We start from the raw sequence: 41,841 nt of genomic DNA, 5'->3' as shown, positions 1-41,841 counted from the left end.
CGTGGGTCAAGATTCCGCGCAAATCAACAGTCACCATCGTGCAGTCCCGAAGCACCCGACCAATGGTCGGTGTAGTGGTCTAATGAATCCGGACACTGATTTAGGCAAGAATGGTCGCCATGAAGAGGTGTCAGATGAGCACGCAACGACGTACGTTTTCCCCGGAGTTCAAACAGCAAGCCGCGTGTCTGGTGCTAGACCAGGGCTATAACCATATGGCAGCAAGCTGCTCGGTCGGCGTCGGCGAGACGGTGCTGCGCCGCTGGGTGCAGCAACTTCAGATGGAACGCCAGGGCGTCACGTCGCAGGGCAAGGCAATCTCGCCGGATCAACAGCGCATTCAGGAACCCGAGGCGCGTATCGAACGCCTCGAGCGTGAGAAGGCCATTTTAAAAAATGTATGGTCTGCCCCAGATTTGCAAGTCGCTGGTTTGCAGTTTCGACAGAACAACGTTTGCGCCAATGTATCCGGCCTGTTGATTGCAGTCAGAGACTGCTGGCCTTGATGGAATCCGCGCACGCCAGGCCCAATAAAGCTTCCAGTCATTACGGACTGCTTTTTTAGCCGGGCTTTCGGCATGCCGGTCAACAGTTCTGTGTCATCAGCTATTCAGGGCTCGCAAAACAGGACGGTAGTGCCCCAGAGGGCTCAGGCAACTGCAGATACTTCTGCAAACGGTCGATAGGGTTGTTGGCTGGTCACGAAAATCAAGGGGACACCTTTGACCACGATTCGGCGAATGCCAGAAAGATGCTGCCGAGTCATGAGGAGGATTTCCAGATGCCACTATCAAAACCGGTGTTGAATGCCCAGCTCGATTCCCTGGGCGTCGGCGCCCGGATAAGCCACCGCTACGCCGGCCGTCGTCGATGCAGCGAGTACATAGTCAGACCGGCCCTTGTTGATCAGCACCGCACCGCTCGCGTAGACCCATGTCTGCTTGGACAACCAATACGACGCCATCAGGCCGACATGATCGGCATTCATCGCGGCGCTGGTGAGATCCTGCAAATGTGAATAGGTCAATGCAAGTGATCCTGCTGCAACGAACCGGTACGCCGCCGACACGCTGAACACGTTTTTATCGACGGACCCGTCACTCTGCTGCGCGTGATGATAGGCCGCGTAAAAACGAACCCTCCCGAAGTCGTATGAACCACCTCCGAAAAAGTCCTTGAGCGTGCTCGAATTCGTCGCGTTGTCGACAGACTGGACGCCAACATCCAGATCAACCGGGCCACGCGCATACGTCGCCGTCAGGTGATAGTTATTGACGCCGCTGCTCGGTGTCGTGGTGCTGTCACGCAACCCGAACATTACTTGAGCACTAAAGCCATTGAGATCCGGTGTGCCATAGTAAATCGCATTGCTTGCGCGCACCGAAAGCGTCGCAAAGCTGTTCAATCCAGACGCAATTGTCGAAGCACCAGTCGCATCGAACTTGCCTTCGAGCGGCACATAGAGCGGCGAATTCTGGCGGCCGACCCGCAGTTCGCCCCATGCACCCGACATGCCTATCCAGGCTTGCCGGTTGAAAATTGCGGTCGAGTCGCTCGCGGCACCGTTGTTCAGCGTGAAGCCGTTCTCAATATCAAAATTTACGTGAACGCCCCCGCCGATATCTTCAGTGCCGCGTAAACCGAATCGCGAGCCGGTCTGCGCCCCCGATAGCATGCGCACGGTATTGCGGTTACCCGAGTGTGACCAGTCGAGCGACATGTCGAGCAAGCCATACAACGTGATACTCGACTGTGCGTGCGAAGCAGATGGAATCATTGCCCCGCAGGCAACGATCGCAGGTACGGCACGGCGAACTGCACGCCCTATAAGGCGGCGTGGTCGATTTGTGTTTTTCATTTTAAAATTCGTCATACTTATTATTTTGTTGACAAGAAACGGTAGAAAATCGCACCCCGGCGCTGGAATCAGCCATGATCCCTATTGCCCTTCGTTTCGACGGGACGCTTGGCAGTACCAGCCCCGTCGTCCGTCCGGTCTTCCGATCAATGCCCCGCGTCGATTACGTGAGCGCGAATATCCGGCGTCTTCGGGATGATCCCGTTCTCCGCGTACCAGGCTGCAACTCGCACAATCCGCGCTGTGTCAGCGTCGGATACGGCACGCAGCGGTGACACGTTGTGCGCCCCCAGCGCCGGCCCAAGCGCCGCAGGCAGGTTCAGCTCCTTTGCCCAGATTCGACCCGCTTCATCACGATGCGAAGCCGTCCAGATGTTCTCGTCCTGCAGCACTTTCAGCACTGTGCGCACGACATCTGGATGCACAGCCCAATAATCCTGACGCACGAAATAGCCCACTGCGTTATCCGAGCCGATCGCGTGTCCGTCGGCAAGCACTCGCGCGTCGTAGTTCGACTCGGCGATCGTCAGAAAGGGATCCCAAATCGCCCAGGCATCGACCCCCCCGCCGAAAAACGCTGACCCGGTGTCGCTCGGCGAGAGATAGCGCCGCTTGACGCTACGCGGATCGACGCCGTGGCTGGACAACGCCCGCACCAGCAGGTATTCGCCTGTGCCGCCTCGATTGACGGCTACTGACTTGCCAGCCAGATCTGCGAGAGAGTGAATATTCGATGCACTCTGCACGACGATCGCCTCGTTCTGCGCGGTCATCGGCTGGTAGCCGAAAATCGCGAGCGGCGTGCCTGCCGCAACGGCGGTCACGAACGACGTCGAACTGCCGCTCGTCAAATCGACAGCACCTGCATTGAGTGCCTCGAACGCCGGTGCGGCAGCGGGAAAGGGGCCGGCCCAAGTCACCTTCACATGCTGCGCCGCGAGCGCGCGATCAAGCGAGCCTTTGGCCTTCGCAAGTGTCAGGTCCGAAGTGCCCTTCAGATACGCGATCCGCAGCGTGACATCACGGGGCTGTGCGTAAACGTTCGAGCTTGAAATCAGCGGTACCATTGCGAGTGTCGCGACAGCGCCCACAATCCAGCGCCGGGCAGTTCGACCGGAGGGCTCGGTACGCCCACTCGTATTACGCACGGCGGCGCATGCTCTTGCGCGAGACAAGACGCGGAGAAGCATGAACACAGAATGAATCGGCATAGTGTCAGGGTTGCGAAGCGGTCGTGAAGGCGGACAAATCCCGGTCGAAAAGCGTGGACCACGTGAAGGTTTTCTCGACGGGCTCCGCGCGACGCACCGCCAGATGCGGCAATACTTTCTCCGCAAAGCGATACGATTCCTCGAGCAGCGGCATGCCGGAAAGAATGAATGTTTCGATCCCACGTTCAGCGTAGTCGTTCAGTGTCTTGATCACCGTTTCGGGCGATCCGACGATGGCAGTGCCAGGACCCGGTCGTACGAGTCCAAGGCCAGACCACAGGTTCGGCGCGATTTCCAGCTCGCGCGCGTGTTTCGGCCGCTTGCCGTTGTGCAGCGCACTCATCCGCTGCTGCCCCACCGAGTCGCTTCCGCCAACGAAGCGCTGATTCGCCGCGATCGCGTCGTCGTCCATCAGACTCAGCAGCCGGTCGGCCTCGGCCCACGCGGCCTCATCGGTGTCGCGCAGTATCACGTACAAACGTACGCCGTGGCTCAGGGTCCGACCGTAGTGCGCGGCGCGCGCGTTCACGTGCTTTACGCGACTTTCGATCTCGTCGGGCGTTTCGCCCCAAGACAAATAGGTATCGACGTGTTTCGCGGCCACTTCGATTGCCGGTTCCGACGAGCCGCCGAACCACAGCGGTGGCAACTTGATCGACTTGCCGGCCGGCAGCGCCAGTTTTGCGCCTTCAACACTGAAGTACCTTCCTTCAAACGTGACTGATTCACCGGCGAACAGACGTTTGAAGATCGTGAGGTACTCATCGGCCATCCGGTAACGCTCGTCGTGCGGCATTTTCATCCCGTATGCCCCGAGCATCTTTGCATCGCCAGACACGATATTCAGCAGCAGTCTACCTTTCGAGAACTCCTGGAACGTAGCGGCCATCTTCGCGAGCAGCGTGGGCTGAATCAACCCAGGATGAATCGCCAGCAGGAAATTGAGATCGTCGGTATATGGCAGCAGCGAACCACCTAGTACCCAGACATCGTGAGCTCCCGTCGCGAACAGAGCACCGGTGAAACCAAGGTGGTCGTAACCTCGCGCGAGCTGCTGCAAATAGCGGTAGTTGATCGGACGGGCACCTTCTACGGTCCATGGCGCGTGGCCATCGGGCGCAGTCAGATACCAGAAGACATTCATCGGTTTCGTCATAGTGATTTTCCTGATCCGGCCGGCGGCGTTCAGCCGCCGCGAGTGAGTTGGAGAGCCGTTTCGCGCACGTCGAGGCGCGAAGGCAATTCGCCGTGGCGGGCGAGCAGGTCCGCTTCTCGTTGTTGTTCGTCAAGGAATATGTCGTCGACAGGTTCCAGCGTCCACTCGCGGTTCGCCAGCGACGCCCGCCAGGCCGCGGCATCTATCCCACCAATCCCTGCCTCGGCGAGCCGTTGGGCGTATCGCGCGGGGTCGGCATCGATCGCTTCGCCCAACGTATCGAGCGCGCCGACAAGTGCAGCAAGTTCGGCTTCACGCTCAGTCGCCACGTCACGGTGCGCCCAGAACACAGAGCGATTGGGGACATGGTCGCCAATCTGTGCGAGCTCGCGCCAGCCGGCTTCGCCGCGCAAGCGTTCAATCCAAGGTGCCATCGCGATCCACGCATGCGCGCCGCCACTGAGCAACGCTTCGTATGAGGTCGCAGGCGACAATTCCACCCGCTTCACGTCGGTGAGCCTCAGCCCGCCTTGCTCCAGCACGGCGGCAAGAAATGATGTGTGAAACGAACCATCGAGCAGTGCAATGCGCTGCCCCGCCAGCGCGCCGATGTGATCGACGCCACCAGCAGCACGCGTGACGATCGCCCCATTCGTGGCGCGCGGACGCGACGCGGCGATATAGGTGAACCGCACCCCGGCTGCCTGCGCGATCAGCGGCGGCGTGGAGCCAGTGCCACCCACGTCGATCTCTCGTGCGGCAAGTCGCGCCCCGGTCTCCCGTCCTTCGGCGAATCCCACGAACGTGACATCTACCGGAGGACGATTGCCCCATACGAGCGATGCGATCTGCAAATGCAGATTGTTCGGATGCACACCGATGCGCAAACTCATCGGATGCTCCCTGCACACCTGTGCATTGGTTGCGGCGGCATCGCCATGAAGCCTGAAGTGAGCTGATAAGTGTGCGGCATTCGGTAGAATTGCTCCTTTATTCGATGAGGCACATTGAGACGTCCCCTATAGGGAATTATAGTTCCATATAGGGGATGCATTTAATGTCAATTTCTCGTATAGTTATTACCGTATGTGCGGTACGTCGCACCTTGGGTGCGCGCGGACTGCGCAGCGGTGTCGTGTCGCACGCTGACGATGGGAGACCTCAGACATGACCGGTATGGCCAACGCAATCGACGAAGCATTCGTGGCGCGGCTTCGGATATTAATCGCACAGGCGGGTAGCGCCAGCGCGCTCGTTAAGCGCGCAGGCATTTCGACGAGCGGCTTTCACAAATATCTCTCGGGCGCAGAGCCGACGCGGCGCGTGCTGATCTCGCTTGCGCAAGCAGGCGGCGTGCACCTGGAATGGCTGCTGACCGGCAGCGGACCTATGAACACAGGCCCACGCGACTCATGGCCCGAGAATCATCTCACGCTGCTGCCTTTGTACTGCGACTGCGCGCCAGACGCTGATCCGGCCGACGACGCGCAAACGGACAAACTTGTGCAGTTGGCGTTCTGCCGCGAATGGCTCGCCAAATACGGCTTTGATCCCGCGCATTTGGCAACGATCCGCGTCAGCGGCGACAGCATGGCGCCCACGTTCCGCCATGGCGACACACTTGTCGTCGACTGTCGCCGTACGACCGTCACCGATGGCGAAATATATGTAGTGCGCGACAACGGAGCGCTGTTCATTAGGCGGCTCCAGCGGGGGCTAGGCGGCCGCGTAACATTGCTGTCCGACAACATGCGCTACCCGGCGCTTGAAACCGAGATCGAACGGCTAAATGTCCTAGGTAACGTCATTTGGCGCGGTGCTTTACTATGAGTACGCGGCAAGAAACCCGCGCACGATTGCGTCGCCTGATTCACGACGCGAAAGAGCAAACGCGGGGCGGCGAACATCGATGAAGCGTACTAGGTACGGTCGTATATTGCCGAACTCTGTACGACGCCACGCGAGCCTCACCCATAATTCGCGATCTCACTGCAACGAAACGCCATCGAACCGATGACTACTCAACGGCGGATGCACCAACCCGTCCACACGTTTCGAGGCCCGTGACGAAACGATCGAGTGCGCGATCGGCGTGAACGGCACCTCCTGTTTGAGGATCACCCGTGCCTGTTTGGAGAGCGCGGTACGCTCCTTCCATCCGCGTCCGAACGCGCCTTTTCGATAAGCCAATTGAACGAGGCATTGCACCGTTTCGACACGTTGCTGCCATCCACCGCGTCGCAGCCAAGTGCGGCCCCGAGCCAATTATCGGGGGCGCCGCTGTCGCCTGACCAGCCATTCGTTGCTCACAATCTTCGCCCGCATGCCAATCTTCGTCCAGTTTTGCTGCTGGATTGTAGGGACGCTGCACCGGCGTGGCCCAGAGCATGATCACGAAACCGCTCGGCAGGCCCGCCTGCGCGAACTGTGCCCGCGCCTTCGTGGAATCGGAGGCCGCGTCCCGAAGCAAGTCGTTATACGACCAATGCGAAAGTGCAAGTCTCCCAAGCACCGCCGCGCCTCATTCCATCTTTGTGCCTCGGACTCGCACACTGTCACACACACACTTAAATTTTTTTCATCTATCGAAATTTACCGAAGTGTCTTTGTTACGGCTAAAGATGTCCGGACCATTGATTTTCAAAGATATTTCATGAAAGTCGCCATTTGCGATAACGATTGAACAATTAATCATTAGGCATGAAAACCGTGGGACGTTAAGTTTTCTCAGGTATCACTCAGCGACATTACAGCCGATGATCTGCACAAAGTCGCACGAGTCCGACTCCTTCCACGCGTTTTCGACATGACTCTTTCCGACTGGCGCAGCATGCGCGTCATCTCCGACGACGGCCCCATCGCTCGCGCATCGATTGGCCTCATCACGCTCGCGAGCGACGTGGTGATCGAACGAGAACTCGCGCGCATGATGCCGGTCGAGGGCGTCGGCGTGTTTGCGAGCCGCATCGCAATCGACGGAGACCTCACGGTGGATGGCCTCGCCCGTCTCGAAGCGGGCATTCCGGCAGCAGCACGGCTGCTGCTGCCGGAGGAACGGCTGGACGCGATTGCTTTCGGCTGCACTTCAGGCGCGATCGCCATCGGTGCGGAGCGGGTCGCGGCCGCGATTCATGCGGTACGCCCCGGCATCGTCACCGTCGACCCGTTTTCCGCCGCCCTCGCGGCCTTCGCTGCTCTCGGCTTGAAGCGCGTGGCGTTGCTGACGCCCTATCCGGATGCCGTCAGCGAATCGATCCGGCGCGCGCTGGAAGCGCACGGCGTCCAGGTTCCCGTGTTCGGCACGTTTCGCCAGACCCACGATCCGACGATCTGCCGCGTCGCACCGCAAGCCATTCTCGAAGCGGCTGGCGCGCTCGGCGAAACCGACGTCGACGGTGTGTTCATTTCGTGCACGGCGTTGCGCGTTTCGTCCGTGCTATCGGCGATCGAGGCACGCATCGGCAAGCCGGTAATCGCCAGCAATCAGGCGCTCGCGTGGGATCTCTTGCGGCGCACAGGTATCGCCGATCCTGTGTCCGGCTTCGGCCGCTTGCTTGAATCGATTACTACGGCATCCTGAATATTGAAACGCAACGTTATCGAAAGTTTCGCCACGTTTTCTTCTCACAAGCTATTAATCCACGATGAAACTCAAATCCCTGCTTGCCCGCGCACTCGTTACGACGAGCCTGATTGGTCTTTCATTCGGCGCACACGCCGAAACGCCCGCCCCGCTTTCCATCGGACTGAACACCTACGCCGGCTACGGCCTGCTCTATCTCGCTCAGGAAAAGGGCTTTTTCAAGGCTCACGGTACTGACGTGCGGATCGTCAACACCGAGGACAAGGCATCGACGGCCGCCGCCATTGCGGGCAAGCGTCTCGACGGCTGGGTCACGACGGTCGACACCTTCATCTTTTACGACGCGGCGAAGCTGCAGCTTGAACAGGTGCTGGGCATCAGTTTCTCGGCAGGTGGCGAGGGCATCATCAGCACGGCGCAAATCACGCAACCGTCGCAACTACGCGGCAAGACCATCGCCGTCGAAGAGGGCTCGCCCGGCTACTTCTTTCTGCTCAACGTGCTCGCCGACAACAAGATCCCGCTCAAGGACGTCAAGTTGCTGAGCATGAAAGGCGCCGACGCGGGTGCAGCTTTCGTGGCCGGCAAGGTCGACGTCGCCGCTACGTGGCAGCCTTGGCTCTCCAAGGCCGACAAGCGTCCGGGCGGCCATATTCTCGTCGATACGCGCAGCAAGCCGGGCCTGATCGCCGACACGCTGGCCTTGCGCTCGGATGTCATCAAGAATCGGCCCAAGGACGTGACGGGCTTCATCGAAGGGTATAACGACGCGTACGCGTATTGGCACGCACACGAAGAGGAAGCCGACGGCGTGATCGCCAAGGCGCTCGGCATTTCGGTCGACGAACTCAAGCGCGAACTCGAAGTCATTCACTTCGCGTCGCCCGACGCCAACCGTCACTATCTGCTAGACCAACAGGGCATTCGCAAAGTGGTCGCGCGCGGCGTCACGTTCTATCGCGATGCGGGCCTGCTCAAGAGCGACCAGAACCCCACGGTGCTCGTGAACACGCAGCCACTCGAAGCCGCGACCGCGCAGCATTGACCGGAGCATGTGGCATCGAAAGGCTTAACGTATGGCTTCCCTGAATCTATTCGCCGTCCGCCAGAACACCCCTCGTGTCGCGCGCGGCGCGGCAAGCGCCATCGTGTTCGCCCTGCTGCTCGCGGCGTGGCTCGCCGCGAGCAGCACGGGCTTCGTCGATCCGATGTTTCTGCCCTCGCCCGCCAGTGTGCTGAGCACGGCCTGGCGGCTCTACGCGCACGAACAGTTCGCCGATGATCTCTTCGCGAGCCTGTATCGCGTGATCGTGGGCTTCGGCATCGCCGCGTTGCTCGCGGTGCCACTGGGCGTCGCGATGGGTGCGTGGGAAATGGCGCGCGCCGCCTTCGAGCCGCTGCTGGGTTTTATCCGCTACATGCCCGCGACCGCGTTCGTGCCCTTGCTCGTGCTGTGGCTCGGCGTGGACGACGCGCAGAAGTTCGCGGTCGTCTGGCTCGGCACGTTCTTCCACCTTGCCCTGCTCGTGATGAACAGCACGCTCAGCGTACGCGCCGAACTGATCGACACCGCGCAACTGCTCGGCGCTTCGCGCCTGCAACTCGTCACCCGCGTAATCTGGCCGGCGGCACGGCCGTTGATCTGGTCGGACCTGCGGGTGGTGCTCGGATGGGCGTGGAGCTATATCGTCGTGGCGGAACTGGTGTCGGCCAATAGCGGCGTCGGCTTCCAGATCCTGCGCGCCTCGCGCTTTCTCGATGTATCGACGATCTTTGTCGGCATTTTTTCGATCGGCGTGGTGGGCATCACGAGCGATCTCGCGATGGCGGCGATCGGCCGCTGGCTCTTTCCGTATCGACGCGTGCATCGCGAACAAGGATCTGCATCATGAGCGTCCCTGCCATCCGTATCGAAAGGCTCTCGAAGCACTTTCAACACGGCAATACATCACGCGCGGTTCTAGAGAACCTCACGCTCGACGTCGCCCAGGGCGAATTTCTCGTGCTGCTCGGACCATCGGGCTGCGGCAAGTCCACACTGCTGCGCATTCTGGCTGGATTGAGCGTGCAGGATCGCGGCACCGTGCGGTTCTCGCACGATGCGCCGAAGCGCGGCATGGTGTTTCAATCCTATAGCGCGTTCGAGTGGCTGAGCGTCGAAGACAACGTCGCATTCGGTCTCAAGCTGGCCGGCGTGCCTCGCAATACGCGCCGCGAACGCGCACGCCAGTTGCTCGATCGTGTGGGCCTCGGGGCGTATGCGCGAAGCTGGCCCGCCCAGCTTTCCGGCGGCATGCAACAGCGGCTGGCAATCGCGCGATCGCTTGCGACTCAACCCGATCTGCTCTTGATGGACGAACCGTTCGGCGCGCTCGATACGTTCACGCGCACGTCGATGCAGCGCTTTCTCGCCGATCTCTGGCTCGACGCGAAAACGACCATCGCATTCGTGACGCACGATATCGACGAAGCCATTGCACTCGCGGATCGTATCGTCGTGCTCGCGCCGCATCCGGGCCGCATTCATCGCATCGTGCCGGTCGATCTGCCGCGTCCGCGAGGCACGCTCGATCCGGACGGCGCCGATTGGGTCGCGCTGAGACGCGCACTACGCGCGTCTTTAAACGAGGTCTGCGAGCATACGAGCGTTGCAACCGGAAAGACGGCGGAAGCGGGCGTAGCCGCGCTCGCTTGAAGGACTCGCACGCGAAAGTCGCGCGCGCAGCGTTCGCGAACCGTACCGGTACCAACCGATAGCGGTTCTCCCTGTATTCTCGCCACTGACCGTTCGAAGAAGCGCGCCACCGCCATTCCCCGCACACTCTCCGCTTGATCGAGCAGCGCACGTGCCGCCACGCTCGACCATGGCGCCGCATCGTTTCCGCGTATAGCAGCTCATGCTGCAATCAACGCGGCGTCGTTGTCGATTGTAATAGCCATCGAGCCAGCCGATGATATCCAGAATAGCCTATGCTCGGGTTTTGTGGTGGACCTGATAGATTCTCTCAACTTTCAGAGTCTTGAAGAAGCATTCCATTGGAAGCGTTGTCCCATGCATTGGCGCGACGACTCATGGAGAGCGTTGCCTTGAACTCGGCGGCCGGTTTGCAGTACGCTCGGTTCGTGTACAACGCGCCCTTGACGCCCTTCTAAAGGTCAAGAGGTGATTTGAACCTGCCCGATCTGGCGACGCTGCCGGATGACGTAGTAGACCTCCCTTGCGATATGGCGCCTGAGGCAGCGGGGCCCTCTAAGTTTGGAACGCACCTGGCGAACGCGTCTGTCGACGTAGGCCGTGGTACGCGCGTCGGTTTGCAATCGACCAATGGCATCATCAATGTGCAAGGCTCTGTTGGCTGCGCTGTCCCAACTCGATTCTGCCGACGCCGGGTCAGATTACCTGAAGGAGCCGGAACGGGGCTTACGGCACAAAGAGCGGCGAAGCGGACCTCTGAAAGATGCTGGTCGGTGTTGTCATCACCAGTTACCAAACGCTGCGAAGTGGACGCGTAGCCGATTGAATGGAGCGAGACCCTGTCGGGAGCAAGTTCGTGAACGAGCGCCGCTATCATGACGTCGAGGTCGGCGAGCTCGTCATGCAACTCCAGATACCTACGTCCAAAGATTTCAGCCTGATCCAGCGATCTCGCGCAACGTTTCGGCTGGCCTTTCAGTTCGAGCGATCATCTGCCAGTTGAACCGTGCACCTTCCACGATGTCCCGTGTGATAGCGCGTGATGGCGGAACAGGCCCCTATCGAGCCCTAGAAGCGAGTGAGCAAGCCTTTCAGGCTGCTCTACGACCTAAACGCTGCCTGCCGGGGCAGAACCGGCGGTTGCGCTATGCGGTCGAGCGTAAGCTCTGCCATCAATGTCCTCCAGCGCAGGGATCGGTTGGCTTAACGGGCCACGCCCGTGTGTTTGACGGCTTCGCTCTCGACCTTGTCGAGCAGCGATCGCAGTGCGCCGGTCACGACGTCCGGACGCTCCAGCATCAGTTGATGCCCGCATCTCCCAACGATCTCGAAACTGGCCGCAGGTAAAGCAAGCGCCAAAGCACGTCCGCCTTCGGCAGGCGTGAGCCCGTCCGAATCGCCGGAAAGCACGACGACGGGCAGATCGAGCCGCGACAGTCCTGCCGGGTTCGCCCAAGGCGCATCCTGGATCAGCGCCCGGAAAATCGCCATGCGATTGCGCCGCGCGATCTTCGACTCGTAGTCGACCAGCACGCGGTTTGCATCGGGATGCCAGGCGAGCCGTCTGAACCCGCGCGCGAACCAAGGTTTCAGCCATTCCAGCAACCAGATCGGCAGCGCGGGCGAACGCGGCTGCGGCCGCCCGAGTTGCGTGCCCAGCAGCAACGCCGCGTCGACTTCGTGAAGCCGTCCTTCGCTCGACAACCTGTCCAGCACCGCGAGCGTACTCCCGGTGCCGAGTGAATGCGCGACGAGCACATTGCGCTTGCCTTTGAAGCGATCGAACAGCGCGCGATAGTCGGCGATGGTCTGCTCGCCGCGATACGCGCCACTCGCCGGCGGCGGAGTCGGACTCTCGCCGTGGCCCGCGAAATCCCAGGCCACGAGTTCGTAGCCGTCGGCGGCAAGCGCGTCCCACTGATAGCGCCACTGGTTTTTGTTGCCGCCACCGCCGTGAGCGAAGAACACGACTGTTCCCGCATGCGGCGAGCCGGCCGGCGCCTCGCGATGCGCGACGTTCAGCGTGCGGCCAGGACGCACTTCGATACGGGCGCCCTTCACCACGACCGACGTCGCGATGTCGCGCCCCACATGATCGCTCATGAAAGCTCCTTGTCTAAAGTGGGATCGAGCGCACGAGCACGCTCGGGCAATGCGGGCGTCGCGGCGATCAAGCTGCCCGTGTACGCTTCGCGCGGCGCCTCGAAAATCTGTCTCGCCGAGCCGATTTCGACGACACGTCCGCCGTGCATCACCGCGATACGATCGCAGATCTGCGCCGCCACACGCAGATCGTGCGTGATGAAAATCGTCGCCATGGCGCGTTCGCGCTGCACCGAGGCGAGCAGCTCCAGCACTTCGGCCTGCACCGAGACATCGAGTCCCGACACGATCTCGTCGGCGACGAGCACCTTCGGTTCAAGCGCGAGCGCGCGAGCAAGGCCAATGCGTTGACGCTGTCCGCCCGAAAACTCATGCGGATAGCGATGCAAGGCGCTACGCGGCAGTTTGACCAGCGCGAGCAATTCCGCCGCGCGTTCGAGCGCCAGCGCGCGCGGCATGCCATACGCGAGCAGCCCCGTGGCGACGATCTGGCCGACCGTGTGACGCGCATTGAGCGACGCGTAAGGGTCCTGAAACACCAACTGGATATGACGGCGCAACGGCCGCAACGCACGCTCCGGCAACTGCGCGATGTCCTGAGCGCCGTCGAGCACGATGCGGCCCGCGTCCACGCGAACGAGCCTGGCGAGCGCGCGCGCAAGCGTCGATTTGCCAGAGCCCGATTCGCCGACGATGCCGAGCGTTTCGCCCGCCCGCACGGCGAGGTTCACGCTCGACAGCGCATCGACCGCGCGGCGGCCTCGACGCGCCCGCCAGAATCCTGCCCCGCGCGCCGCGTAGCGCTTGTGCAAGTCTTCGGCGACGAGCGCGGGCGTACCGCCATCGGCCAGCGAACGCGTCACGAATCGCCCATGTGGAATCGCATCGAGTAGCGCCTGCGTATACGCATGCGCGGGCGAGCGCAGCACATTGGCGGCCGGTCCGCTTTCGACGATCTCGCCGTCGCGCATCACGGCCACGCGATCGGCAATCTGCGCCACCACGCCGAAATCGTGCGTGATGAACAACACGCCGGTACCCGTGGCCCGCGTCGCCGTGCGCAGGAGTTCGAGAATGCGCGCCTGCGTCGTCACGTCGAGCGCCGTGGTCGGTTCGTCGGCGATCAGCAGTTTGGGACCGAGCGCCAGCGCCATCGCAATCAGCACGCGCTGACGCTGGCCGCCGGACAGCGCACCGGGAAACGCGTGACGCAATTGCGCGGGCTCCGGCAAGCCGACGTCGCGCAGCAATTCGATCACGCGCGCGGCACGCGCCGCCGACTCGCCGCGCGCCGACAGCACGCCATGCACGCGCAGCACCTCGTCGATCTGCGCGCCGACCGTCATCAACGGATTCAGCGCGGAGAGCGGCTCCTGAAAGATCATCGAGATCTCGCGGCCGCGCAGAGCGCGCCAGTCGGCTTCGCGGTTGCCGGAAAGATCGCGCCCCTGCAGCACGATGCGGCCGCCCGTGCGCCGCACGCCGCCCGGCAGCAGTCCCGCAATCGACGCCGCGAGCAGCGATTTGCCGGAGCCCGACGCGCCCACCACGCACAGCACCTCGCCCGCGCCGATCGTCAGCGACACGTCGCGAATGGCGTGGGCGCGCTCGGCGCCGGGCGGCAAGGCGAGCGTCAACCCGTCGATATCGAGTAATGGGGCGGCGCTCATCGTCCCCGCTCCCCGCCCGCCGCCAGCGCAAGGCGCAAGCCCTCGCCCACCCGGTTGATCGACAGCGCCGTCGCCACGATCGCCAGGCCCGGCCAGACGCTCAACCACCACGCTTCGCGCATCACCGTGCGCGCCGCGCCGATCATGAAGCCCCAGCTCATCTCCGAGGCGTCGCCGAGTCCGAGAAAGGACAACGCCGATTCGGTGAGGATCGCGCCCGAGACCATCAACGCGGCGAGCACCGCCAGCGGACCGAGCGCGTGCGGCAGCATCTGCCGCCAGACGATGACGGCGGCCCGCTCGCCCGATACCCGCGCCGCCAGCACGAATTCGCGCCGCGAGAGCGCGATGAACTCGCCGCGCACGAGCCGCGCGATCGCGGGCCATGACGCTGCCGCGATCGCCACGACGGTCGATTCGAGCGATGCACCGAGCACCGCCGCAATCGTCACTGCGAGGGCGAATTGCGGAATCGTCTGGAACAACGCGATCACGGCGCTCAGAACCGCATCGACCCAGCCGCCGCACCATCCCGCGATTGCGCCGATCGTCGCTCCGACCGCGAAGGTCGCGACGGTCGCCGCCACGCCGACGAACAGCGACACGCGCGCGCCCCACAACAGGCCCACGACTTCGTCGCGGCCGAGCATGTCAGTGCCGAGCGGATGCGCGAACTGATGCAGGGGCGCAATCAGCGGATCGGCGACAATGGCCCAGGGCGACGGCAGCCAGAGCGGCGCGGACAGCGCGATCAGCGCCAGCACGACGAGCACCGCGCTGCCCGCCAGCGCGCCGCGCGCGCGCGCGAAGGCGTGCAGGAAGCGCTTCGGCGGAAGAGGCTGAATCGTTTCGAAAGTCGTGCTCATGCGGCCTCTCCCCGTCCCGCATGGCCGATACGCGGATCGACGAAGCGATACAGCACGTCGGTCAGCAAATTGAAGAACACGACCAGCGCGGCGATCACGGCGAGCAGACCCAGCAGCACGGGATAGTCGCGCTGCACGAGCGAGTCGTACATCAATCCACCAAGCCCCGGCCAGGCGAACACGATTTCGGTGACGAGCGCGCCGCCCGCCAGTTCGCCGAGTTGCAGGCCGCCGAGCGTGACGACCGGCATCAGCGCATTACGCAAAACATGGCGGATCATCACGCGCGGTTCGGAGGCGCCCTTCGCACGCGCCGTGCGCACGAAGTCCTGCGAGATCACGGCGAGCATCGACGCGCGCGTAAGCTGCAGATAGATCGCCGCATAAACGAGCCCGAGCGTGGTCGCGGGCAGCACGAGATGCTGCGCCACGTCGAGCGCGTGTCGCCAACCTGCATCGGCCATACCCACGCTTTCCATGCCGAACGACGGCAGCCAGTCGAGCAGCACGGAAAACACGATCAACGCCAGCAGCGACATCCAGAAGACCGGCGTCGCATAGACAATCACAGCGAGCGCGCCGAGCACGCGCGACACCGCCCGCGCGAGCACGCCTTCATGTGCCTCGCCCCATGCCGCCAATGCGCCCAGGCTCACGCCCACGACGATCGACACGGCAAACGCCGCGAGCATCAGCAGCAGCGTCGCGGGCAAGCGGTCGGCGATCAGATCGAGCACCGGCATCTGATTGCGATACGAATAGCCGAAATTGCCATGCAGCAGTTGAATCAGATACTGCGCGAACTGCGTGCCGAGCGGCTTCGCCAGCCCCAGTTGCACGCGCAGATGCTCGACGTAAGCGGCGTCGCCCGCCCCCGCGTCGCCCGCGAGCGCGAGCGCCGGGTCGCCGGGCGCGAGCCGGATCAGAAAGAAGTCGACGATCAACACCCCGAAGACGATCGCCAGTCCCCGGAGCGCCACCGTCGCGAAGCGCAGCACGGTCGTCATTGCATCAACCTATCCATGTGTCTTCGAGGCTGTCGTTGATGCTGGTCGCGGTGCGCAACAGGTTGTGCACGTTGCGCCGGTAAAGCGTTGGATTGACCATTTCGAAGACGTTGGCGATTGCCGCATCGTTGGCGAGCGCGGTCTGGATCTGCTCGTAGAGCGCGCGGCGGCGCGCCGGATCGGTGGCCTGCGCGGCCTCGTCCCAGAGCGCGTCGACCTTCGGATTGCGGTAGCCCTCGACATTCCCGAACGGCGAGCCTTTGGCGATGTTGTCCGAGCGGTAGAGCGGCGCGACGCTGAATTCAGGATCGCCGTTCTGGAACAGGAAGTTGTAGCTCAGATCGAAGTCCCAGTTCGCCACGCGCGCGTACCAGCCGGCCGCGTCGGTGGTCTGCACGCGCACGTTGAAACCCACCTGCGCGAGCGCCTGCTGCGTGTATTCGGCCACGCGCTCCCACGCGCCGCCTTTCTCGCCGTTGATCAGCACGAGCGGCGTCTTGCCGACATCGACGCCCGACTGCCGAATCAACGCGCGTGCGCGCTCGGGATCGTGCGGGAAGCGCGGCACGGCCGGATCGTAATAAGGCGACGTCGACAAAAACGGCCCGTTTGCGACCTTGCCGTAGCCATAAAAAATCTTGTCGACGATGAACTGGCGATCGAGCGCATGCAACACCGCCTGACGCACGAGCACGTTGTCGAACGGCGGCTTGCGCTGGTTCAGTTCGAGAAACGCCATCCCCGAAAACAGTTCCCAGCCGCGCGTCGTCACTTCGACGCCGGGCAGTTTCGCGAGTCTCGCGATATCCGAGTAATCGACGTCGCCCGCGCGCAGCGCATGAATCTGCCCGCGCTCGAACGCAATCGAGCGCCCCGCCGCGTCGGGCACGACGTTGAAGACGATGCCGTCGAGATACGGCAGACCGGGCTTCCAGTAGTCGGGATTGCGCGCGAGGCGGATATATGCGCCGCGCTTCCACTCGCGAAACACGAACGGCCCCGTGCCGACCGGATGCCGATTCGCGGGATTGGTGCGCGCGTCCTTGCCTGCGTACAGGTGCGCCGGAAGGATCGGCAGCAAGCCGCTGCCGAGCAGATTCCAGAGGCCGCCATACGGCTTCTTGAGCTTGATCGACACCTGCAGCGGGCCGTCGGCTTCGACACTGTCGATATACGTATCGTGAATGATCTGCAGCCGCGGCAACGCTTTAGGCGCGATCTCACTGAGCGTGACGACCACGTCGCGGGCGCCGAACGGCTGACCGTCGTGCCAGCGCACGCTCGGTTGAAGCTCGAAGGTGTAATGCAGGCCGTCGGGGCTCGCCTGCCAGCTGCGCGCGAGCACCGGCACGAGCCGCTGTTGCGTATCGTAGGCGAGCAGGCCCTGAAAGATCTTGCCGCCGACGTATTGCGACGCGACGTGCGGCGTAAGCGCGTTGATGAGCGACGGCGGCTCCGGCTGCGCGAACAGCGAAAGCGTGCCGCCGCGTACCGGCGACGCGGCGCTTGTACCACTCGCACCGCTCACATTGCTCGCGTCCGCCGCGAACGCGAACGGCATGCCGCTCGCGAACCCCGCCGCGCCGCTCGCGAGCGCGAGCAGATAGCGGCGGCGCGCGACATCGGCAATCGTTCGGTCGTCGGCTTCGTTATGCGGCGTGGCGAGACGGAAAGGCTTCTGCATGCGCTCGCTCATCAGAGATATCCGTGACGGGGCGGATTGACTTCGTTGAGCACGAAGTTGCCAATCGCGTGGTATTTCCAGCGCACCGGATCGTGCAGCGTATGCGTGCGCGCGTTGCGCCAGTGCCGGTCGAGGTTGTATTCGGCGAGCACCGAGCGCGTGCCCGCGAGTTCGAACAGCTTGTTGGTCGCGAGTATCGCCAGCTCGGTGCTCAACACCTTCGCCACGGCGACATCGACCGAGGCACGGGCAACCTGCGCGTCGTCGACGGTCGAGGGCAGCGCGTCCAGTTGCGCCGCCACGCGATCGAGCACCGCCTCGGCGGCCACGAGGCGCACCTGCAAATCGGCGACGTCGCGAATTACGTACGGATCGTCGGCGGCGCGGGCAACGCCGCTATCGCCCCACGGACGGCTGCGCGTGCGCACGAAATCAATCGTATCCGCAATCGCGGCGCGCGCGATGCCGACGTCGATGCTCGCATGCAGTAACTGCGAGATCGGGCCCGCGAGCGTGGGCGTCTCGAACGCCGCCTGGATCGACACTACGTCGGCCGGATCGACGTCGACGTCGGTGAACGTCACCGTGCCGCTCGCCGTCGTGCGCTGACCGAATCCGCTCCAGTCGTCCGTGATGGCGATGCCGGGGCGCTCGCGTTCGACGAGCGCCTGCACGTAGCGGCCGTCGTCGTCGAGCGCGAGCACGGCGATCCAGTCCGCGTACAGCGCACCCGTTGCGTAGAACTTCTGGCCGTTCAGCACGAAGCGTTCGCCCCGGCGCGTCAGGCGCGTCGAGATTTCGAGCGCCGTCTTCGTGCCGCGCTCCGAAGCCGCGTGGCCGATGCGCGTGCCGTCGAGCGCGAGTGCGAAGAACTTGCGGCGCTGTGCCTCGTTGCCGGTGAGGCGGATCACGTCGAGCGCGTGGAAATGATTCTTCGGCAACTGGCCGATCGACGGGTCCGCCTGCGCAACGACGCGCACCACTTCCCCGAGCGTGGCGAGCGATACGCCCGCGCCACCGTAGGCACGCGGCACGGTGATGCCCCACAGTCCGCTGCCGGAAAACAGATCGAGTTCGGCGAACGGCAGACGGCGATCGCGGTCGCGATGGGCGGCCTCGCGGCCGAGTTCGTCGGCGAGGCGGCGGGCGATTTCGAGCGCGTGCGCGTCGTCGGCGATACGGCTCGCAGCGGGGCGCGCTTGCTGCGAAACGCTCGTAACGTCGTCCAGCGACGCGGACGATGAAGTGGCAGACATGAAAAATCCTCGTCGAAAAAGTGCGTGTGCTCGAAGCACGCGAAACGGATGAGCCGACGGCATCGGCCCGGGATCGACCGCAATGCAAAGGTCGTGCCATTGCCGATTCACGGGCGTTTGCGCCGCAAAGACGCCTCGCTAACGCCTTTCACGCGTCGATCCGCACGCTGGATTTGCAGCGAGATGCGTCGAATCCAGCAGGCGCGAATGCGGCCTCTCGTGCTGCTGGGTTTCCAGCAAAGCGGCCCGATTCAGGCCGCGACATGACCTCGTCGCAGTCCGCTTCACGCGTGCAAATGTCCGCAAACGCCCGTAGCGCAAGCGCGAACGCGCACTGGCATGGCTGTTGCAAAACGTCGCGCCATCCCCGGCGAACGATCGGGGCAGCGGGACGCCACGCCCGCACATCACACGCGAACAAAAGACAGGGATATCGAATGAAAGACACGTTGCTCAGGGCGTCGATAGGCGCGTCGGCCCTGATGGCCGGATTGCCGGCCGCGCTGCACGCGCAGGAAGCGGCCACGGCCGCGCCGGCGAGTGCCGCCGTCGCGGCGCCGAAGGCCGCATCGAAAAACGCTGCAAAACAAGGCGAAAAACAGAGCGGGAAAGACGCCACGGCTGCCGCGCCGGACGCGGCTTCCGGCACGCGGCTATCGGAAGTGGTCGTGACGGCCGAACGCCGCACGCAATCGGCGCAGCGCGTCGGCGCGTCGATCTCGGTGCTGCGCGGAAGCGACCTCAAGGAACTGAACGTCAACACGGTCAACGACCTGCAGCACGCTACGCCGAGCCTCGAAGTCGAACCCGCGTTCGGCGGCGGCCAGCCGCAATTCCGCATTCGCGGCGTGGGCTTCAACGACTACACCTCGAACAACGCCTCGACGGTCGGCATCAACGTGGACGATGTCGCCTACGCGCTGCCGATCCAGACGCAAGGCCAGTTGTTCGACCTCGCGCGCGTCGAAGTGCTGCGTGGACCGCAAGGCACGCTCTATGGTCGCAACACCACGGGCGGCACGATCAACTTCATCACCAACAAGCCGACGAAGGATTTCGAAGCGGGCGTGACGGCCGAATACGGTTCGCACAATCTGCTGACCACGGAAGGCTATGTGTCGGGTCCGCTGAGCGACACCGTGCGCGGCCGGATCGCCTTTACGACGCAGGATTTCGGCGCGTGGCAAACCAACCGCGACACCGGCCAGTCGCTCGGCAATCACAACAGCGCGGCGGCGCGCGGTCAACTCGACTGGGACGTCTCGCCCGACTTCAAACTGCACCTCGGCGTGCACGGCGGCTTCGACAAATCGGACGACGAAGGCCTGTATCTGTTTACGCCGTACACGTCCACGCTCACGGGCGTGACGATTCCCGCCGATACCGATATCACCAAAACAGGCTGGGGCGTCAGCCCGGCATTCGCGCGCGTGACGGGCCTCTCGACCGATTCGAAGCCCGGCAAGAACAACGTGAACGCCGGCTTCGATCTGAGCGCAACGTGGAATCTCGGCCCCGTCGATCTAAAGAGCATCACGTCGTTCGACTACCTGCATCGCCGCGAATACATGGATTGGGATGCCACCTCGTATCACGATTCCGATGAGTATTTCGACGACACGATCAACGAGTTCACGCAGGAACTGCGGCTTTCGTCGCATGCCGACACGCGGCTGCGCTGGGTCGCGGGCCTGTTCTATTCGCACGACGACCTCGACGAAAAGTTCTACTCCGACTTCACCGACCGCCTCGGCTTCATCGCGCTCACGCGTTACAAGCAGTCGGTCGATACGCTCGGCGCGTACGGTCAGGCGACCTACGACATCACGCCGCGTCTGCGCGGCATCTTCGGCATTCGCCAGGAGCACGAACACCGCGATCTGACCGACTTCGCCTCGGGCGAACTCACGCCGTCGTTCGTGCCGTTCTCGGGCTTCACGAGCGGCGACGGCAACCAGTCGCTCACGTCGAACGGCACCTCGGGCAAGGTCGGACTCGAATTCGATCTCGCACCGGCCACGCTGCTCTACGCGAGCATCAGCCGCGGCTACAAATCGGGCGGCTTCACCGCGCACAACACCGCGAATTCGAATGCGCTCGTGCCGTTCAAACCGGAAACGCTGACCGCCTACGAGGCGGGTTTCAAGAGCGATCTCACGCGTTCGCTGCGCTGGAATTTTTCGGCGTTCCACTACGACTATCGCGATCAGCAGGTGCTGTCCGCCACCTACGATCCGACTTCGCAGTCGCTGATCGGCACCTTCGTGAACGCGCCCAAGTCGCGCATCGACGGCTTCGAAACCGAACTCGACTGGCATCCGCTGAACGGGCTCGTGATCTCGCAATACGTCGGCTACAAGTACGGCAAGTACACCGCGCCCTTCGTCACCTACAACACGGTCGCCTCGGCGGCTGCGGGCACCAACGTCTTCAGCGATTACAACGGCACGTCGCTGAGCTTTCCGCGCCTGAGCTACGGCGGCCAGGTCGCCTATAGCTGGTTCGCGGGCGGCTACCGGTTCCGCGCGGAAACCAACTACAGCTATCGCGACGCCTATTCGCAGTTGCTGCTGCTCGGGCCGAATTACACCGTCGACGGCTACTGGCTCTTCAACGCGAGCGTGACGGTTTCGACGCCCGATCGCCACTGGGACGTCTCGCTGTGGGCGCGCAACCTGTTCAACCGTCAATACGACCTGACGAAAAACTACTTCCTGCCCGGCACCAATGTCGCCGCCGCGGGCGAGCCGCGCACCATCGGGCTGCGCGTGACGTACACCTATTGAGGAGGAACGCGCATGAGCCAGCGCACCGGCCAGTTGAAACTCAACGCGATGCTCAACGGCGGCGGCAGCCACGTCGCCGGATGGCGGCATCCGGATTCGCATCCGCACGGCACGCACGACTTCGCACATTGGCGTCGGCTCGCGCAGACCGCCGAGCGCGGTAAGTTCGATGCGATCTTTATCGCCGATGTGGTTGCCACGCAAGGCAGTCACATCGACTCGCTGCGCCGCAGCGCTCGCGCCGAGACCTTCGAGCCGCTCACGTTGCTGGCCGCGCTCGCGGCCGTGACGGAGCGCATCGGCCTGATCGCCACCGCGACGACAACCTACAACGCGCCCTACCCTCTCGCGCGCAAGTTCGCCTCGCTCGATCATCTGAGCGGCGGACGCGCGGGCTGGAATCTCGTCACCTCGGTGGTGCCCGACGAGGCCGCCAATTTCGGCGATGCGCCGCATCTCGCGCACGCCGACCGCTACACGCGCGCCGACGAATTCCAGCGCGTCGTGGAGGGTCTGTGGGACAGCTGGGAGGACGACGCCTTCATCGAGGACAAGGCCGCCGGCCTGCACTTCGACCACGAGAAGCTGCACGTGCTCAATCATCGCGGACCGCACTTCTCCGTGCGCGGCCCGCTGAACGTGGCCCGCCCGCCGCAGGGACATCCGGTGCTGGTGCAGGCCGGTTCGTCCGAAGCTGGCCGCGAGCTGGCCGCGCGTTGCGCCGAAGTCATCTTCACCTCGCAGCATCGTCTCGACGACGCCCGCGCGTTCTACGCCGATGTGAAGGGCCGCATGCCGCGCTGGGGACGCGATCCCGATCATCTGAAGATCCTGCCGGGCATCGTGCCGATCGTCGGCGCGAGCGAAGCCGAGGCGCGCGAGAAACTGGACGCGCTGCAGGCGCTGATCGATCCCGTGCTCGGCTTGCGCCTGCTCGCCGACAACGCGGGCGATTTCGACCTCTCCGGCTATCCGCTCGACGGCCCGCTGCCCGAACTGCCGCCGAGCAATCGCAGCAAGAGCCGCCAGCAACTGATCGTGGACCTCGCGCGCCGCGAGAATCTGACCATCCGCCAGCTCTACGAGCGCTTCGCGCGCGCGGGCATCGTGACCGGCACGCCGAAAACGATTGCCGATCATTTCGAGGAATGGTTTCGCGCCTCGGGCGCGGACGGGTTCAACGTCGCCTTCGCGTGGCAGCCGGGCGGGCTCGACGATTTCGTCGATCTCGTGATTCCGGAGCTGCAGCGTCGCGGCCTGTTTCGCACCGACTACGAAGGGCCGACGCTGCGCGATCAGCTCGGCTTGCCGCGGCCCGCATTCGTGCAGCGGCCAACGAGCGTGCGCGGCGACCGCGCGACGCCGGTCGACGCGAGGCCGGCATGACGCGCCGCCTGCGCCTCGGCTTCCTGACGCGCGTGTATGCGCCCGACGCGTCGCCGCGCGTGCTTCACGAGACGCTCGAACTGATCGAAGCGGCCGAAGCGCTCGGGTTCGACAGCGCCTGGGTCGCGCAGCATCACTTCGGTCAGGAGACAGGCCGTCTGCCCGCGCCGCTCGTGCTGCTCGCCGCCGCCGCGCGACGCACGCGGAGCATCGCGCTGGGAACCGGCGTGATCGTGCTGCCGCTCGACCCTCCGCTGCGTGTCGCCGAAGACGCTGCCGTGCTCGACGCGTTGTCCGGCGGCCGCGTGCAACTCGGTCTGGGCGCGGGGTTCGAACCCGACGTGTTCCGCGCCTTTGGCCGCGATTTCGACACGCGGGCCGCGCGCCGTGACGCGGCGCTCGAGACGCTGCAACGCGCCCTCGCCGGTGCGACGCTGGAGCGCTCGCCGACGACGGGCAGCGCGAGCGCGGCGCCGTCGCGAGACGCGGCGCTGACGCTGCAACCGCCCGCGCCGGGGCTCGGGGATCGGCTCTGGCTCGCCACCGGCAACGCCGATGCGGCCGTGCACCATCGCACCGGCTTGATCGTCGCGCGTTCGCGCGGCCAGAACGGCACCGAGGCCGCGCTGATCGAGCGTTACCGGACGGCATGGCGGCATGCACACGCCCCGCGCGTGGCGCTCGTGCGCGCGGTCGTGCCGGGCGCGGATGCCGCCAGCGTCGAAGCCACGCTCGCGCCGGACATCCTCCGTTACGCCTCGCGCCCGGTTGACGCCTCGGGCGACGCGCGCGCGACCTCGACCGATATCCGCACATTGCTCGACGCATTCGCCGTGCTGCGCGGCGAACCGGAGTCGATCAGCGCCGCGCTGCGCGCCGACACCGCCCTCCCCGGCGCAGACGAACTGATCGTGCAGGTTCAGACGTTCAGCACCTCGCACGCCGACGCCATCCGGCGCCTCGAAACCGTGGCGCGCGCGATTGCACCGGCGCTCGGCTGGCGCGCCACGCAGGCGACGGAACGCGAAAACGCGGCGTCTGCCGTCGCTCACCCGCTTACACCATGACATCGTCCACATCGGCCCCACCGGTCACACCGAGCGCCGCTCGTCCGTTCAAACTCGGTTTCCTGACCCACGTGCACGGCACCGGCGACGCCGCGCGCGTCTATGCCGAACTCGAAGCGCTCTTCGTCGCCGCCGAGGAACTGGGCTTCGACGGCGGCTTCGTCGCGCAGCATCACTTTCGCGCGGAACACGGACGGCTGCCTTCGCCGCTCGTACTACTCGCCGCGATCGCCCAGCGCACACGCCGCATCGAACTGGGCACCGGCATCGTCACGTTGCCGCTGGAAGATCCGATCCGGCTCGCGGAAGACGCCGCCGTGCTCGACGCGCTCGCAGGCGGGCGCGTGCAGCTCGGGCTCGGAAGCGGCGGCGCGAACGTCGACGCCTTTGCCGCTTTCGGCGTCGCGCCCGACACGCGCCAGAGCGGTTTCGCCAGCGCGCTGACGCGGCTCGAACACGCGTTCGAAGGTCGCCCGCTCGCGCCCGCCCAAGCTGCGGATAACGCGGATAGCGCCGCTGCCGCCACGCTTCGGCTTCAACCGACAGCGCCCGGCTTGCGGCAGCGCCTCTGGCACTCGCATTCGACCGCGGACGGCGCCCGGCTCGCCGCGCAGCACGGCAACGGTCTGCTGCTCGGCACCGCCGTCCACGATCCGCGCACCGTCCAGTTGCCGCTCGCGCGCGCGTATCTCGACGCGTGGCGCGAACACGCGAGCCCGGGCACGCCGCGCCTCGGCATCGTGCGCGCGGTGTTTCCCGCCGCGGATCGGCGCACGGCGCTCGACGCGCTGGCGCCGGACGTGGTGCGCCACGGCCCGTGGCTCGCGACGGTCGGCCATCCTGGCGTGAGCGATCCCGAGCAGATCCTTCGGCTGCTCAACGTCCACTACGGTCCGCCGGAGGAGATCATCGACAGCCTGCTCGCCGACCCCGCGCTGTTCCCGTTCGCGAGCTACTTCCTGCCGGTCGTGCAGTCGGAAAGCTCGACGCTCGACGAGGCGATCGAACGCCTGCGCATCCTCGCCGAAATCATCGCCCCGGCGCTCGGCTGGTCGCCCGCGAGCGAGCGCGCATGAAAGCTGCGGCGCTGCTGCTGAATCTCGTCGTCGATTCCCGGCCATCGCGCTCGGATCCCGCCGCCGACTGGATCGCACTCGCGCGCGCGGGTCTGGCGGCAGGCTGCGACGGCCTGCTGCTGCCATGCCGCTCCGGCGGCGAGGATCCGTGGACGCTCGCCGCCGTGCTGGTCGACGCGCTGCCTGCCGCGCGGGTCGTCGTCACGCTGCCCGCCAACGCGATGCTGCCCGTCGCGGCGGCGCATCTCGCGCAAAGTCTTCAGTCGATCAGCGGCGGCCGCGCCGCGCTCGCCTGCACGGCCGACTGGCCGGGCATCGAAACCGATATCCAGCTCGCCTCGATGAATCGCGATCAGCGGCTCGCGCGAGGCGTCGAATTCCTGGCGGTTCTCGATGCGCTATGGACGAGCCGCGCGCCGCTCGACCATCACGGCGCGTACTTCCGCGCCAGCGCCGCGCGCCTGCCGGACCTCGATGCTCAGCGCCCGCCGCTGTACTGGCTGAGCGCCGAGCCGGACCTGCGCAAGCTCGCGGCGAGCGGCTGCGACGGCGTGCTGCGCGAGGCGCAGGGCACGCCCGCGCTGCAGGCCGCGATCGAGCGCGCGTATCGCGAACTGGATCTCGTCGCGCCGCCGCCGGGACAACGCCTGCGCCGCGTCGAGGCATTCGGGCGTGACGCGCCCTGTAGCCCGGGCATCTAGTCCGGCTTTCCACCCTGAACTGGCCCATCCCGACGGAACGCCTCATGAGCATCGAATTCAGCTGGTTCCTGCCAACCAACGGCGACGGACCGCATCTCGCCAACAGCGGCCTGCCGAGGCCGCCGAATTATCTGCGCGACTTTCGTCCACCGACGCCCGATTACTTGCGCAGCCTCGCCGCCGCCGCGGAAGCGGCCGGCTTCGACCATCTGCTCGCGCCGACGGCGGCGGGTTTCGAAGATCCGTGGCTCGTCACCGCCATGCTTGCGAGAAGCACTCGCCGCATCGCTTTCATCGTCACGTTCAGGTCCGGCCTCGAACAGCCGGAACCGCTCGCGAACCGCGCCGCGACGCTCCAACGCATGAGCAGTGGCCGGCTGCGCCTGTTTGCGGCAAGCGGTTCGAGCGCCCACGATCAGCGCGCGCTCGGCGACTTTCTCGATCACGACGCGCGCTACCAGCGGACCTCGGAATATCTGCGCGTGCTGCGCCGTCTCTGGCAGGGCGCGGGACACACGGTCGCCGGGCGGCATTACGCGCTCAATGCCGCGCACCCTGGCGTGCCGCTGGAGCACGCGCCGCCGCTGTATCTCGGCGGCGCGTCGGCGTTCGCGGAACGCGTGGCGGCCAGCCAGAGCGATACCTATCTGCTCTGGGCCGAGCCGCCCGCGCTCGTGCGCGAACGCGTCAGGCGGCTCAAGGCGCTCGCGGCCATGCATGGCCGCCCGATCCGCTTCGGGGTGCGCGTACACGTGATCGCACGCGAGACCGGACGCGCGGCGTGGTCGCGCGCCGACGAATTGCTGCGCGGCATCTCCGAGCGCAACTACGCCGACGCCCAGCGCGAACTCGATCAGTACGAATCGGTGGGCCAGCGTCGGCAAACAGCGTTAAGCCGCGGCGCGATGCGCTCGCTGCGCGAACTGGAAGTCGCGCCGAATCTGTGGGCCGGCGTGGGCTTGACGCGCGGCGGCGCGGGAACGGCGCTGGTGGGGAGTTACGACGAGGTCGCGCGGCGCATCAGCGAGTATCACGCGCTGGGTATCGACGAGTTTCTGCTGTCGTCGTATCCGAATCTGGAGGAAGCCACGCGCGTCGGCGAACACGTGCTGCCGCGCGTGCGCCAGCTCGAACGCGAGCGCGAGCCCGCGCGACGGCAGACTTGAACAGACAGCGTGGCCGCCTTCAGATCGGCGGCTCCTCGTACAGTGCTTCGGGACGCGGATCGCTCAGGAGGCCGTAACGCGCGAGCAGCGTGCGCATGGTGTTGCGCGTCACGCCCAGCAGCGCCGCCGTGCGCACCTGACTGAAGCGGCAATGCTCAAATGCCTCCTTGACGATCAGCTCTTCCACATCGCGCAGCAGGCTCTCGCCCGGCGCGCGAAACAGACCACGGATGCCGGCGCGGATATCGTCCTGCGGCAGCGTCGGCGCGGGCTGGTCCGGCGCCGCATTCGCTGCGAGCGCCTCGGAAAATTTCAGGTGCTCCGCGCGGATCAGATTGCCGCTCGACACCAGCAGCGCGAGGTGAATGACGTTTTCGAGTTCGCGGATATTGCCGGGCCACGGATAGGCCAGCAAAGCCTGCACGGCGTCCTCGGAGAACATCGGCTGCGCGCGCTTGAGTTGCGCGCAGTAGCGCGAGCGGAAATGCTCGGCGAGCAGCACGATGTCCTGCGGTCTTTCACGCAGCGGCGGCAGGCGCACACTGGCCAGATTGATCCGGTAGAGCAGATCCATGCGGAAATTGCCGGCGATCACGGCACGCTCCAGATCAACATTGGTCGCGGCAACAACCCGCACGTCGACGCGCCGCGCGCGCGTCGCACCCACGCGCGTCACCTCGCCCTCCTGCAATACGCGCAGCAGTTTCGACTGGAGTGGCGCCGCGAGATCGCCGATTTCGTCGAGAAAAACCGTGCCTTCGTGTGCGTCCTCGAAATAGCCGGCGCGACGGCCTTGCGCGCCCGTGAACGCGCCCGCCTCGTGACCGAAGAGTTCCGCTTCGGCCAGTTGCGGATTGATGGCGCCGCAATTCACCGCGATGAACGCCCCCTTGCGGCGGCTGACATGATGGATGTGACGCGCGACCAGTTCCTTGCCGGTGCCGGTCTCGCCGAGTATCAGCGCGGGCGCCGCGCTGGGTCCGATCTGCTCGATGAAGCGCAGGACGGCGGCGGACGCCGGATCGGCGAAAACGAGGGCTTTGGCTCGAATCGAAAGAGGCTGCTGGTCGCTTTCCGGCAAGGCGATCAGATTGGGACGGTGGGCGTGGTTATCCATAATCCGACAGTTAGCGGACCGATGATCAAATTGCACCCGCGTCCGGAGCTTTGATATTAATCAAAATATGCGGACGGCTTAAATGCGAATTGATGCAATACTTGTGGTTACGGACCCGATAACGAAATAAGCGAATTTGCGCTTCGCGGCAGGTGGGTGCGAAGCGCAATTCGCCGACGATCAAACTTTTCGACTGACGAGCCTGGCGTATCGTCGCAGCACGCCTGCAACAGACGCGCGCATTCTCGCCGCTCGAACGTGAAGGTGCGCGCCAACAATCTCTGGGTACTGGGCTGGCTGGCCGACTACGACAAGCTGTCGATATCGCTGCGCATGCTTCATGATGAGTTCGGTGTTGATCGCGAAGCTGCGCGAGGCGTGATCGCCTACTCCGGCGACTCGACCAACGATGCGCCGATTTTCGACTATTTCCGGCACACCGCGGGTGTGAGCACCGTCATCGACTATCTGCCGCAATTGCGAACGCCACCCGCGCATCGACTTCATCGCAGGTGTTGTAGAACGCGAGCGACGGGCGCATGCTCGCTTCGCGACCGAAACGCCGCAGGATCGGCTGCGCTCAATGATGGCCCGCGCGCACCGCAATACCTTCTTCGCTGAGCGCCTGCCCCACTTCCGCCGTCGTGTAGCCCTTCAGCACGAACGACAGCACGCTGGCCTTGTCGCGCGCGGTGCCTGCGAGTCGCACGCCGGCAACGGGCGCGAGCACGCGCGTCGCGTAGCCGAGCAGATCGTGCTCGTAGCGCGCGATATTCTCGATGCGGACATGGCTCACGTAGTCGAGCGCTGCGCCCGGCCCCACTGCATCGGCGATATTGCCGGTGCCCGCTTTGAAGCGCGCGGGCGACCCATGAAACACCGTGCGCTCGAACGTCACGTCCTCGATCATGTTACCCCCGCCCTGCCACGGCGGCATCGCTTCGAGCGCCTCCCGCTTGCCGTACACCACGCCGATGCCGATCGGGCCGTAGATCTTGTGGCCCGAGAACACGAAGAAGTCCGCGTCGAGCACCTGCACGTCCACGCGCATGTGCGAAATCGAGTGGGCGCTGCTCACGAGCGCCTTCGCCCCGCGCGATGCGCCAGCTCGACGAACTCACGCACGGGCACCACCGTCCCCAACGCGTTCGACACCCGCGTGACCGACACGATTTTGGTGCGATCGCTGAGCGGTTTGCGGTACTCGTCGAGCAGCGCCTCGCCGGAATCGTCGACGGGAATCACACGAAGACGCGAGCCATTGTTGACACGAGGTACCCCAAACGACATCTTCTGTCCCTCTGCTCGAAGGTAGAGGGCACGGCGACCGCCCGCTCCTCTGCCGCGGTTTCACACTCGCCAACGTCGGGAGTCAGCAGGTGTCTGAGCCATCCCCGGCAGAGTATTCACCGCGCCCATCCGTTCTAACACTGCTCGCACGTGTCATACGACAAATCGGAATGGCTCGTCGCAACAGGTCCTCGATGCTTGCGTAGCACGCGGCACTGTATGCACGAGTTCAGACTTCTCATACCGTCGTGACGATTCGCCGTGCCGCATTTGACGATTTCGTCAGAACGAGTGTCGCATGCCTATGCGCATCGCCGTCTGAAATGCAGTACTGGACGCCCCTCCGAGAGCTGCCTGAATTTGCGGTCCGAACGCGTGGTCGTGAGCGAATGCCGCGACCCAATACAGATCCGTACTCTTGGAGAGAAAATAGTCGAGCCCTACTGTCATCTGATTCGCACTCGCCAGACCGTTGCTCCGTGTCTGAAACTGGTAACCTGCGCCCACGGAAACGGTAGGTCGCAGAAAGTAAGAAATACCGCCGTCGTATGTCGTCGCCCGTGCCTTATTGCCGGCGGTAAGCGACACATCCGTCACGACGCCAAAAACCTTCGCGCCGCCGAGCGCATACGACGCTCCTGCCGCGTACTCGGCCAGGTTCGACGTAGTCGTGGCGTTGTGTTGGAAGAAGTAGGCCAGCGAACCGTGGAAGCCGCCGCGGTTATAGTCGAGCATGAAGTTCATCGAACTGTCAGTTGCCATCGACCCCGCCACGTTGCCAAAACCGTACATTGCCCCGATAGTCAAGCCACCAAAGCTGGGCGACAGGTACTTCACAGCGTTGTTAACGCTGTCTCCCCACAGCCGGTTGTCCAGCGTTCCGCCACCCGCCGAATAGGCCGGCAGCCCCCACGCGAGCAAGCCCGCCGCCGTATTTCCCGCAATCGAATACGCCCAGAACGTGTCGCCGATAAGGTCATACTGACGCCCGATTTTCACAGTGCCCAAAGGCCCTTCGAGCCCGACCGACGCTTCCCGCCCAAACAGGGTCCCACTCGACGCTAACGCACCGTTCGAAAGCTGAAATCCGCTTTCAAGCCTGAAGATTGCATGGACACCGCCTCCCAGGTCTTCACGTCCCATCAAGCCCCACCGATCGCCTTGCGATACGCCGCTCGAAAGCTGTGTGGTAGCGCCGTGCCCGCTCGATGTCGTGACATTGTTGGTGTAGGTCACCCCTGCATCCATCAAACCATACAACGTGATTGACGATTGAGCATTTGCGTGCCCGCTCAGTGCGAGCGTGGCTGACGCCATGAGAAACAATCTTTTCATTATTCTGTATTCCTAATCAGAGTTAACGGAGAAATGATAGTAGGAAATAGCGATTCGCTTTATATCTGCAAGTAGCGCTCCAACGTTGCACGTCCCAGATCGCTCATCTTTCCGGAAACGACGGCTTCGCCGCGATCCATCACGATGACTTCGTCCGCGATCTTTTCGACAAAGCTGAGGTTCTGCTCGACTACCAAGAATGAGCGGCCAGCCTCCGCATGAGCTCTGATCAGCCGCGCCATCCGGTCGATATTCTCCGGCTGTACGCCTTCTGTGGGCTCATCAAACAGATTGATGCAAGCGCCAAGTCCCATCGTACGTGCGAAAGCAAGCAGCTTGCGCTCCCCACCGCTCAACAGCCCAGCGGCTTGCGCCAGTCGCTCCTTCAGGCGCGGAAACTCCCGAAGCATTTCTTCGTAGCGCTCACCACGACGCTCGCGCAAATGCAGCCAAAGATTGTCGTTGACGCTCAGGTCGCCGAAAACCACGTTTTCCTGCGGCGAATATGAGATGCCAAGTTTAAGCCTCTCGTGCGGCGCCAGCGCGGCCAGATCTGCGCATCGCCACCGGAGGCTGCCACCCGAAACGGGTAAAAACCCGGCCAACGTCTTCATCAACGTCGTCTTGCCTACGCCGTTGCGGCCCACCACCGCGACAACGCTCCCCTGGCTCACTCGACCCGACATGCTCCTGACGACCATCGTGTCCCCGTAGCCGCATGTCACGTTCTCAAATTCCAGCGCCACGTCGTTCATTTGTGAGCCCCCGCGTAGACTTTTCTAACCTCCGGATTGGACTGCAATGTCTCCAGGCTGCCCTGAGCCAACAGGCGTCCCTGATGAAGCACCAGCACCTCGCCGCCCAACGCGGCCACTGCCGCAAGATCATGCTCGATCAGTAGAGCCGCCGCGCCGAGCCGCTCGACAGCGCGCCTGATGACCTTGATCATATGATGCGTCTCGGCGGGAGACAGACCGGCACACGGTTCGTCGAGCAGTAGCATTTTCGGCTCCGGCAACAGCGTCATCACGAGCTCGAGCGCCTGTCTTTGTCCCTGCGACAAACGCCCCGCGAGCGTGGCGCCCTGCTCTCTTAGCTCAGGAAAATATTGCAGCAGTTCGTCGAGGAGCGCGGTGTGCCAGCCAAGTGGCGCGTGTCCAAGCACCGCGAATCCGCGCAGACGTCCGGCCCATAACGCAATCGCCAGATTTTGGGCAACGCTGAGATCCGCGAACACGGAAGGAATCTGCAATTTCCGCCCCACGCCGAGCCGCGCAACCTTCCACGCCGTGTACGCGGTCACATCATGCTCCCCCACGTGTATGCGGCCAGCGCGCACATGTAGTCGCCCGGTCATCGCGTTGAAAGCGGAAGTCTTGCCCGCGCCATTCGGGCCGATTACCGCACGGATGCCGGGGCCGTGCAGTTCGAAACTCAGACCATCCAAGATCTTTACAGCCGACTGGCTGACACGCACGTCCGCAAACTTCAGCGACAATTGGGGCAGGGCCTCGACAGGCGGTGCATTCGTCGGTTCGGGATGCCACGCCGTCGCGACGTGCCAGCGCCGGGTCAGCAGGTCGGCCAGACCGCCTGGGGAAAAACGCACGACGAAGATGGCAGCGAGCGCGACCAGAACTTCCCAGTACGCGAACAGGTCGCGCAGTTCCGCCGATGCAAATCCGACCAGCACAGCGCCCACCAGCGCACCATAGGGACTCGCCTTGCCTCCAATCGCGGCCCAGATCACAAACTCTGTGGAGAGACCAAAGCCCATCGTCTCCGGCGTCACAATGCCTTGATCGACCGAAAACAGCGCACCGGCAACGGCCGCGAGTAAGGCTGAGATCGCGTAGGCCTGCGCCTTGATGCGGTCCGTTGCATAGCCGAACAACTGCAAACGGTCTTCGTTTTGGGCCACGGCTGTCCATAAAACACCGAGCGGCCTTCGTGTCAGGACGCCGAGCGAGAGCGTGCTGAGCAACGCGACCACAGCCACGAGCCAGTAAAACGTGCTGTAGCGTTCGAGTCCCGGGATTTCGGGAATTTCACCCATGCCGTTGAAGCCGCCCGTCACGCTGCTCCACTGCTGAACGATCAGGAAACCGAGCATGGTCATCGCGAGCGTAATCAGCGAAAAGAATGATCCGCTGCGCGAACTGCGCGAAAAGATCAGACGTGCGACGACCCATGCCAGCAGCGAGGGCAACGTCAACGCAACGACAATCCCAATGACGATCAGCGCAGGCCGCCCCGCGAGCAACTTTAGCGCGCCGCCGCTCAGATAAGCGCCGAGCCCGAAGAACAGCGCTTGTCCTAGCGGCAGAAAGCCGAGACGTCCCCAGCACAGCGCCACACCTTGCGTCGCGATACCGTAGATAAGAAAAAGTGCAATCTGATACGCGAAAAAGTCGCCGCCGATAATGGGCACACCAATCAACGCTGCTACCAGTCCGAGCATCGGCCAGAATGGCTTGCTGCGCGTCGAGGCAGCGACCACCCTCGCGGTCTTGTCAGCGACGTGAGAAGAGACCATTGGGTTTCAGCCAGAGAAAGAGTATTGAAATCACCAGCACGGCTGCATAGCCGCTGGTTTGGCCTGCCACTGCGCTGACCGCTGACTGCGCACCGCCGATGATGCCCACGCCACCAGCAAAGCCTCCCAGCGTGCCGATACCGCCCACGACAAGCGCAAAAAAAGCGTTGAGCAGGTAGTCGAGACCCATGCCAGGCTCGATTGGTACGAGCGGTGCCAGCAAAGTTCCGGCGACGCCGGCACAACAGACGCCGATCACGAACGTTTGCGAAGCCAGTCGACGGCAGTCGATGCCGAGCGCCTGCGCGAGCGTCGGGTTGCCGACCATCGCGCGTACACGCAGCCCTGCTGGACTGCGCCGATACCAGACAAGCAGGCCGACCATCAGCAGCGCGGCAAACACGATCAAGGCGAGCCGATACGCGGGATACGGCACGCCGAGCGCGGTCGTCGGCACGGCAAGCGTGCTCTGCACGTTGCGAAAGCCCTTGCCCCAGACAGCCTCGACCGCCTTGCGCATCAGGATGGCAAGCGCCCAGGTAGCAAGCAACGTGTCGAGCGGGCGGGCGTAAAGCTTGCGCAGCAGCCAACGCTCCACAGCCCAGCCGAGCGCCGCGCAAACAGTGATGGCAAGTGGCAGCGCGGTAATCAGTGGGAGTCCCCATTGCTGTACCGCCACCACCGAATAGGCGCCGAGCATCACGAATTCACCGTGTGCCATGTTGAGCACGCCCAGCAACCCGAATACGATAGCGAGGCCGAACGTAGTCAGCAGCAGCGTCGCAAGCGCGTAGGCGATGTTCAGCCCGTGCAGGAGAAAGTCCGATATCATCGCGCTACACCTTGCAGTTCTGTCCGGAGCCGACACCGGCGAAGGTTTCCTGCACGCGGAAGCCCTTGTCGTCGACATCGGCGAGGTAGATGTTTTGTGTGACGTGACGCGCTTTGACAACCACCGAACCGCGTGGACCGCTGTAGGAGGCGCCGTCGCTGGCGGCATCCATCTTTCCGGCATCGAGCGATCCGGCCTTGTTGGCCACAGCCTCGAACATCAGCAACCCCTCGTACGTCGATTCGCCGATGTCGTTTAGCACAGGGGCTTGCGAGCCGAAGCGCTTCTTGTACGCATTCGCGAAGTCAAGCGCGGGCGGCGTCTGCAGCGTGGAGAAATACCCAGCGCTCGAATACAGATTGTGTGCATTCGACACGCCGATGCCGGCGAGCGTGTTCTCCTCGATCAAGGTTCCCAGACGCAGCACCTTGTCGGACAGCCCAAAGCTCGCGAATGCCCTGTTGAAGTTCACGGAAGCGCCGCCGACCAGCGTTACGAGAACCGCGTCCGCGCCGCTGTCGCGAATGCGCGCGAGGCTGGCGTCAAAATTGGCCACCGTGAAGGGCAGGTATTCCTCGCCCACGATCGATGCGCCTGTCCGGGCGATATACCCTTTAGCCGCAGAGTTCGTGTTGCGAGGCCACACATAATCATTTCCGATCAGATACCACTTCTTCGGACGACGATGCGTTGCGATCCACGGAATCACAGGTTCGAGCTGTTGCTGCGGTGTCTCACCACACACGAAGGTACCGTGCGAACATTCGCCGCCCTCGTAGACCGACGTATAAAAGTACGGAACCTGGCCGCGGAAAAGACCAGTCAGTGCACCGCGGACGGCGCTGTCGTGATTACCGATCACCGCTTCCGCGTGCTGGCCACGCCACAATCGAAGCGCGGTCTGCGCGGATTCCGCGGGCGCGAGACCCGCGTCGCCGAACAGCAGTTCGATCGGCCGGCCCAATACTCCACCCCGGGCATTGATCGCTTCGCCCGCGAGTTGCGCACATGCTTTCGCTGATGGCCCGAACAGGCCCGCCGGTCCGCTCATTGGCACCATCACGGCTACTTTCAGGGACGACACGGCCATCGCGCGCGGCAACAGCAGGCTCGCGGCAATACCGGTGGTGGCCTGCAAAAATTGACGACGTTTCATAGTGTGCTTAGAAGAATGACGGCATGGGAATTGCGATCGCGCGAACACCTATCGATTTGAAGGCGGCAGCGGCATGGGTTCGAGAATGGATTCGATGGCCCGCCCTATCGCAAGGATGCGCCGGTCGCTGCCTGTCGGGCCGTCGAGTTCCAAACCGACTGGCAACCCTTCGCTCAGCCCGACCGGCAGCGACAAGCCTGGCAGACCTGCATTGCTTCCCGGATCGGTATTGCGGGCGACCGTGGAAAACGTCGGTACAATCCTACCGTTGTGGACGATATGCTGGTCCTCGCCGATCAATGGAGCCGTGCAAGGCGTGGTCGGGAACAGCAATGCATCGACGCGATGGTTCACGAACGCGTCGCGATACGATGCCTGCAGCCGTTCACGCGACAAGAGCGCCTGCCGATAAGTTGCTTCGGAGATCGCGCCGGCGCCCAGCAGCGGAGCGACAATCGCCTTGACATCGGGGCTACCGACATCATCGATGAGCGCTTCGAGCGTCACGCCGCGTTCCTTGTCGCGAAGATAAGAACGCATGTCGCGGACGAATTCGAAAAACGTCACGGCCAGACTGACTTCGGCATTGATCGCGGGAATGTCCGTCGCCTTGACCGGCACCAGTTCGACGCCCTCCTTTTGGAGGCTCGCGAGCGTACGGTCGATCACCGAGCCGACGCCGGCAGCGATATCCGTCCAGAAGAATGGCTCGGGAATGCCGAGCCTGAGTCCACGCAGATCAATCTCGGGAAGAGCCGACATGTCTCCCGACAAAACACTGTCGATCAAGGCCACGTCCGCGACGCTTCGTGCCAGCGGACCTGCCGTATCGCGGGTTGCGGATATCGGAGCGATGCCGTCTGCGCTGACGCGTCCTATCGAAGGACGCAAGCCAACGGTACCGCACAGCGCCGCCGGAATTCTCACCGAGCCGCCGGTATCGGTGCCGATCGACACCGGCACAAGACGGGCAGCGACCACCGTACCGGAGCCGCCGCTGCTGCCGCCGGGAATGCGAGACGCATCCCATGGATTACGTACTGAGCCAGTGACTGCGTTATTCGAAGTAATGCCCAGGGCCAGTTCGTGCATGCCGACCTTGCCGGCAATCAATGCGCCTGCACTGCGCAGACGTTCGACGAGCGTGGCATCTCGCTTGACAGGGCGGCCGTGCAGCGCGCGCGTCCCGTTGCCACAAGCGAAGCCGAGCGCGTCAATGTTGTCCTTCAGCGCGACAGGAACGCCGAGAAGGGGCAGCCGCTCGCCGGCAGCGAGCCTCGTGTCTGCGGCGCCCGCCTGGTCGAGCAGCCCAGCCGCGTCGAATTCCACATAGCAGTTCAATGCGTCTGATGATGACGTTCGATCGATCCATTGCTCAGTCAATTCAACGCACGAGACCTGGCGAGCGGCGAGGGCATCCCGTACTTCGATAGCGGTTTGGTCAATCAATTCCAAGTGTGTTTCTCCCAAATGTTGTGTGAAGCGTACGAAGCCGTTTTTTGGGTGCCTACTATCAGGATCAATAGGCCGCACTGACAGCCCGCTTATTAGCCGACGTGGGAAACACCGATTGATGACAAATTTTGGAACGGGTAATCTCGCACGTCCTCTTGTCATGCACGACACCTATCCAGGTTATCCAATGCATCTTTCGTCTCATCAACTTCGTGCCTTGAGCAACGTCATGCGATTGCTGGCTCGGGCCGACGACGCCGACGAATTGCGTGTCTCGCTCGGTCAGTCAATGCTCGATCTGCTGGAGGCGGACACGTATGTGTCGATGGTCTGGAATGCGAAGTCAGAACGCTTTGAACGTGGAGAGGCCGTGAATGTGCCGGTCAGCAGGCTGCGCGAGTGGGATGAGTACTATCGTCTGATAGACCCGCTTACGTTCGAAATGATGGCGCGTCGGGAGCCAACCGTAGCCACGCAGATCGTCGCTCAACCGGAATTGACTCGCACCGAATTTTTCAACGATTTCCTGCGTCCAGATGGACAGCACTGGGGCATTAACGCTTATTTCTTCGATCAGGATGTCGCGATGGGCGACTTCAGGATCTGGCGTGCCCGTGCCCGCGGCAACTTCGGTGCAAACGAAATCGAATTGCTGCGCATGCTCGAATCGCCGATTGCAGCGACGCTCGGTCGGCTTAGCCGTCTATCGGTACAAACTCAGCTAGCCGTACCGGTGACGCTGCGCGCCGAGGAAATATTGCAACGCGAGGCAAATCTGAGCCAGCGGGAAGCAGAAGTCGCGGCGTTGGTGGCGAACGGTCTGTCGGACAAGCAGATCGCGCGACATCTCGACATCGGTATTCCAACGGTGCGATATCACTTGGGGAATGTCTTTCGCAAAATGCACGCAAGCAATCGAACGAGCGTCACGGCGCGTGTCTGCGCGATCGTCGACTGAAGGCGTGAAGAACGCGGCGAAATCGCCCCTTCGTTAAGGGGTGGCGTAGCGGTCCACCCAGCGGCCGCGGCGGAGTACACGAAAACGCGTGCCATCCGCAGAATCGGCGAAGGCACCGTATCTCCGACCGGCGTGGCCGTCTTCGAAATGCGCTACCTCGGACCGACTCGCAGCGTCGGATCGCAACTTCGCCACGCAGATTATGCGAGCGCAATGCGCCGTTGCGTGTCCCGGTGAATTGCGATCACTGCGGTCAGCGAAACCAGCGCCGATACGAACGCGGCTGGCCATGAAGCGCTTGTGCCGACCAGCCCCGATGAGCCGACGCGCCGACAGCCTTCCCGCTCGCAATAGCCGCGAGTGTTACTTCGTCTCCATCCTCGAGCCAAGGTAAGCGAGTCCGCCGTACTATCTAGACGGTCTGACCAGAAGTTGCCAGAGTAGTCGCCATCACTTCGATCCCCCGAACCCTATGTTTCGGTACGACTGTGAGAAGCACGCGGCTACGGTGCTGCCAACAACCTGCCGCTTCAAGCTGCTTTTTCACGATTGCACTACCTGCCTGTTCAACTAGAATCGACAGTCCGTTGGACAGTTAGTGGCACCTCCATCATCGCGGCAATGAGCCCGACGCCGGCAGAGAACAAGTATTTGCTTGGAAAGCTTGTGTATGTAGGGGCACAACGCTAGCCCGTACTAGGCCGAACGACATCTAAACGGACGATTGCTCGAAAATCGAAATCGCCATTGGCGACCTGCCAAGCGCCTGCCCCTCGAATATGCCGGATTCGCATGCTCCGACAGCATTTTTGACGCAGGTAGCGCATGAATTGGCACGCCCGGGACATTCGATCCGACGTTAAAGATTTTGCGGGTGCGGACAACAACCGGAATTCGTCATTGCCAACGGTTCCAGTGGCGTTTTTGACCATCGCACCAGCGCGTCGGAGGGTCTGTAACTGGCACCCCTGGTTGACAATTACGGCACACAGAGCGGAGCGACAAGAAATTGGCGCCCCTACGCTTCGATTCATGCCGTGTCTTCGGCCCGGCATAACGATTCGAGGCTGTCAGTTAATAGTCAGCAATCTCAACTTTAACGTCCGTTTTTTGAATGCGACTACCCCATGAGCCAATCTGATTTTGTCGAAGCGCGTTCGTTCGACTTCATTCCCGAACGCGAACGGCACGGCAACGTGACCGGCCAGTTTCAACTGTGGTTCATGATCAACGCGACGCTGATCACGCTGTTGACCGGCGCAGTCGGTGCGCTATACAAGCTCGATCTCACGTCGACGCTGTTGGCGATCGTGCTTGGCAGCGTTTTCGGCACGCTATTCCAGGCGTTCCACGGAGCGCAGGGGCCGCGCATGGGACTTCCGCAGATGATTCAGTCGCGAGTACAGTTCGGCTCGCGTGGAGCGGCGATTCCGCTTGCTGCGGCAACCCTTTGCCAGTTCGGCTTTGCCGTGTTCTATATTCAAACCGGCGCGCAGTCGCTCGCCGACGTCACGCGATTCGCGCATCCGCAAGCGCTGCAAATCGGCTTCGGCATCGCAGCGATGGCCGTGGCTATCGTCGGGTATCGACTAGTTCTGCGGGTCGAGCGCTTCGCCTCGTATGCGACCCTGCTCAATCTGGTCCTGCTAAGCATTGCCGCCTTCACATGGCTGCCGATGCGCGCGCTTCTCTCCCAGCACCACTTCGCCGTCGTGGCATTCCTCGCGCAATTCGGCGCATCGGCCACCTACCAGATCGCAATCGCGCCGATTGTGTCCGACTACACACGGTATTTGCCGAGTCGCACCAAAGGCGGCTTGGTGTCATCCGCAGTTTTCTTTGGAACATTGTTGTCGGCCGTATGGCTGGAATTTCTGGGCGCGGCGCTGGCCGCCGCATTTCCGTCCATCGATCTGATAGTGTCGATCCGAGATCTGGGCGATCGGTTCGGTTTTGGACTCGGATCGGCCACGATGATCATCGCCGCAGTTTCGTGCCTGATCGCTTGCTCTGTGACGCTTTACAGCGGCACGGTGGCCGTGCTCAGCGCTGCCGAGGCATTTCGCCCCATCCACTCGACGGCCGCGTTGCGTGCGTCGACCATCGCCTGCGGCGGCCTGCTAGCGATCGCCGCTGTGGTCTCGATGCCTGCCAACATCCTCAATTCGTTCTCCGCCTTCCTCAGTCTACTAAGCTACTTCCTGATTCCGTGGACAGCGATCAACCTGACCGACTACTACTTCGTCCGTCGCGGTGCGTTCTCGATTACCGACATCATGCAGCCGAACGGCGGCATCTATGGAAAATGGAGCGCGCCAGGCATCATTAGCTACGTTTGCGGATTTGTCGCGATGATCCCGTTCTTCAGCACCTCGCTCTACACCGGAGCGATCGCCACAAGACTTAACGGCGCTGATATTGCATTCTCCATCGGACTGGTTTTTGCGACGGCGATTTACCTGTTCCTGATGCGGCGTTTCGATCGCGCCGGCGAGCGCGAGATCATTTCCCGCGCGCCGCTTAATACACTGGATTCCTCCGATTTGTCATCCGGCGGAGAGACCGCTATGGTCGTCGCAGGCTGAGTTTTAGCAGCCGATCACCGACATGACCGCGCTGGCAATTGTCCATCGTCGCAGCCAGCCGTCCGTACCCTAATCGTTCCGTTCCCTTATCTACGGCCAGCCGCTCCGGCTGGCGGCGACGACGCACGACCGTTGTTGCGACGTCAACCCCGCTCTTTTCATTATCTCTATTTATGACTTACCTAAAACACGCTATCGCCATTCTGTTAGCAGGCCTTTCGCTCGACACCTACGCGCAAAGCGCAGTCACCCTGTACGGCACGCTCGACGTGGGGCTGAATTTCACTAGCAATGCCGGTGGTCATAGCGCGATTCAGATGGCGAGCATTGATCAGACCATCAGCCGCTGGGGACTGAAAGGCAGCGAAGATCTCGGAGGCGGCCTGCAAGCTGTGTTCGATCTGGAGAGCGGCATTGATCTTGAAAGCGGAACATCGGCCTACGGCAGCCGGCTGTTCGGTTACCAGTCCTATCTCGGGCTTCAGTCTGACAGGCTCGGCACGCTGACATTCGGCCGGCAAACCGATGCGATTACCGACACGATCGGTCTGTTGACGGCCAACGGCAACTGGGCCGGGTGGCTGTTTTCTCACCCTCTTGACAACGACAACACAGATACGACCTATCACGTGAATAACTCGGTTAAATGGACGAGTCCGACGCTGAACGGCGCCAGCGCGGAGGTGCTGATCGGCCTCGGCAACCAGGCGGGTGCATTTGCGGAAAACCGCGTGCTGTCGGGTGGCGTCACCTACGCCTACGGCACGCTGTCGCTCGCGGCGGCGATCACCCGGCTGTCCAATCCCGGCGCCAACGCCGAAGGCGCAATCGCGTCGGACGATTACGCATTGCAAAGCGCCGGCCAGACCACCTACGGCGTGGGCGCCAACTATGGCCTTGGCAAGGCAACGCTCGGGCTCGTCCTCACGCATGCAAACGTCGAGCAGGCCAATGCGTCGCTGTATGCGGGGTCGCTTGGCCTGCCCAAGCCTGACATCAGCTTCAATAATATCGAGTTGAATCTGAAATACGATGTGTCGCCGATGCTGTTCGTCGGCGGGATGTTCACGTACAGCCGCGCCCATGTTGGCCGGGGCGCTGACACTGCGGTGATCCACTGGAACCAGCTCGGCCTGATGTCGCAATACAGCCTGTCAAAACGCACGGCGTGCTATTTGCAACTCGCCTATCAACAGGTCTCGGGCAACGACGGGTCGTCATTGTCCTACGGGATGATTCCTGGCAGCGCCGGCATCTCATCGAACGGACATCAGGTAGTAACGCGAATCGGCGTGACTCACTCGTT

At 63.1% G+C, this 41,841-nt stretch carries 31 protein-coding genes and 4 pseudogenes; 15 read left to right on the top strand and 20 right to left on the bottom strand.

Annotated elements, in window-relative coordinates; all coding sequences use genetic code 11:
* Positions 1–134: 134 nt before the first annotated feature.
* Positions 135–416, top strand: a pseudogene (locus U4Y88_RS36700) (transposase); the annotation flags it as partial.
* Positions 417–790: 374 nt separating this feature from the next.
* Here the strand turns inward: U4Y88_RS36700 and U4Y88_RS36695 are convergent.
* The 4 genes from U4Y88_RS36695 to U4Y88_RS36680 all read right to left on the bottom strand — a co-directional run bounded on the left by U4Y88_RS36695 (position 791) and on the right by U4Y88_RS36680 (position 5,118).
* Positions 791–1,777, bottom strand: coding sequence for a porin (locus U4Y88_RS36695; RefSeq protein ID WP_321789881.1), 987 nt, complete (start codon positions 1,775–1,777; stop codon positions 791–793).
* 227 nt (positions 1,778–2,004) lie between these two features.
* Positions 2,005–2,925, bottom strand: coding sequence for an aliphatic sulfonate ABC transporter substrate-binding protein (locus U4Y88_RS36690; protein WP_321789879.1), 921 nt, complete (start codon positions 2,923–2,925; stop codon positions 2,005–2,007).
* A 148-nt stretch (positions 2,926–3,073) separates the two neighbouring features.
* Positions 3,074–4,225 carry an LLM class flavin-dependent oxidoreductase gene (locus U4Y88_RS36685; RefSeq protein ID WP_321789876.1) on the bottom strand — a complete coding sequence of 384 codons (1,152 nt, stop codon included), beginning with the start codon at positions 4,223–4,225 and terminating at the stop codon, positions 3,074–3,076.
* Positions 4,226–4,254: 29 nt separating this feature from the next.
* Positions 4,255–5,118 (bottom strand): ABC transporter substrate-binding protein, encoded by an 864-nt coding sequence (locus tag U4Y88_RS36680; protein ID WP_321789875.1) that lies wholly within the window; start codon positions 5,116–5,118, stop codon positions 4,255–4,257.
* A gap of 274 nt (positions 5,119–5,392) precedes the next feature.
* Here U4Y88_RS36680 and U4Y88_RS36675 point away from each other — a divergent pair, with 274 nt between their 5' ends.
* Complete coding sequence (locus U4Y88_RS36675; RefSeq protein ID WP_321789873.1) at positions 5,393–6,055, top strand: S24 family peptidase; 663 nt, start codon at positions 5,393–5,395, stop codon at positions 6,053–6,055.
* 156 nt (positions 6,056–6,211) lie between these two features.
* Here the strand turns inward: U4Y88_RS36675 and U4Y88_RS36670 are convergent.
* Positions 6,212–6,716 (bottom strand): annotated as a pseudogene (locus U4Y88_RS36670) (ABC transporter substrate-binding protein); the annotation flags it as partial.
* A 438-nt stretch (positions 6,717–7,154) separates the two neighbouring features.
* Between U4Y88_RS36670 and U4Y88_RS36665 the strand changes: the two are divergent.
* The 4 genes from U4Y88_RS36665 to U4Y88_RS36650 all read left to right on the top strand — a co-directional run bounded on the left by U4Y88_RS36665 (position 7,155) and on the right by U4Y88_RS36650 (position 10,503).
* Positions 7,155–7,805, top strand: a complete 651-nt coding sequence (locus U4Y88_RS36665) for an aspartate/glutamate racemase family protein (protein ID WP_321789871.1) — start codon at positions 7,155–7,157, stop codon at positions 7,803–7,805.
* 64 nt (positions 7,806–7,869) lie between these two features.
* Positions 7,870–8,853, top strand: coding sequence for an ABC transporter substrate-binding protein (locus U4Y88_RS36660; protein ID WP_321789869.1), 984 nt, complete (start codon positions 7,870–7,872; stop codon positions 8,851–8,853).
* Positions 8,854–8,884: 31 nt separating this feature from the next.
* Positions 8,885–9,700, top strand: a complete 816-nt coding sequence (locus U4Y88_RS36655) for an ABC transporter permease (RefSeq protein WP_321789867.1) — start codon at positions 8,885–8,887, stop codon at positions 9,698–9,700.
* Positions 9,697–10,503 carry an ABC transporter ATP-binding protein gene (locus U4Y88_RS36650; protein ID WP_321789865.1) on the top strand — a complete coding sequence of 269 codons (807 nt, stop codon included), beginning with the start codon at positions 9,697–9,699 and terminating at the stop codon, positions 10,501–10,503. The genes U4Y88_RS36655 and U4Y88_RS36650 overlap by 4 nt, the downstream gene beginning before the upstream one ends.
* 276 nt (positions 10,504–10,779) lie before the next feature.
* Here the strand turns inward: U4Y88_RS36650 and U4Y88_RS36645 are convergent.
* The 7 genes and pseudogenes from U4Y88_RS36645 to U4Y88_RS36615 all read right to left on the bottom strand — a co-directional run.
* Positions 10,780–10,945 (bottom strand): annotated as a pseudogene (locus U4Y88_RS36645) (IS3 family transposase); the annotation flags it as partial.
* Between the two features lie 761 nt (positions 10,946–11,706).
* Positions 11,707–12,606 carry an alpha/beta hydrolase gene (locus U4Y88_RS36640; protein ID WP_321789863.1) on the bottom strand — a complete coding sequence of 300 codons (900 nt, stop codon included), beginning with the start codon at positions 12,604–12,606 and terminating at the stop codon, positions 11,707–11,709.
* A complete protein-coding gene (locus U4Y88_RS36635) occupies positions 12,603–14,276 on the bottom strand; it encodes an ABC transporter ATP-binding protein (RefSeq protein WP_321789861.1) in 1,674 nt (557 codons plus the stop codon). Before U4Y88_RS36635 ends, U4Y88_RS36640 begins: the two co-directional genes overlap by 4 nt.
* Positions 14,273–15,142, bottom strand: a complete 870-nt coding sequence (locus U4Y88_RS36630) for an ABC transporter permease (protein WP_321789859.1) — start codon at positions 15,140–15,142, stop codon at positions 14,273–14,275. The genes U4Y88_RS36635 and U4Y88_RS36630 overlap by 4 nt, the downstream gene beginning before the upstream one ends.
* The gene (locus tag U4Y88_RS36625) at positions 15,139–16,149 is read right to left on the bottom strand and encodes an ABC transporter permease (RefSeq protein WP_321789857.1); all 1,011 of its coding nucleotides are present in this window, start codon (positions 16,147–16,149) and stop codon (positions 15,139–15,141) included. Before U4Y88_RS36625 ends, U4Y88_RS36630 begins: the two co-directional genes overlap by 4 nt.
* Positions 16,150–16,153: 4 nt before the next feature.
* A complete protein-coding gene (locus tag U4Y88_RS36620) occupies positions 16,154–17,710 on the bottom strand; it encodes an ABC transporter substrate-binding protein (RefSeq protein WP_408583338.1) in 1,557 nt (518 codons plus the stop codon).
* Between the two features lie 134 nt (positions 17,711–17,844).
* Complete coding sequence (locus tag U4Y88_RS36615; RefSeq protein WP_321789853.1) at positions 17,845–19,089, bottom strand: SfnB family sulfur acquisition oxidoreductase; 1,245 nt, start codon at positions 19,087–19,089, stop codon at positions 17,845–17,847.
* Positions 19,090–19,526: 437 nt separating this feature from the next.
* Here U4Y88_RS36615 and U4Y88_RS36610 point away from each other — a divergent pair, with 437 nt between their 5' ends.
* From U4Y88_RS36610 to U4Y88_RS36585, 6 genes are read left to right on the top strand one after another with little or no spacing between them, the layout of a single operon-like run.
* Positions 19,527–21,875 carry a TonB-dependent receptor gene (locus tag U4Y88_RS36610; RefSeq protein WP_321789851.1) on the top strand — a complete coding sequence of 783 codons (2,349 nt, stop codon included), beginning with the start codon at positions 19,527–19,529 and terminating at the stop codon, positions 21,873–21,875.
* A gap of 12 nt (positions 21,876–21,887) precedes the next feature.
* Positions 21,888–23,261: an LLM class flavin-dependent oxidoreductase gene (locus tag U4Y88_RS36605; protein WP_321789849.1), complete on the top strand. Its 1,374-nt coding sequence runs from the start codon at positions 21,888–21,890 to the stop codon at positions 23,259–23,261.
* Positions 23,258–24,328 carry an LLM class flavin-dependent oxidoreductase gene (locus tag U4Y88_RS36600; protein ID WP_321789847.1) on the top strand — a complete coding sequence of 357 codons (1,071 nt, stop codon included), beginning with the start codon at positions 23,258–23,260 and terminating at the stop codon, positions 24,326–24,328. The genes U4Y88_RS36605 and U4Y88_RS36600 overlap by 4 nt, the downstream gene beginning before the upstream one ends.
* Positions 24,325–25,404, top strand: a complete 1,080-nt coding sequence (locus U4Y88_RS36595; RefSeq protein ID WP_321789845.1) for an LLM class flavin-dependent oxidoreductase — start codon at positions 24,325–24,327, stop codon at positions 25,402–25,404. The genes U4Y88_RS36600 and U4Y88_RS36595 overlap by 4 nt, the downstream gene beginning before the upstream one ends.
* The gene (locus tag U4Y88_RS36590; RefSeq protein ID WP_321789843.1) at positions 25,401–26,105 is read left to right on the top strand and encodes an LLM class flavin-dependent oxidoreductase; all 705 of its coding nucleotides are present in this window, start codon (positions 25,401–25,403) and stop codon (positions 26,103–26,105) included. Before U4Y88_RS36595 ends, U4Y88_RS36590 begins: the two co-directional genes overlap by 4 nt.
* A 44-nt stretch (positions 26,106–26,149) precedes the next feature.
* A complete protein-coding gene (locus U4Y88_RS36585; RefSeq protein ID WP_321789841.1) occupies positions 26,150–27,271 on the top strand; it encodes an LLM class flavin-dependent oxidoreductase in 1,122 nt (373 codons plus the stop codon).
* A 19-nt stretch (positions 27,272–27,290) separates the two neighbouring features.
* On the opposite strand, the gene U4Y88_RS36580 is transcribed toward U4Y88_RS36585, so the two are convergent.
* The 8 genes and pseudogenes from U4Y88_RS36580 to iaaH all read right to left on the bottom strand — a co-directional run bounded on the left by U4Y88_RS36580 (position 27,291) and on the right by iaaH (position 36,992).
* Positions 27,291–28,388, bottom strand: a complete 1,098-nt coding sequence (locus tag U4Y88_RS36580; RefSeq protein WP_321789839.1) for a sigma-54 dependent transcriptional regulator — start codon at positions 28,386–28,388, stop codon at positions 27,291–27,293.
* A gap of 457 nt (positions 28,389–28,845) precedes the next feature.
* A pseudogene (locus U4Y88_RS36575) lies at positions 28,846–29,648 on the bottom strand (aminotransferase class V-fold PLP-dependent enzyme); the annotation flags it as partial.
* 312 nt (positions 29,649–29,960) lie between these two features.
* Positions 29,961–31,013 (bottom strand): porin, encoded by a 1,053-nt coding sequence (locus tag U4Y88_RS36570; protein ID WP_321789837.1) that lies wholly within the window; start codon positions 31,011–31,013, stop codon positions 29,961–29,963.
* Between the two features lie 59 nt (positions 31,014–31,072).
* Positions 31,073–31,768, bottom strand: a complete 696-nt coding sequence (locus U4Y88_RS36565) for an ABC transporter ATP-binding protein (protein WP_321789834.1) — start codon at positions 31,766–31,768, stop codon at positions 31,073–31,075.
* Positions 31,765–33,549, bottom strand: a complete 1,785-nt coding sequence (locus tag U4Y88_RS36560) for an ABC transporter permease subunit (protein WP_321789832.1) — start codon at positions 33,547–33,549, stop codon at positions 31,765–31,767. Before U4Y88_RS36560 ends, U4Y88_RS36565 begins: the two co-directional genes overlap by 4 nt.
* The gene (locus U4Y88_RS36555) at positions 33,527–34,381 is read right to left on the bottom strand and encodes an ABC transporter permease subunit (RefSeq protein WP_321789830.1); all 855 of its coding nucleotides are present in this window, start codon (positions 34,379–34,381) and stop codon (positions 33,527–33,529) included. Before U4Y88_RS36555 ends, U4Y88_RS36560 begins: the two co-directional genes overlap by 23 nt.
* 4 nt (positions 34,382–34,385) lie before the next feature.
* Positions 34,386–35,537 carry a substrate-binding domain-containing protein gene (locus U4Y88_RS36550; protein ID WP_321789828.1) on the bottom strand — a complete coding sequence of 384 codons (1,152 nt, stop codon included), beginning with the start codon at positions 35,535–35,537 and terminating at the stop codon, positions 34,386–34,388.
* A 48-nt stretch (positions 35,538–35,585) separates the two neighbouring features.
* Entirely contained in the window at positions 35,586–36,992 is a 1,407-nt protein-coding gene (gene iaaH / locus U4Y88_RS36545) for an indoleacetamide hydrolase (RefSeq protein WP_321789826.1), read from the bottom strand.
* 160 nt (positions 36,993–37,152) lie between these two features.
* Between iaaH and U4Y88_RS36540 the strand changes: the two genes are divergently transcribed.
* The 3 genes from U4Y88_RS36540 to U4Y88_RS36530 form a co-directional block, all read left to right on the top strand.
* Entirely contained in the window at positions 37,153–37,950 is a 798-nt protein-coding gene (locus tag U4Y88_RS36540; protein WP_321789824.1) for a helix-turn-helix transcriptional regulator, read from the top strand.
* Between the two features lie 1,127 nt (positions 37,951–39,077).
* Positions 39,078–40,535, top strand: coding sequence for a purine-cytosine permease family protein (locus U4Y88_RS36535; RefSeq protein ID WP_321789822.1), 1,458 nt, complete (start codon positions 39,078–39,080; stop codon positions 40,533–40,535).
* 38 nt (positions 40,536–40,573) lie between these two features.
* Positions 40,574–41,841: porin (locus U4Y88_RS36530; RefSeq protein ID WP_321789820.1), on the top strand; the 1,268-nt coding region annotated here is incomplete at its 3' end.

It is taken from the genome of Paraburkholderia sp. J94, from assembly GCF_905220285.1.
GTDB classification, from domain to species: Bacteria; Pseudomonadota; Gammaproteobacteria; order Burkholderiales; family Burkholderiaceae; genus Paraburkholderia; species Paraburkholderia tropica_A.
Note: the sequence above shows the minus strand (reverse complement) of the source record. Positions and strands in the feature narration are given on the sequence as shown.

Coding starts and splice junctions, on each gene's coding strand:
- U4Y88_RS36665 (WP_321789871.1), top strand. CDS start 7,155: ATGCCGGTCGAGGGCGTCGGCGTGTTTGCGAGCCGCATCGCAATCGAC.
- U4Y88_RS36580 (WP_321789839.1), bottom strand. CDS start 28,388: ATGGATAACCACGCCCACCGTCCCAATCTGATCGCCTTGCCGGAAAGC.
- U4Y88_RS36610 (WP_321789851.1), top strand. CDS start 19,527: ATGAAAGACACGTTGCTCAGGGCGTCGATAGGCGCGTCGGCCCTGATG.
- U4Y88_RS36595 (WP_321789845.1), top strand. CDS start 24,325: ATGACATCGTCCACATCGGCCCCACCGGTCACACCGAGCGCCGCTCGT.
- U4Y88_RS36640 (WP_321789863.1), bottom strand. CDS start 12,606: ATGAGCGATCATGTGGGGCGCGACATCGCGACGTCGGTCGTGGTGAAG.
- U4Y88_RS36590 (WP_321789843.1), top strand. CDS start 25,401: ATGAAAGCTGCGGCGCTGCTGCTGAATCTCGTCGTCGATTCCCGGCCA.
- U4Y88_RS36675 (WP_321789873.1), top strand. CDS start 5,393: ATGACCGGTATGGCCAACGCAATCGACGAAGCATTCGTGGCGCGGCTT.
- U4Y88_RS36585 (WP_321789841.1), top strand. CDS start 26,150: ATGAGCATCGAATTCAGCTGGTTCCTGCCAACCAACGGCGACGGACCG.
- U4Y88_RS36550 (WP_321789828.1), bottom strand. CDS start 35,537: ATGAAACGTCGTCAATTTTTGCAGGCCACCACCGGTATTGCCGCGAGC.
- U4Y88_RS36540 (WP_321789824.1), top strand. CDS start 37,153: ATGCACGACACCTATCCAGGTTATCCAATGCATCTTTCGTCTCATCAA.
- U4Y88_RS36625 (WP_321789857.1), bottom strand. CDS start 16,149: ATGACGACCGTGCTGCGCTTCGCGACGGTGGCGCTCCGGGGACTGGCG.
- U4Y88_RS36555 (WP_321789830.1), bottom strand. CDS start 34,381: ATGATATCGGACTTTCTCCTGCACGGGCTGAACATCGCCTACGCGCTT.
- U4Y88_RS36680 (WP_321789875.1), bottom strand. CDS start 5,118: ATGAGTTTGCGCATCGGTGTGCATCCGAACAATCTGCATTTGCAGATC.
- U4Y88_RS36690 (WP_321789879.1), bottom strand. CDS start 2,925: ATGGTACCGCTGATTTCAAGCTCGAACGTTTACGCACAGCCCCGTGAT.
- U4Y88_RS36560 (WP_321789832.1), bottom strand. CDS start 33,549: ATGGTCTCTTCTCACGTCGCTGACAAGACCGCGAGGGTGGTCGCTGCC.
- U4Y88_RS36635 (WP_321789861.1), bottom strand. CDS start 14,276: ATGAGCGCCGCCCCATTACTCGATATCGACGGGTTGACGCTCGCCTTG.
- U4Y88_RS36565 (WP_321789834.1), bottom strand. CDS start 31,768: ATGAACGACGTGGCGCTGGAATTTGAGAACGTGACATGCGGCTACGGG.
- U4Y88_RS36600 (WP_321789847.1), top strand. CDS start 23,258: ATGACGCGCCGCCTGCGCCTCGGCTTCCTGACGCGCGTGTATGCGCCC.
- U4Y88_RS36615 (WP_321789853.1), bottom strand. CDS start 19,089: ATGTCTGCCACTTCATCGTCCGCGTCGCTGGACGACGTTACGAGCGTT.
- U4Y88_RS36605 (WP_321789849.1), top strand. CDS start 21,888: ATGAGCCAGCGCACCGGCCAGTTGAAACTCAACGCGATGCTCAACGGC.
- U4Y88_RS36655 (WP_321789867.1), top strand. CDS start 8,885: ATGGCTTCCCTGAATCTATTCGCCGTCCGCCAGAACACCCCTCGTGTC.
- U4Y88_RS36695 (WP_321789881.1), bottom strand. CDS start 1,777: ATGATTCCATCTGCTTCGCACGCACAGTCGAGTATCACGTTGTATGGC.
- U4Y88_RS36570 (WP_321789837.1), bottom strand. CDS start 31,013: ATGAAAAGATTGTTTCTCATGGCGTCAGCCACGCTCGCACTGAGCGGG.
- U4Y88_RS36535 (WP_321789822.1), top strand. CDS start 39,078: ATGAGCCAATCTGATTTTGTCGAAGCGCGTTCGTTCGACTTCATTCCC.
- U4Y88_RS36620 (WP_408583338.1), bottom strand. CDS start 17,710: ATGCCGTTCGCGTTCGCGGCGGACGCGAGCAATGTGAGCGGTGCGAGT.
- U4Y88_RS36685 (WP_321789876.1), bottom strand. CDS start 4,225: ATGACGAAACCGATGAATGTCTTCTGGTATCTGACTGCGCCCGATGGC.
- U4Y88_RS36630 (WP_321789859.1), bottom strand. CDS start 15,142: ATGAGCACGACTTTCGAAACGATTCAGCCTCTTCCGCCGAAGCGCTTC.
- U4Y88_RS36660 (WP_321789869.1), top strand. CDS start 7,870: ATGAAACTCAAATCCCTGCTTGCCCGCGCACTCGTTACGACGAGCCTG.
- U4Y88_RS36650 (WP_321789865.1), top strand. CDS start 9,697: ATGAGCGTCCCTGCCATCCGTATCGAAAGGCTCTCGAAGCACTTTCAA.